The following is a 56,518-nucleotide window of genomic DNA, read 5'->3' as shown; positions in this document are numbered from 1 at the left end:
GGGGAGTAGGGGGAGGAAGAGAAGGGCAAGATGGGGGGCTAGGGCAATGGGGGGATGAGGGGATATTCCAAGTTTTGTGCCTCCTGCGGAGGAGCTACGCAAACGCGCAGCGTGCCCGTTCGCCGCAGGCGTGCCGAAGGCATAGGGCATATTTTGAATTTTGTTCGCGTAGCGTGCCCGTAGGGCATATTTTGAATTGATTTGTCCCCATAATTTCAATTTAATGAGCATGGCACAACGATGCGGTCAATCCAGAAGCGTAGGGGGTAACTATGGGGGCATTAGCACTGAGAACAACGGTACCTTTTGCGTTAACGTACCAGCCTAGAGCTGGAGGCGGTAGCTCTGAGGTTTCCGGTTCCTCAACAGTTCTCATTGAACGAGAGATATTTTCTGCTGGGGAAGGCTCAAAACTTACCAAAGCTTTACTGCTGAGTGGTTCGCTGGGTCGGGGTGGCAATCCCCCGCGCCCGGTAATGGTAAACTCACTCCTATCCTGTTCCTTCTTTGCTGTACACACCTGCGCCACGACTTCTTCAGGTTGAACTATCTCTTGTGGCACATCAATAGCTTCCTGGTTGGCTGCAATATCCGGTGTGATGAATTGTACTGCACCATCTAATCCCAGTTGGGAAGTGGCACTAATCTGGCATTCTGGGCAAACAAATAATCCTTGAGTGTTGATTTGGATGTTTCCTCCTCTCCCCTCGAAAGCATTGGCGGTGATTTTGCTATTTTCCAGCAACACAACAGAATCAGCGGGACTATTACCAGTAATCGTGATGTTGCCGCCGTTACCAGTTCCACCCGCTTGTGCTGATATCTGACTGCTGCGGCGGATTTGCAAGGAACCTGTTTCGAGGATGATGTTACCACCTTCACCAGATTGGGTGGCTCCTGTGATACTACCTGCGTTATCCAGTAAAATAGAACGAGCGTTTATCCTGGCGTTTCCTGCATTACCTGACCCCTGATTCCTCACGGTCACTTGCCCACCATCCGTAACTCTCAATTCACCTGTATTAATTGTCACGTTTTGTGCTGATCCACTTGGCACCGCAGGTACGCGAAAAGTCTGTTGTAAGCTTTCATCCAGTATATTGGCGGAGGAGCCAATCAAACTTGGATTTATAGATCCTGGTACTATACCTTTCACTTCCACGAATTCAGAGGCGTTGATGATAATATTGCCAGCTGAACCACTTGCAAAGGTAGAAGCATCGACCCTTCCCCCATCCCGAACTGTCAATCTTGGTGTAGTGACTGTCAAGTTACCAGCATCCCCGGCATTTACTGTGCTAGTAAACAAAGCGCTAGGTAGAAACAACTGAGGTTCGACACCAGTAATTTCTACAGAATCAGTGGCATTTACGTTCAGATTTCCTCCTTTGCCTGTTCCGTAAGTGGTGGAGACAATGGTTCCTGCTCCAGTGGCGGTCAAACGCCCAGTTGATACTGTATTATTACCTGAATCTCCAGAACCAAAAGTGGCAGTTACAATAAGACTGGAAACGCTAGGATTAACAGCACTGACTCCATTGACTTGCACCGACTCAGGGGCATTGACATTGATATTGCCGCCTGTCCCCGAGCCAAAGGTTTTCGTAAAGACGGTTGCTCCTCCCTCCACGACTAAGCGCTTGGTTGAAATATTAATGTCTCCTCCTCTAGCCGCTCCCACTGTTTCATTCGTTAGGCTGCTGCGAATTTTTGCATCTGCGTTGGTTCCGCTCAGTTTTACAGACTCTGTGGCGTTGACTTGAATTGCGCCTGCAGGTTGGATTCCTTGATTTTGAATCAAAACGAGCGAGCCGTCGCTTAGCGAGATGTTTTGCCCCTGCAGCTGAATCGAGCCGCCACTACCGCTAGCATCTACTAAAGCTTGCGATCGCATCTCAATATCTTTGAAACCAACTGCACCTTGATACCCCAAAGTCCATCCACCGGAAGTAGGATTAAGACTGACTTGCCCTTGTGCGACACTACCTAACTCTACTCGTCCTCCCTCTGCTGTAAGACTACCTCCGTCTATGCTAATATTGCCGCCAACCAAAGCTAAGGTTTGATTGGGCTGTACCCGCAGACCTGTTGAGGTATTTCTCGTTACAGGCGAGAAGGTGGGATCGGCAATCGTGAAAGCCTGACCCGTACCTTGTACACGAATTGTTCCCGGATTCTGCCCAAATTGCAAACCGACTGGAACACTGATAGTCAGCAAAGGGCGAACTTGAAGATTTGTGGCGCTAAATTCTACACCATCAGCAAATTTAACGCTACTCGCCGTACTACCTAAGAAAGAACCGCCAATATTCAGTTGGGCATTAGGACCAAAATTAATGCCACTTGGATTAATCAAGATGAAATTGGCACCGTAATTTTCTCTAATTAATCCATCAATATTGGAAATTGAGCCACCTGTGACTCGGTTGATAATATAGTTAATATTATTAAGATTTGTTGTATTTCTAAAAAAAGCTTCGCTGCCAGTTGGAACAGAGAATTCCTTAAAGCTGTGAAATAAATTGCTACCAGCTTGTGCTCCTCCGGTAATTTCAAAGACATTGCCAGAGCGATCGACATTAGTTGGAATAGTTCGATCTGAAGAAATTTGCGCTTGAACAGGGCTACTCGTTACTAGACACCAGAGGTAAACACTAACTGCACTTAAAATTCGCAGAGTAACGTTTGAAAATAGTGGGGGAAGTGGAGGTAGCAGAGGGAAAAATATTTTCATGTGTGGAAGTGGTCAATCCGCCGTGAGGTCTATTTTTGGATATGCAGGCATACTAAGTCGCACATCAAACTGTACAACCGTAGTACGGGCATCTAGCCCGCGTTCAAACGAGACACTTGCCTTGTTCGCGCACAAGCCAGTCGCTTACACTACATTAACTTGATTGCGACTTAGTATCAGAATCCAACCAAAAGAAGCACCCGTAAGTATATGCACCAACTAGATGCTTGAAGTTGAAAGCTAGAGGAGCCAGTGTCTTTCAACTTGTGCTTTTTTTTCTTAGAGAATAGTAAATAACACTCAAACTCATTCGTTCGCACCCTGTTTGAGCGAAAAAAATGGTAAATTTTAGCACCCTGTTTGCTCTCAAATCATGGTAAGCTTCACTTAAGCTTACCTAAGTTTAGTTTTTATATTAGTTCTAAGTAAATTTAACTAAAACCAACACTATAAAGTTTATATTCAATCGTCAATTCAGGTCAAGACAGGAATTCAACTTATGAACAAAAGACAATTTTGGACAGCTGCGTGGACAACTCCGATGTTGGCGTTAGGCTTTGTAGCATCGCTCGCTCAACCCAGCACAGCCACTACTGCGAACGTTACCTGCAACACCAACGCTAGTATACCAACAGTGATTGCTAGCTTACCCGAACAGGGAACAGGGAAAGATGTTACAATCCTCAGCTTCCTCCCGGAATATTTCTCACCCAAAGATGCTGTGCAGAACTGCCAGAATACAGCTAAAACTTTGCAGACTCTTTACAAAACAGAGCGTGCAAGCTACTTGACAAATGACAAAGTCAATTCAAAATCTGTCGTGTGCGTTGTAGAACGTAGAGGCATTGGTTGCAATCATGACAGTGCCCAGGTTTTATTTACCCTTGGTTCAACAGTTAACTCCTCTCAAGCTTTATACAAAATCTTGGGTAGCGATTTTAAGCAAGGACAACCCCCTGATGCTAGGACTGTCAGTCGAATTTACTCTGATATCAAACCCAAACCTCGTCGTTGGTGGTTCTTCTAATGAGATTATGGGGTGCAGTTAATTTTTGCTTTCTGTGCTGCCGAATAATCTGACTTGAGTTTGAGAGCTTCTTCAAAGGCGATAAGCCCCTTTTGGACTTCAGATGATCGGCATTGTGTCAATCCCAGATAGTACCAAGTTTCAGCTTTTTGAGCTTGTGTCAGCTTGGAACCATTCACCATCTGGTTAAATTGAACAATTGCTTCATCGTATCGCTTCAAGCCCTGAAGCGCTATACCTCGACCACGTTGAGCAGCAAAATAGTTTGGATTGTATGCTAATGCTTGGTCATAAGCTTTCAGGGCTTCTGCGTATTCTTGCTTTTGCGATAACACCTTACCTTTATGGCTAAAAGCAACCGATAAATTTTGCTTACTGGTTTCTTTTTCTTTAATCTGTTCAAAAAGTTTAATTGCTTCGTCAATGGCTGCAAGTGCTTTGTCGGTTTCCTTGAGTGCTAGCAATGATTCAGTTTTGTTAATCCAGAAAACAGGGTCTTTCGAGTCGAGCGTAATGGCTTCATTAAAAGCAGCGATCGCCTGCTCGTATTGCTTGAGGTTATGTAATCCCTCTCCTTTGCAACTCCAAGCATACACCGCCTTCGGTTCGATGATAGTTGCTGCAGAACAGGATTCAACCATCTTGTTGTATTCTTGTAAGCTACCTAGTGCATAGCCTCGGTTAGTCCAAGCTTGGTAGTAGTTACTATCGATGTTTAAAATCTCGTTGTATTTCGTGATTGCCTCTTTAGATTTTCCTTGGTAGTATAATTCATTCGCTTGTTGAAAAAGAGTTTCCACCTCTGGCTGCCTAAAAAGATTAAAGCGAATGACATTAACGCCAACAACGACCAAACCGACTATTCCTAGTAAAACCAAAATACGTTGAAAAATTGGGTTTCTAGGATTGGAAATAGTGTTTTTTCCCTCAAAGGAAGCACTTTCTGGAACTGTTTTACTTTGAGTACTTCTGGTTTTTTGCGAAGGTGATGATTCAAGGCTTTTCTCTAATTCTTGAGTCACCCAATTCAAATCAAAAACAGATTCGTAAATACGATTAGAGACTTTTAACTTATCTTCCTGTTGTACAACCAATCCCAAATTCACCAGTTCTGCTTGTACCAGGCTCTTGTCAGCTGGAACTTCTTTGTGAACCAAAATTTGCTGATACAGCCGCAGCAGCGATAAGGAGTCGCACTGCTTATTTTTCACAAGACCGAAACGTATCGACTTCAAATGCTCAGATGCGGCTTGAGTTTCCCAATGACTAATCAAGCTTTGCACGAGCTGCTGCACTCTTGCTGCTTCCTCACCAGCACCAATAAAAGCTTCAAATTCCGCAAGCAATTGACAAAGCTTTTGGGTGAGAAACGGCTGACCACCTGTCCATGACAGAACCTCTTCTAGTAAAATATCCGGACGACTAGCTTTTTCATCTAATTTGAATGATTTAATCGTGCTGTGGGTAAAAGGTCGTAAACGTGCTAACTCTTGGTCAATCCACTTCTGATTAAAAACAGATTGGTAAATGCGGTTAGAGACTTTTAACTTATCTTTTTGTTGTACGACCAATCCCAAATTTAGCAGCTCTGCTTGTACCGGGCTCTTGTCAGTTGCAACTTCTCCCAGATACAAGATTTGCTGGTACAGTCGCAGCAGCGATGAGGGATCGCACTGCTTATTTCTCACAAGACCGAAACGTATTGCTTTCAAATGCTCAGATGCGGCTTGAGTTTCCCAATGATTAATTAAGCGAGTTTCCACCAGCTGCTGCACTGTTGCTGCTTCCTCACCAGCACCAATCAAAGCTTCAAACTCAGCAAGCAATTGATAAAGTTTTTGGGTGAGAAACGGCTGACCACCTGTCCATGACACAACCTCTTGTAGCAAAACGTTTGGGCGACTGGCTTTTTCATCTAATTTAAATAAAGGTCGTAACCGTGCTAATTCTTGGTCAATCCAACTTTGATTAAAAACAGATTGGTAAATGCGGTTAGAAACTTTTAACTTATCTTCCTGTTGTACAACCAATCCCAAATTTAGCAGTTCTGCTTGTACGGGACTCCCGTCAGTTGGAACTTCTCCCAGATACAAGATTTGCTGGTACAGCTGCAGCAGCGATGAGGGATCGCACTGCTTATTTGTTACAAGACCGAAACATATCGACTTCAAATGCTCAGATGCGGCTTGAGTTTCCCAATGACTAATCAAGCTTTGCACGATCTGCTGCACTGTTGCTGCTTCCTCACCAGCACCAATCAAAGCTTCAAACTCAGCCAGCAATTGACAAAGCTTTTGAGTAAGAAACGGCTGACCACCTGTCCATGACAGAACTTCTTCTAGCAAAATGTCTGGGCGACTGGCTTTTTCATCTAATTTGAATAATTTAATCGTGCTGCGGTTAAAAAGCCGTAAATGTGTTAATTCTGGAGTCACTCCACTTTGATTCAAAGCTGACTGGTAAATGCGATTAGAGGTTTCTGACTTGTGTTCCTGTTGCACGACCAATTCCAAATTCAGCAGTTTTGTTTGTGTAGGATTTTGAAGCGAACCCCCGGATTGTGGGAGTTCTAACGGGTGACCTTTTTTGAATTCAAAGTTCAAAGTTCACGCGTTCAATCCGGAAGAATAATTTTGAATTGATTAATTCTGGGTACAAGCCCCCACCATAATCAATGATATTGGTGGTCTTTAATTAGTTGTGAGTGCAAGCTCCCACTAATTAAATTTTGAATTTTGAATTTTGAATTTTGAATGTTTGAGAAGCGAGTGACGGAGTTAGAAGTCCACACTTTACACCTGGGGGGCTTCAGTGTGTGGTTCTGCCACGTGTCCTTTATTACTAGCATGATGATATGCTACCATACGTTCTGCTTAATAATCACATCAGGAATACTTGCAAACGCAATCCGGGCTAATTCTCGCAGCACCTTCTCAGGATTAATACTACTGTATTGTGCTATTTGCGACTTTAATTGAATTCCCCAAGAATTCCCGGAACCTGCAACAGGGTGGGTATGAATTGCGGGACAATGAGGAGGTACACCCCACTTAAGTATTTGGGGACTTGGATGGAGATGAGGGCACAAAGAGAAGTTCCACGAAGAAATTCGCTTTCTTACGACCAGATTGCAGGCTCTAAATAGTTTCTGTCCACAATTATCCGGCAAAGACAGCACGACTGCCGTATAATGCTTTGTACCCATATGGCTGCTCAGAAAACTAAACATCTGCCAAAAGTCTGATAACAATGTATGCAAACCTTTACAGGTTTAAACACACAGCACAGATCAGGGTACATGGCTTTAGGTGCATTAACGTCGTTTAAAATCTGCACCAACAATAGCATTTAAGGTTAACAGATCAAATGTGGAATTTATTTTTTGTTCTAGATACTCGAAATTCGAGCAACCAACTGGGAATTAGCAATGCTTTAATTGAAATAAGAGATAAATTTGCATCTTTGTAGTAAAAGTCCTGTGTTACTTAGTAGTATTGATTTCTACACTCCATTAGAGTGCCTCAAAGAAGTCTTCAAGGCTATCTTGCACCAAGTGTGGGGTTATCCGAAAAGACAGATCTGGAGTTTGCCTCATATTGGCAGAGTCAATGCTAGATGCTGTGCTAGAGTGACAACACTAGCGCTCTTTGTCAGGAATATTGTCATAGTTGAAGGGTGTTTGAGGGTTTTTCACAAACCCATTCCTCGTCTCCACAAAGGACGAGAAAGCCTTTCCCACTTGACGAAATACGAGTTTTGCCTCAAGAAAGCACAAAAAGCTTAGCTCGCGTGAATGATTGGCAAAAACGTGCTATTCGCGTCATATTTATGCAAATACCTCTGCTGAAATAGCTATATTGATAGGACAGAAATTCACCAATCTTGATTATGGCAAGTAAATTAGTCTCTGTTAGAGAATACACTGTTAGAGCGCATAAACGACTGATTCAGACGCGGGTTTTCAACTTTGTCTGTAAGGAATGTGGTATTCCTACGAAGCGCGAAACTTTCGGACCTCGACCCTTGTATTGTGAAAAATGCCGTCCTCCTCAACCATCTAAAAAATCGTTAATGAAGCCTAAAAAAGCTAAGCCTAGACCAATGACCTACAAAAGTAACACCGATTTGGGTTGAATTGAAGCTATATGACTACTATTAAGGGATTAGAACCACCGCCAGAAACCTTGCTGGAACCACTGTTGGAATTAAGAGATTACTATGCTGCTCTTGCTTGTGAGTATGAGCGTTTATGGCAAACGGCGCGATCGCAACTTGTTCATGTAGAAGCCTTGTTATCCAACTGGTCTGCGGTAAATAAACGCGACAACCTCACGGCTGTGGTTGAGACGTTCTCTTTTGCACCCACTCCTGTCCAACACGACTCCCTGTCACCAAAACAGCTCGATACGATTTCCAATGTTGACCAACAAGAACGTATCGAATCTGAACTGACTGACGAGGACGAGCAACAGATAGATGTTGATGATGATGATGATGATGTTGAACAAGAACGTATCAAATCTGAACTCACTGACGAGCGCGAGCAACAGATAGATGTTGATGATGATGATGATGATGTTGAACAAGAACGTATCGAATCTGAACTCACTGACGAGCGCGAGCAACAGATAGATGTTGATGATGATGATGTTGAACAAGAACGTATCGAATCTGAACTGACTGACGAAGACGAGCAACAGATAGATGTTGATGATGATGTTGATGATGATGATGATGATGATGATGATGATGTTGAACAAGAACGTATCGAATCTGAACTGACTGACGAGGACGAGCAACAGATAGATGATGATGATGAGTCATCCGACGCAGAAGACACAGTCGTTACAGCACCTGCTTTATCGCAACAAAAGGAAACACAAACACAGAACAACGATAACTCTATTCTTGGGACGGACGTTCCAATGCTGCCTGAGTACCAAGTTCTGACTCGAATGCAAGCAATTGAAAAAATATTGCGAGACCATATCGGGACTGTTTGTCATATAGATTTCATTGTGCGCTCACTTTTTGGCGATTTAGAGCCTAGTGTGTTCAAAGTTGTCAAAAGCCGGGTCCAATCTTCCCTGACACACGGCAAAGAAAAGAGTTACTGGGCAGCCTTTCCCGATGAGCCTGGTTGTTACACCCTGGATTTAAATTTGGTAACACTAGCAAATGGTAAGGTCAAATCCAAGAGTATCAAACCTAAAAGGAAGAAACCCTTCCTGCTTTCCAAGGCAAAAAGGGTACCGATGCTAGCTGAATTTGAGGGTAAGTTTTTGATTGATGCCATTTCCATACTGTTGCAAAGAAATTCAGGGAAAATCTTCAGTGTCGCTGAGGTGATCACTGGACTTTATGGCGAACTCAATGCTGAACAACTAAGAGAGATAAAAACTGCGGTGCATAATGAACTTTCTAGAGGTCATCGTATAGGAAGATTCTCTAGAGTTCCGCACAAAATTGGTTGTTACAGCTGGGATTTAAAGAAAATTCAGACTAAGTAGCGCCCTCTTAAAGCAACTTGACAAGTCAAAAGTTCAAAGTAAAAGGAGTCACAATACAGAACAAAAGAACTCAGAATCACTCCACACCACTTGCGGTGTGGAGTTGAAAAGAGCGAATTTCGAGCAAAGCTTTAAACCTTAACCCAGAACTCAAAACTTTTATACCTATTCTGATTCCTGTGTTCTGAGTTCTGGGTTCTTTATTCGTAAAAAGTCAAATTTTTGTTTCTTTAGAAAGAAGTGGGAAATAACACAGTATGCAAAAATAATTCATGGAAGTAGCAGTAAATGAAAATGAAAGATGCCCCACGTCTTACTGGTAGATGATGAAGAGCCTTTGCGCGAGAGCCTTTCCTATACATTACAAAAAGAAGGCTATACCGTCACAACAGCAGCAGATGGTCACAGTGCTATTAAACAGTACCACAAGCAAGTGCCAGACGTAATTCTGCTAGACTTGATGCTACCGGAAGTGGATGGTATGGAGGTTTGCTGGCGGATTCGAGCATTCTCAGACGTACCGATTGTGATGCTGACTGCTAAAGACCAGGACATCGATAAAATTTCGGGTTTAGAAGCAGGTGCTGATGATTATGTGACCAAACCCTTCAATACTCGTGAACTTTTGGCACGCATCAAGGCAGTCTTGCGTCGTCCTTCCCAAAAGGAATCATAATCAATAATGGGTTGGATACCGCGCTTCAAAAGGAATTCTATTCACACCAAACTGTTGGCGACTTACCTGCTGCTGACAGCTTTGGGAACCTCTTTAATGGCAGGATACATTCTCTGGTCGTTCCATGCTTACTTCACAAGAACCAGACAGGCAGATTTGCAGAATTGGAGTACTGCTATTGGTGAGAGTATTGCTGACGCACTCGAAGAAAATAACCTAAAACGAGTGCAGGTATTGGTGCTCCGTTTTGGTGCAGCAGAAACCATCACAATACGAGTTTTTGATACAAATGGTCAACTCATCGCCACATCTAGCCCTCAGGAAGACCGACAAGTAACGAACTGGTTGAAAGTGCCTGGGATAAATGCCGCAATCAAAAATCGGGAAGAACAGGGTGTGGCAAAAGGTGTTTTGACCAATGATGACAGATTATATATTGCCAAACCAATTGTGCGTAATGATCAGCTCTTGGGTGCATTGCGGATGTCTGTCACCCTGCAACAGTTTCAAAGACAGTTCTCCACCATCCTCTGGACTGTACTGGGAACGCTGGTGTTCACGCTTGTTGTATGCACTTTGATCAGTGAGTGGCTGGCGCGTGGCATATCTCGTCCAATTCAGACAATGAAGAACTTTGCTATTCGGCTGGGGAGCGGACATTTTGGGGATAAGCTTGAGCTGCGTCAGAGCAACGAACTAGATCAGTTAGCACTTGAACTCAACCGCATGAGCGAACGCTTGGCTTCGCTGGATCAGGAACGCAGGGCGTTTTTGGCAAACGTATCTCATGAACTTCGTACACCCATCAGTAATGTCTTTGTAACAGTTGAAGCTCTTCGGAACGGTGCTGCTAGGGATCCGAAAGTGAGCGATCGCTTTTTTCAAAATGTCGAAGACGAAACCAAACGGTTATCGCGGTTAATTCATGATTTGCTCGATTTAGGAAGGTTGGAAGCTGGAGTGACACTCCTGGAAAAGCACAATGTACAACTCAATAGCTTGATCAGCCGTGCTGTCAGAGCTGTAGAATCGCGAATGCAAAATTCGCGAATTTCAGCCGAGGTGAACGTAGCTGACTTGCAAATACAGGGCGACTCAGAACGACTTCTGCAAGCTTTGCTCAATGTACTCGATAACGCTATTAAGCACTCAACCCCAAATTCTCAAATACTGATTACAGGCTACAAACAAGCTAAACAGGCGGTTGTCACCATTCGAGATCAAGGACAAGGAATTAAAGAAAGCGACCTCCCGCATATTTTTGAGCAATTCTACACCGGCGATCGCTCGCGTAAAGGTCGAGGAGTTGGATTAGGCTTGGCTATAGCTAAGCGTATCATCGAAGCTCACGGAGGTAGTGTCACTGCTACGAGTCAGTTTGGTGAAGGAGCTTGTTTCACTATTTATTTGCCACTTTAATGATGAAGAAATGCTAACAAGTTCATATTCTGCTGCACTGTATGCGTGGAAATCTTTTCATTCGTGTCTTGCTTAGTACAGAATTTCACAAGTTCGTAACGAATTAATTTCAGAAAGGCTCTGCGTTACTCTGCGTTGACCTCCGTCCCTCTGCGTTTTAAAACGCTACGAATTAATGCAAAGCTGTACTTAGTATGGTGAAATGCCGAAAAGATAAACGTGCCTACGAGGTATATAGCTAGAATTGCGACAACTAATAAAAAAGCGTTAATGATTGTGTTGCTGGGACGGTTATTTTTCATTTGGTTTCACTTAAAAAAACTGCAACATTTTCATCTATCTAAAGATGTATACATTTTTTCTCTTCTAAAATCAGCCTTTTAGAGGCTTTTTTATATGTGAAGACAAGAGATAGTTTAAAAGCATAAATATTCAGCACAATTGCTGGAAATAGCAAAAATATGGAGGCACAGTTGTGCGATTCGCTCAATGGATCGGCATATTTGTCCTTGTCACATCTGTTTACATTTTGTGGCAAATCCGGCAAATCGTTTTAGTAGTGTTTGCAGCGGTCGTTTTGGCAACAGTCTTAAACCAGGTTGTGCAATTTTTACAAAGATATCGCATCAAGCGAGGTGTTGCTGTTGGCATCTCAGTTGTTCTTGTACTGACTATTCTAGTAGGATTTTTGGCATTGATTGTGCCGCAAATTGTTGACCAATTGCAACAATTTAGCGACTTTGCGCCTCAGACATTAGAACGAATGCGCTCGTGGAATAACTGGCTACAAAATGCAATTCCAGAGCAATGGTTAGAAAATGTCCGTGGTTTAAGGACTTTGACTCAAGGTTTGCAAAGTTGGTTAACTGGGTTAGTTAATAACTTTTTCGCCATCATCAGTAGGTCACTAAATATTGTTGTTACCTTTTTGCTGTTCTTAGTTCTAACCATCATGCTATTAATAGACCCCTCGCCATATCGACAGGGGTTTACATTGCTATTTCCTGCCTTTTACCGTCGGCGAGTCGATGAAATTCTGTCTAAGTGTGAAACCTCTTTAGTAGGTTGGATAAAAGGCACACTCCTGACTATGTTACTTATCGGTGTTTTAAGTTATGTTGGATTGCTAATTTTGGGGGTGCGACTGCCACTAGTCAATGCTGTTTTAGCAGGATTATTAGAGTTTATCCCTAATGTCGGTCCTACATTCAGTTTAATTCCACCCCTGCTGCTGGCATTGGTTGATGCACCTTGGAAAGCAGCCGCAGTGGTAGCATTGTATTTTGGAATTCAGCAAGTTGAAAGCCTGATTGTTGTACCTTTAGTTATGAGGTCTCAGGTCTCTTTGCTACCAGCAGTGACCTTGTTAGCAGTGGTCGTTTTCTCCTCATTTTTTGGATTTTTAGGACTCTTCCTTGCGATTCCTTTAGTGATTGTGTTGCAAATTTGGATCAAAGAAGCTTTAGTCAAGGATGTCCTCAATAACTGGTGGGGAGATAAAAAAGACAGCCACAAACAAGATACAGAAGAAATTGTGGACAATGGTTTGCCTCATACCGCCGTTGAAGATAATGAGGCTAAAGTATAAGCTCTGAAAACTATTGCGTAGTTGTTGGTCGCGGTCCAGGTTGTACTGTGACTTGCAAAGTTTTGTCATTGCGTTGCAGTTGCATTTGCATATTTGCACCTACCCCGCTTTTTTCAATGAACTGCTGCACTGCACCCGCTGTGGTGACAGGTTGATTGTTGATTTGTTGAATGACATCTCCTGGACGTAGTCCTGCTTTGTCAGCTGGAGAACCGGGAACAACGCGGACAATAAGAATACCTCGGTCTGCTTGCAAACGGATGTTACTGTTAGCAAGACTGTTAATCCGTTGCTTAACTTCGGGTGTGAGGGCTACCATCTGAATCCCTACGAAGGGATGTTCAACTTTACCCTGAGTAATTAATTGCTGAGCAATTCGTTGAGCTGTATCGATGGGAATCGCAAAGCCTATGCCTTGAGCGCCTTGGATAATCGCTGTGTTGACACCAATAACTTGACCGCGAGCATTTAGCAGTGGTCCGCCGGAGTTTCCAGGATTAATGGCTGCATCAGTCTGAATAAAGCCAACGCGGTTATCAGATAAACCGATATCACTAATCGAACGATCAGTTGCACTCACAACGCCTACTGTTACCGTTTCTTGTAAACCTAAAGGATTACCAATGGCGATCGCCCACTGTCCTGGCTGCACCTGCTCAGATTTTGCCAGTTCTACAGTTGGTAGGTTATTTCCTGGAACTTGCACAACCGCAATATCAGTCACAGTGTCTTGTCCCAAGACCTTTCCTTCAACAGTGCGACCATCGGAAAACGATACCGTCACTGTATCAGCATTGTTAACAACGTGAGCATTTGTGAGAATTTGACCATTAGGATTAATCACAAAACCAGAGCCCACACCGCGCTCAACTCGCTGTTGAGGCTGTACTGGTACCTGTTGACCAAAAAACCGCCGATAGAATGGATCGTTAAATATTTCTGGGACTTGCCTTCTGACAGTTCTGGAAGTATTAATTTGCACTACTGCAGGTTCTACCTTCTTGACAACGGCAACCACAAAATTGGTATCATCGGGAGTCGGTGCCAAAGGACGGTTATTTGTCGGAACTGACTCTTGGACTGTTTGAGCAGTAGCAGTAGCAGTTTCCTGTGAAGCTTGCTCGTTTCTGGATGAGCCTGTTGAGCAGCCGCTCAAAAATGCCACTCCTACTCCTATAAGTGGTAGCAATAAGTGAGTTTTTAATTTATTCCTAGAAAATTTGTCCATTGTGTTTATTTTTTTACCTAGAGCTTCTATTTTAGATTGATAAGCTTTTGATTATTATTTAAGCGTCTTCTTTTCATCAGACTTTATTGATCTTAGATGTGAGTGTCTAATGTCATCTCCCTCTTTTTTCATGCCTATATCTTAGGCATGCTTATTGTCATCTATCCAAAGAAAGCTATTTATTAAATAAGAACTGTTGAACGATACTTAGTATTGACAAATCTTCATCAATTGTCTGTTATTTTTCACGTTATTTTTCTTGTCAAACTTTTGATAGAAATTTCAACTATGCCTTTGAGAGAAGCTCCATTAAATATTAATATGTATTATTTAAACTATAAGTATTTATTATTACTAAACTTTATGTATCTAACACTTAAGCCTGTTATAGCCATCCTAAATTTGCTTTAGTTTACGAATTTTGAGGGTGTACCATGGTTCCATTATGGTTACAAGCAGGATTTTGGGGGCTAGTTGGGGGTTCAGCCCTGTTAATAGGAGCGGCGGTAGGTTATTTTGCCAAAATTCCCCAGCGGGCGATCGCTGCCATCATGGCATTTGGTGCTGGGGTGTTAATCTCAGCGTTGTCGTTTGAGTTAATGGATGAAGCTTACAAACGCGGAGGATTTGACTCCACAGCTATTGGCTTTGTCACTGGCGCTGTGGTTTATACAGCGGCAAACTGGTATTTGGCATATCAAGGGGCAAAACACCGTAAACGCTCTGGTCAGCAGCAACCACGGGAGGAGGAAGACAGCGGTAGTGGATTGGCAATAGCTGTTGGTGCTCTTTTAGACGGTATTCCAGAGTCGATAGTAATCGGTGTTAGTATGCTGGGGGGAGGCGTTGTCAGTTGGGTGACTGTAGCAGCAGTCTTCTTGTCCAACTTTCCCGAAGGACTTTCCAGTGCTGCTGGTATGAAAAAGGCAGGTCGCTCAATTGGTTATATCTTCGGTGTGTGGGGAATGATTGCTGTTACCTCTGGGATAGCAGCATTGATAGGGTATGCAGTCTTTAGTCACTTCTCTACAGAAGTTATTGCCGCCACAACTGCCATAGCCGCAGGCGCAATTCTTGCCATGATATCAGACACGATGATTCCAGAAGCCTTTGAACAAGCTCACAACTTTGCTGGTTTGATTGTCGTTTTGGGGTTTCTTGCTGCGTTTGTACTTAGCAAACTGTGACAGGACTTACCCATTGAGATGAAAATTAAACCTACCTTGAAAATAGAGACTGAAATCACCCAAAATCGTTCCAGCATCATTTTCATTGTTCCTTGTGTACCCCTAGTGGGGGCGCTTTGGGCTCACGCAGTTCATGGAGTAAGATTGCAAAAGTCAGTTTTATGAAAATAAAACCACAGATAAACACAGATGCACGCAGATTAATTATCTGTCCCTTCGCTTCGCTCGAGGGCAAGGTTTATCTGTGTGCATCTGTGGTTCAAAATACTTAATTATTGGATTTTTGCAAGAACTCTATTATTTTCCCCTACCCAAGTAAAGTTGGCTTATCCGGCGGTTCTGCCTACAATACCGATCTGGCGATCGACAGGATTAGAGTCGTTATCGTCATCAGAAAGCCCCGGAATGGGAACATCAACGTTTTCGTCATCATGAACAGAGTCATTCAAGTCATTCATATTTCCAGAAGCTTCTTTATCTGAATTAGGACTAATGACACTTGGATCAGAGCTTTCATGGACTGATAAATGAATAGGCTTGCGTGGTTCCTGAGTCATTTTTGCCTCTTTGGTGAACTTGCTAAACTAACTATCTACACAAGTTAAGACTCGGGCGGGTACTGTTTCCTCTAGCAACGGACGTACTCTTGCGGTTGTTACCACACGATATTTCAAGTGACATCCCACTCCACATCCAGGTGAGTGAAACCACGGAACAGCAACGATGGGATATGCGCGAGTTGTTGGTTTGGGCGAAGTCTTAGATTCGGCAATCTGTTAGACAGTGTCTCTTCATATTTTGCACCTGGCGATTTCTCATCGCCAGGACTTGCTGCTGAGTAATTCGTAATGACTCACTCAATTACGAATTACCAGTTGACAAATTAAAGACTATGTGCGGGTTGTGCTTCGATGTTTATGGCTGCATTCTCCTGTTGATCATCTTCTAAGGTAATAGGTACAGACTGAACGTGCCAAATATCTTGGGCGTACTCGCGAATTGTCCGGTCTGAGGAAAAGTAACCCGTGCGAGCTGCGTTGAGAATTGACATCTTCAACCAGTTGTCTTGGTCGCGGTAGGCAACACTGACGCGTTGTTGACACTCGATGTAGGATTGGTAATCGGCAAAGAGGAGATAGTCATCTCGGTTTTTTAGAGATTCTACCAGTGGTTGAAACAAATTGCTGTCACCTTTGGAGAAGTAACCGGATGCAATCTGGTCGATCGCCTGTTTGAGTTGAGGATTGCTGTTGTAATAGTCCCAGGGATGGTAGCCTTGAGCTTTGATTTGTGAAACTTGTTCAGTCGTCAGTCCAAAGAGGAAAAAGTTTTCCTGTCCGACGCGATCGCGAATTTCAATATTCGCCCCGTCTAGTGTACCAATCGTCAATGTGCCATTCATCGCAAACTTCATGTTGCTTGTGCCAGAAGCTTCCTTCCCCGCAGTCGAGATTTGCTCGGAAAGGTCAGCAGCTGGATATATTCGCTGTGCTAATGCTACGTTGTAGTTTGCCAAGAAAACGACCTTGAGGCGATCACCTATATCCGGATCATGATTCACCACATCCGCCACTGAGTTAATGAGCTGAATAATCAGCTTTGCCATTGCGTAACCAGGTGCAGCCTTACCAGCAAAAATCACGGTTCGTGGCACAACATCTGCATTGGGATTTTGTTTGATATAGTTATAAAGCGTGATAACGTGCAACAAATTCAAAAGCTGACGCTTATACTCGTGCAGTCGCTTCACCTGTATATCAAACAGGGAATTGGCATCAACATGAACTCCAGTCGTTTGCAGAATGTACTCTGCTAAGTCCTGCTTGTTTTCCTGCTTAATTTGCCGCCATTGGGCGCGAAATTCTTCATCGTCCACAAAGCCTTCTAACTGCTTGAGTTCTTCCAAATTCTTGATCCAACCCTTACCGATTTTGTTTGTCATCAGCAGGGCTTGTTTGGGGTTGGCAATCAAAATCCAACGACGAGGGGTGGCTCCATTAGTTTTGTTGCTGAATTTTTCGGGAAACAGTTCGTAGAAGTCTCGAAACAGGTCGTTTGTCAGCAGTTGAGTATGTAGCGCTGCGACACCATTGATAGCATGACTACCCACACAGGCAAGATGAGCCATCCTCACCCGTTTTTCTGCGCCTTCTTCGATAACCGACAGTCTGGCAACTTTGTCAATATCTCCTGGATACTTAGCACGAACTTGATCCAGGAAACGTTGGTTAATCTCAAAAATAATCTCCAAGTGTCGAGGTAGAAGTCTGCCAAACAAACTTAAAGGCCAGCGTTCCAAAGCTTCAGACAGCAAGGTATGATTGGTGAAACCAAAGCTTCTTTGAGTGATGTCCCAAGCTTTTTCCCATCCTAGCTGATGTTCGTCTAGCAGGAGCCGCATCAGTTCGGCTATGCCAATGCTAGGGTGGGTGTCATTGATTTGAAGAGCAACTTTGTTGGGGAAATTGTCAAAGTTCTCATTGTGTTGCAGGTAGTTGCGGATGATATCTTGCAGAGAACAGGACACAAAGAAGTATTGCTGCTGTAAACGCAGTTCTCGACCTTGGTAGTTATTGTCGTTGGGATAAAGGACTTTGGTAATGTTCTCGGAGAAGACTTTATCAGCAACGGCATTGGCAAAGTCTCCACTATTGAAAATCTGCAAGTCAAATTCATCACTTGCCTTGGCACTCCACAAACGCAAGGTGTTCACGGTGTTGGAGTTGTAGCCAACCATTGGTGTGTCGTATGGTGTTCCGAGTACAGTTCTTTCGGGAATCCAACGCACTTGGTAGCGTCCATGTTCATCCGTGAAAGCTTCGGTGTGTCCTCCAAATTTGACTTCCACAGTGTACTCAGGACGGGGAATTTCCCAAGGATTGCCAAATCGCAGCCAGCGATCAGGAACTTCCACTTGAGCGCCATTGCGAATCTCCTGTCGAAAGATGCCGTATTCGTAGCGAATACCGTAACCTATAGCAGGAATTTCTAGAGTTGAGAGGGAATCCAGAAAGCAAGCAGCCAGTCGTCCTAGACCACCGTTGCCTAATCCTGGTTCATCTTCCTGTTCCATCAGGTCGTACAAATCATATCCTGACTCCTGCACCACTTGACGCGCTTGCTCATGGAGTCCAACGTTGGTTAAGTTTTTGCCGAGTTGTCGTCCAATAAGGTATTCGGCAGATAAGTAGCAAACGACTTTGACATCCTTGGGAAAGTAGGTTTGCTCGACAGTCTTCAGCCACCGGTGCAGCAGGCGATCGCGCACGGTATACGCTAGTGCCATATAGTAGTCGTGTGCTGTTGCCCAACCTTTATCTTTTGCTTGGATGTAATAGAGGTTATCGAAGAAAGCACGTTTGAGCGTTTCGATGTCCATTCCCGTGCGATCGTCCTGCACTTGGATCGCGGCGTGTTCTGTACGACAAATGTGCTTTTTCCAATGAGGAATATGGCTGCCATTGTGTTTTTTTAAGCCGTTGCCATTATTCATGGTTGTAATCCAGAAGAGTGATGACAATCTAAAGTTACCTAGCAACTCACTTTAGAAGGATGGCTAGATTTTTTACCTCTAACCAAGGAAACAATAGCGCAAGCAACTGTCAAGCTGTTTTCAATCAAACCTGATGAGTCAACAGATAGAGCGATTTTCTAATACCTTTAATTTTGTAATATCTTAAGCTTCTTCTCCAATCTTGGATGTTGGCAAGTACTTCTCTAATACTTCACCCATAAACAAAAATAAGAGCCCACTGAGGATTCCTGTTCCCATAATGTTCAATTCAACACTACCAAATAGTGCAAGATCTGGTTTTATTAATGTTAAAATTAATAATATCATAACCGCAATACTACTTACTATTAAAGAAAGCTTAACGCTGCCTTTGGAGAAGTTATAGCGTCCTGTCTGAGCAAGCAAGTAGGTGACAAAAGGAACAAAGACTGCTCCTACATAAGCTGCATAAAAAAACACAATTAGATTGACAATCTCCCCACCTTTGAAAGCAACAGCAAGACCAAACAGAGCATTCGCGGCAGTGACAAGTACCCGACTCCACACAGATGCAGGCAGAATGTTGAAGTCCAAGACAGTCTTGGTTTGCACTCGTAATATACTGCTGCCAATACCCAGTGCTGGAACCAATAAAGATAGTATCAAAGCAATGCCCAAAGGCTTTTGGCTACCACCGCCAATCCAGGATAGGATAAAGGGGAGAGTTTCTTTACCATCAATGCCAGGAGGCAAAATTCCTGCGTTGTGTGCTGCAACGACAAGCGTTGAAGGCAAAAAAGCAAGCAACAATAGTATAATCGCTGCTAAGGCACAACCTTTATATAAGCTCTGCAGATCTTTTGCTTGGACAAGAAACTGCTGATACTTCATATCTATGAGTACCAGCAAAATTGTAGACAATGACACGCCCACTGCTGAAGGCAAACTTATATGTTGCACTGAACCAGCAAACTCTATAGGCGATTGCGCAATCGCCAGCGCCGTAAGCGGTGATGCTTGCAAAGAAAGCCCCCCAAAGGGCGATCGCAAATAGTCACCGAAAGCGTGTAACACCCAAAGCCCATAAAGCAGAGCCAAAAAATTTACAACCAGTAACCCTCGCAATATCCAGCCTGCTTTCTCCACTGGAAGTAAAGAAATTGTCGCAAACAGGATAGCCAAAACAACCATCGTGGGCAGTGTAGGTATCCCAAAGACCTTGAGGATAAAAGCTCCAGAAATCAACTGAACGGCTTCGATACCAATCAGCGATGACCAAGACATCAAACCCACAAAGATTTTTACCCCATCTCCGTAAGCAGAACCTAGCAAGTTCCAGATTTGCTCTGTTTGTGTCCAGTAAAACTTTGCCAATCCCAAAAGAGCAATTGTACCCAAACCAAGAGAGACAGCATAGAGGCTGCCAGCAGTACCGAAAGTGAGGGATTTCTCAGCGGTTCCCAAAAGAAACCCCAAACCGTAATGCGCTGACACCAACAAGGCTGCAAGCGAGAAGGTGTCCAGTCTGCGTTCAAAAGCCATATGGTTGTAAAATGAAGGAGTTTATGAAGAATCACCACCCAGTGGCTTGGGTGCATTTGCGACACAAATGTTAAATTTCTCCCAAAAATAATTTTAACTGCCTCGTGGCTAAACTTCATTAACTCGTAGAGGTATCTTCTCATTGATATCTCCTCCGGTTGGAAACACCGATCGCCATGTTTGAGTTGGTTTAGCTGCATCGGTTGGGGAGCGACGTTGTTAATATTGTTTGTGAGTTGTATTTGCCTTGGTTATCTTCTTTCCCGTAAGCTCATATCTTTAGCTTGTGCTACGCAGACAAAACCACTTCGATGAACTGATTGTTGATGTTCGACTCAAAGACGACGGACGAAAGTATTGGTAGGAATTCCGCCGTCCTTATCTGTCATATAGCGGTTTGCAATTTCGTCCAATACAGACTTAACCACGCCAGATGCTTCAAGTCGGCAGAGCCGCCCAACGCACTGGCTCCCCAACCCCTTCCCACCTCTGCCTAACCCTCTCCTAAAAGGAGAGGGAAGCGGAAAAACTTTTTTTGTTGGAAGGGGAGTAAGACTCAAAGCCTCTCTCCTACAAGGAGAGAGCAATGGAAGCGAGGTTAAAAATGTACTGCACCTAACCGAGAACCGCTATAATCTGAACTGCTAGCTTGCTTGAGAAAACTGGGCTAGCGCATTCCAGGTCGTTGGACCAACAATGCCATCTTGTGACAAACCCATTGTTTGTTGAAAATTCATGACAGCAGATGCCGTTTCTTGTCCAAAATAACCAGTTACAGGCAAGTTAGTACCATAGCCTTCTAGGACGAGAAGCTGCTGCAAAATTGCGATCGCTAAACTAGAATTTCCTTGCTGAACTGTTGGCAAATTATCAACTAGATTGGCAACTAAAGTTTGTTGAGTATGAGATGTCATGGTTTTTTACCTCGTTTTTGACTACTATTTGTTTGTTGTGTTCTAAATTGCTGAACAACTGAGTTTAGTATCTGACTTTCAGCAAAGATGTACCAGCCAAGTTATACCTGTTAAGCTATAACTTAATAGCAGGCTTATTCATTCGATAAGTGAGTGGAAATAATTAAACCCCCGAACAAGCTGACTCCCCCTTCGCTTAATTCACGCATTCACGCATTCACGCATTCAAAGTTAAAAATTAAAGACCCCACGGATGAATCCGGGGGCTTGAATAATTAGAAGAATAGATTTTTATACCGACCTTAATTAAGGGGCTTGGAACCGTGGTCAAGAGTCCAAAGTTCAAAACTTATGAGTGGAGATTTTGCACCTACCCAATTCTTTTATTGACATAATCTACGGTTGCCAGGTAGGATTCAAAGCACTTAAATTATTATTTGTTAACTTAGTCAACCCCGAACCATGGCGCTTTGCCACATACAGGCTCGTTTTTCCAATCTCACCAGAGGTAAAAGCAATTTGCTGACTATCAGCAGACCAAGCAATGTTGCTAAATTGCGATAATGGCTGTTTAGAAAGTAACTCAGTCCGGTTTGAGCCGTCAACATTAATTGTGTAAAGCTTGGGATTGTGGAGATCTCCAGAGAGAAAAGCAATTTGCTTACCATTAGGTGACCATGAAGGTTCACCATACCATCCAGGTTTTTTCGTCAAATTCCTGACAGTTCCCCTGCTCACATCAAGCAGATAAATATCTACTTCTTGACTACGATTATTTCCACCTTGGTCATGAAAGTAAGCAATATGATTGCTATCAGGCGACCAAAACAGCCTGCCACTATATGCCATAGTTTCAGGAGTTTTAGTCAAATTTCTGAGATTTGTCCCATCAGCATTCATGACATAAATATTTTGTGTGGGATATTTACCTTCAAAAAAAGCAATTTGGGTGCTATCAGGAGACCACATAAGTCCACTGCTACCAGGGATATAATCACCAGGCTTGTTAGTCAAATTAACTAAACCGGAGCCATCGGTATTCATCTTGTAGATATTTCGGTCTTTAATGAATATTACCTGCTTACCATTTGGTGAAAGGTACAATAAGGATGAGATTTCTGTTTTCGGTGGAACTCCTCCTGCCTCCCACTTCTTAATCAATTTAGTTCCAGGAATGCCAGTAGTATCGCTGATGTAAAGAGATTCACTGCCAGGAAGATCAGCACTAGGACCGTCGCAACTAATCGCGAAAATGATTTTTTGGCTGTCTAACCAGTTAATACCGAAATTAGCTGCTTTGCAGTAGCCTCCCCCAGAGAACACCTTGGCTAGTCTAGAACCATCAGAGTTAACTACATAAAGTTCAGTTTCTGAGGCGACAAAGGCAAGTCGCTGACCATTGGGTGACCAGATAAGAGTCGGGGAAACAGAATATTCTAAGGTTGGTGTCAAGTTATGACGAGCCGAACCGTTAGCTTCGATTGTAAATAGACTATTTTTGACTGTATTAGCTGGGTTTTGTAGAGCTATGAATGCCAAAGTTTGAGTTGTCTGAGTTGCGTTTGTTGTAGAAATTTGGAAATTCAAAAATAAGCTAATTAGTAGTGTCAGTAAGAAAATGCTGATGAATAAATGTGGATGAGATTTCATTTTACGCATAATGCTTCATCATTTTTGTTGTTGTAATCAAATTCACAAAAAAGCTGTTTTTGCTCATTTTCAATGAGCAACATTAATAGTAGATGCTTCATTCGTTACTACCAATGTAAAATATTAGCTAAAACGTAGACGCCGTAAAGTTTTTTTGACTATCAGACACTTTTTTACCAACATCGCCACATAACCTCATCTTCACTCCATTCTTCGGCGCAAGAGTAGTACCTCGTCGTTGAGGTTGTTCTGGTCGATTATCAATAAGCTCCAACTGATAGCGTGACATGATAGTTGCTAAGGCTAACTTCATTTCAAATGGTGCCAAAGCATCGCCAACGCAGCGTCGGACACCACCACCAAAGGGCATAAATTCATAAGGAGAAAATTGGCGTTCGAGAAAGCGTTCTGGTTTAAACTGCTTATGATTTGGGTATAAATCTTCTCTTTGATGCAAAAGATAAATACAACCAATTACTACCGTACCTGGCTCTAACTGATGTCCTAGTAATTCCGTGTGTTCTTGCACTATTCTGGGGAAGGTAATCATTCCTATAGGGTAAATCCGCAAGGTTTCATTGCAGACAGCAGTGAGATAAGGCAGTCTGACAATACTCATAGGTTCAGGAGAATTACCGAGGGAATTTAGTTCTTTAATGAGTTTTTCTCGTACTTCCGGCTGGTGGTGAATCCAATACAAACCCCAAGCGATCGCTGTTGCAGTGGTTTCATGACCAGCTAACAGCAATGTCATCATTTCATCGCGCAACTCTTGGTCTGTCATCGATTGACCTTCTTCATCCTTGGCTGACATCAGCAAGGAAAGAATATCAATGCGTTCTGCATTGGGTTTTTCCCGACGTTCTGCAATTTCTGCGTAGAGTAATTCATCAATTTGTTGTCTTAAACGCAAAAACTTCCCCCAAGGAGTCAAAAAGCCTAAATCTTTTTGCAGAAAAGGGAAATACATAAAAGCAGATACAATAGAAGACTGAAACATATTTGTGATTTCAATCAGTGGTTGCTTAAGTTGTTGGTAACGTTTTCCTTCTGATAAACCTAAGACAACCTGTAAGATAACTTCAAGAGAAATTTTCTGTGTAACAGTATGAGCTAAGAAGGGCGAATTTTGCGGTAATTGACTAAAGATTTGTTCGGTCAGTTTAGGAATTAAATGACTGTAAGCTTGCATTCGTTCGCCGTGGAAGGGAGGCATTAATATTTGTCGTCGTTGTTTGTGGCGATCGCCTTCTAGCGTAATAACAGAATTGTCCCCAATAGAAGGTCGCAAAAATCTGTTTGGTTCACTCAAGGCAGCAAACCTCTTTCTATCATTGGTTAAAATTTCCTGAAGTGCTTGGGGATGCTGTACAAATACGGTAGTATCCCCAAAACCAACTACAAAAGCCGTAAACAAGTCAGGATATTTCTGGGCTGCTTTTTCCATATAATTTACAGGGTCAGCAATCCAATGAAGCTTTTGCACAAAAGAGGGAGTTTTAAAAGTATTGGGTAATTGCATCTAATTTTTCCTTCAGATTTTCTTTGAAAAATAGGTTTCACAAGGACTAAAAGTCGCGAAACTGTTTTATTTATTGCTTTGACTAGTTTCTGATAGTCGCTTGCATCCAAACTAAAAGTGCGAGCAACACGTATAATTGTGCGTTCTTAGCGCATCAGTCCTTAATTTGGATTAGGAAAGTCGGTTGTTGCTATCTAAGAGGATGTTTTAAAAGTCCTACTGTCGGTAGCAAAGTGTTCTAGATCCCCCTAAATCCCCCTTTCCAAGGGGGACTTTGATTCCGGTTCCCCCCTTTCCAAGGGGGGCTAGGGGGGATCAATAAGTGCCAAAAATCACAGCCAACCACTTTTCAAACAACCTCTAACAACCAACTTTTGCAAGGAGACTGATGGGTGATGCTGTGCAAAGTTTGCTTAAGATAAGAAAGTCTTATAGACTTAGCAACAGCAAAAGCATTGAGTAACACTGACTATTATTTAGCTGTAATTAGAGTTGTGAAAAGGCAAGATAAACCAGTAAAGCTATAACTTAGTTTCAACTTTTATAAGGATGGCTGGCTGAAAACCCCCGAGGAAGACGCACGTAGTGCCAAATTCCGTGCTGTCTTCCCGGGGATGAAAACTGCGCCCCGTAGGCTTTAGCCTACAGTGAAGCTATCTTTTTGTGGTTCAGGAAGCGTCTCCCTTGCTTATTTTATTGTCAAGAAGATAGTCTTATTGAAAGGCGCTCCTTACTACCTCACAAGGGACGCGATCGCCAGCCATACTGGTAAAGGAAGCTCGCTTTGGGAGCTGCTGCGAAGACAGCAATTTTGAGTAGGATCGGTTCAGGGCTGTGGTTTGAGCGGTTGAGTAGTTCGCTTGCATATTTCTCAATTCTTCACCGCTATCAACTCATGTTAACCAAAAGGAGAAATAAAGATGACTCAGCAAATACCCGCCAATTCTACAACGCGGTACGACTGGTTGTGAATGAGAACGTCTACAACGCGATATGTCCGGGCTGGATACGATTTAGGCTCCAAATTATCGTATGCATGTTAGGTGAGATTCTCTAATTATAAGGAATGACTTTTTCTGACTTTTTCATGCAGTCTTATTAGCCGAAAAAAGAGAAAAATTGTTGTAGTTATTCATTGGAAAATGCGTACCTGACGACAAAAAACGGAGGCTCAGCACTCAAATGCTAACGACTGAAGGCGCTGCTCTCTGAAGGTGGACATTCATTATACTAAGCCCCAGTCGATTTTAACGTTATTCTCCTACATCTCTACGGGCGCAAGGCATTGCCCCTATATACCCTAACTCAATACCGTTTATTTATGTTAATGGAGAAAAAAATATGCTTAGAAAATTTTCATTCTATTTCAATAATTTAGCATTAGCTCAAAAGCTAACCATACTACTACTTGTAATATTTGTGGGAGGAATTACTTTTAGTGGTATTGCTTTGGCTAATATCCTAAATTATAAAGCTCAAAATGAAATTACTTCCAATGCTTTATTGCTGTTGCGAACTCTAAACTCTGTTCGTTATTATACAAACAATGAAGTGACTCCACACTTGCAGGCGAGTTTAGGGAATGAGGAATTTTCACCGCAAACTGTCCCTGCTTATTCGTCCCGTAAAGTCTTTGATGCCCTACGAAAAGATAACAATTCCTATCAGGACTTTTTGTATAAAGAAGCAATGCTAAAACCCACTAATCCTCAAGACATGGCTGATAGCTTTGAAACAGAGATTATACAAAATTTTCGTCAGAACAAGAATATGCAACAAGTGTCAGGATTTCGTTCTTTTCAGGAAGAAAAATATTTTTATGTTGCTCGCCCCTTAGCTATCAATGATGCTAGTTGCTTGAGATGTCACAGTACGCCTGAAGTTGCACCCAAGGAAATGATTAAGATCTATGGAGATCAAAATGGTATTGGGTGGAAATTGAATGAAGTTCTGGGGTTCAAATTGTTTCTGTACCAACGAATGAAGTTTTGCAAAACACTCGTCAATCTTTGATTTTGGTGATGGGAATCGTGACGATCATTTTTGCGTTCGCCATATACATGGCTAATTTCTGGCTTAAGCGATATGTTGTTCGTCCCATTAAACGTGTCGTCCGCGTTGCAGAAGCTGTAAGTACTGGTGATATGGATGTTGAATTTGAGAAAGTGGCTAACGATGAAGTCGGTAGTTTGGTGGAAGCCTTTACACGCATGAAGATAAGTTTGGTAATAGCAATCAAAAGTTTGCAAGACCAAAAACAATAACCAATGCAATCTTACCTTGCATCCGAAAGTTCTACAGGTGTGAAATATAGCGCTTGGTGGTGTTGAGTGCAATACATCAACAAATAAGAACCACTCATGGGACAGTCATGGGACACAGATAAATAATGACTTCATCCAAACGAGAAGCGCTATATTCACAAAAAATCCTTAACTGAATGGTATTGCTTTGATATGCACAAAGAACCACTGGATACGTCCGCAAATTCTGGATTTGGGTGAGTACAATTAGTGTTTAATTTCTATATTGAGAATGTAACTTCCCAATTGGACGTCTCCTGCTAACAATTCGTATTCCACTCGCAACTGCTCAGGCATTGGATCACCCTTGAGTATTAGGCTACGAGTAAAATTATGCAGGCGCATAGGTTCGTTATGTTGTGATGATTCATTAGCCAACCAATAGCGAGTCCTACCATAGGCGCCTTGTTGCCAGAAGTGACGGTAATTCACTTGACCGTGACCTTGGTGTGTCATTATAACTCGCTCAGGAGCAATTTCTAACCACCATTGCCGGGGACTACTGGCGAGATCAGCATGATCTTGCTCTTGGCGACTTGTACTCTCTGGGCTCTTAGAGTTTACCACTTCAGCCTCGTTAAAAGACGGTGCACTCAACAGTAAGTGAAACCGATTCTGGTCTTTTTGATACACAGTTACAGCGGTTTCAACCACAGACGAAAGTGGCTGATCTGTGGAAATGAGTGATAGGGAAACGGGCTTGCGGTAGTTAGTTAGCATGGGGGCGATAAGGGCTAGAAGCCAGTAAACGACAAGAAATCAAGGATTGTAATCTGAGCTCAGAAACAATGTATCAATCAATTTTCCCTTTTTTTTATTTGGTTAATTAAAATTAGCTTGCCTTCAACCAAATAATTGCGCTCGTCCAAATCTAAAGTAGAAATGACACATATATAAGATGAACTATCTTTTATTATATATCTCAAGATACATTTTTTTTCTATCTTTAGATGGATGAATCAAAAATAAAGATAAATTTTTGCAAAGATACCTCTCTTTTGAAACATTAAGTACGGGTTTGTAGTAATCGCTTAAGCGATTCAACGATTTAAGTATAATTTTTGTAATATATATTACTTACAAAACGGACGATTCTTAATAAGTGCGACTAAAATCAACTTATGCAGTAAGAGGTGGCAGCAGCAGTTGCAACATAACGTAATCAACTACATCGCTACATCCTTCACTAAAACATCCAATTCGCGTTGCATTTGGGTGTAAACTAACTCATAACAAGCATTCACGTACTCACGGTCCTTGGCAGCTTCAATGCCATAACGTTCAAAAACAATCGGAGCACAGACACGGGTGTGAATTTGTACAGGTAAGGGAATATTGGGTAGCGGACCAATACCCAAGCCCCAAGGTAAACCTAGATATATAGGAAATACCCCTGGATCTAGCTGGTACAACCAAGGGATACCCCACTGATTTAACTGTTTTGCCTGTTCGTAGCAATCACCCAAAACAATCAAGGTATCATGTGCGCCTACAGAAATCAGCGGAATGATTGGTACCAACTTTTTTAGTGCCAGCTTGATAAATCCTTTATGACCAGCAAATTGAATTTTGTAACGCTGGCTATGAGGACGAAACATATCGTATTGTCCTCCCGGATAAACAAGTACACTTGCACCGATATCAAAGGCGGCGCTTGCCATTTTTGGATGTGCGAGAATGGCTCCAATTTTTTGTCCAACGCTGGCCATGGGGGGACTTACTTTCCACGCATAGGAGTGCATTAAACCATACACCAAACGTTGCGTGCCAAAGCGACGGAACCAATCGTACATCATCATGTGTAAATCGGGAGATGCCATCCCACCATTATGTGAGCCAACCAGCAAAACCTTTCCATCGTCTGGAATGTGATGCCAACCTGAAGTCTGCACTCGAAAATAGTAGCGGTAAAACCATTCCCATATTGGCATTAACGATTCAATAAATTCAGGTTCTCGCGCTGATAACGTCCAACCCGGTAATGATGCCGTTGAATTTTGATCACTCATAAATTTATTTTTTTTATTAACACATAATATCAGTGGACAACGACATGGTTCAGCAGTTTATGCTAGGGGAAATGAATCTCTAATTGTACGACCCGATAAATTTGGCATTGAAAAAATAGTTACCTATGGGGTAAACGATGACTAAGTACAGATTGCATAAGTTCCTAGCGAATTGACGAATGAGCAAATTTGAATTTTGAATTGCTTAGTGGCGAGGAATGTGAATACGCTTTCTAAAGTCTTGCGCCCTTTGCTGATGAGGAATTTTTGCGGCTAAGGCTTCTACCAATTCCTCTGGGGTTATTTGGGGATTTTGAGCCAAAGTGTCTTCAAGAACAAAGCTGGCGAAAGGTCCTACAAAAGTAGCCAGTTCTTGCCGACAATGTTGTAGAAACTCTGGGTTGTTAGCAACAGGATAACTATTTATGCTTTGCTCAGAGGGGGTTGTTTCCGGAAGTGTTTTTGTTTTTGACTGAGGTTGTGAGGGAATTCGGATGTTGGTTTTAAACTCCTGTGCCCGTTGCGGATCAGGAATTGCCGCAGCTAACTTTTCTACGAGTTCGCTAGGTGTCATTTGTGGGGTTTGCTCCAAAGTCTTTTTGATCAAAACACTGGCAAATGGTCCCACAGAAGTAGTCAGTTCCCGCTGACAATACTCTAAAAACTCTGGGTTAATATTACTAGGCTTTTCTGCCTGAAATGAAGTTGCTGCTTCAGTTTTTTGCTTGGGTTGTTGTGAGTGTTGGTTCGAGTGTTTAATTTTTTCTGCTTGTATAGTCTCTGGTAATTCAAGTTCATTAACATCAGGGTAAATTTGGATTTTTTGATGCGACACGCTCACACTGATACTGCCAGGTAAAATTGCTGACTGAAGCAGATTGTAAATTTCTTTGGCTGATTGGTAGCGGTCTGCTGGTTTTTCCGCCAGCATTTTTTCCAGTATCTCACCCAGAGGTTCACTGACATTAACTATTGAGCGCCATTGCCACTTGAAAGAAGCATCCAGTAAAGAACGTGGCGTTTTGCCAGTCAGGAGAACAACAGCAGAAACACCTAGTGCATAAAGATCGCTAGAGGGGTAGCAACGTCCCATACGAATCTGTTCTGGTGGAGAATAACCCATTTTTCCCACCATCGAACCAGCAACAGAGTGCCAGGCATTAGGAGAATCAGAAGAATCACCCGCCAAAATCTGAGTGACTTTCTGCTTCACCACGCCAAAGTCGATGAGGACAGGTTTAGAAAGCTTATGGGAAAGCATCACATTGTCGAGTGATATATCCCGATGAATGATGTTGCGCTGGTGGAGATAGTCTAAAATGAGCAACAGATCCAATAACCACGCTGATACTTCTGCCTGGGAAAACGGCTTTCTTTCCCTAGATAGGCGATCGCGCAAAAGTTGAGAATAAGTCTTACCTTCTATATATTCTTGGACTATAAACAGCCGCTGTTTCTCAGTCAACCAAGCCAGAAATTTAGGAATATGGGGATGATTAATCTGGTATAATACTTTTGCTTCGCGCTCAAATAGCTCACGAGATTTGGCAAGGAGATGCTCTGACGTGTTTACAGGCACAAACTCTTTCAGGACACACAGATCCCCGAAACGTTGCATGTCAGATGCTAAGTAAGTTTTTCCAAAACCTCCCTGTCCAAGAAGTCTTTGAACCTGATAGCGATTGTTAATCAACGTTCCGGGGTTAATCTCTGCTAGCATTGCTGCATTGTGGTTTAGTAACTAAGAGACAAATACAAGATCCAACTACCTCTTACTTGCAAGGATACACCAAACTACAACAGACGACCGTCACTTTTTAAGTGTCACTAAAAACAAAAGACTGTTTTTTGATGTCTATCTGGGTAGATGAAATTTCCCCAAATTCATTTAGGGTTTAAGAATTTGGCAACTGTTTGCACATCCTTGTCACCACATACTGGGTAGATGACAATTGCCAGATGACCTATGAGTTGTGTGCCAAGAATTTCTAGTAATGCGATCGCGCAAAGCCTCCCGTTGAGGGATACGCCGAATCGCAACACCGACACTACGTATAAATCAAGCGTATTGCTGCTGTACTTTTGGTCAAAGGTGCGAATAGCCTCATAACCCTCAACCCCAGGGTAGCGCCGTCCAGACTTCGGTCTAGGAGCTGATCCGAACCGTACTTAAGAAGCCTAAATTTGTATGAGTTTTTGTCTTGCGGGCTTGGCGAAAGTGCCGCCGGCTTTATCCTGTCAGCTAGTGAAAGATATAAATCTACCTATAGTATTGGCAATCAACCTTCTTTGATATTGATTGTATTACCTCAGTTAGAAGAGATCATGACATAGAATTGCTAATCTAAAATTAGTTGACAAATAAATCCTCTATTCAGATAAATGACTGCTTGAAAAAGCAGAAATTGACCTGCAATTCAAATAAGCTTTAACTTGAGTGTACATTTGTAATTTTAGCATTTTCCGCCGAGTAAGAACCCAAGTTTGAATAATTTTGAATTCAAAAAGATTTTGAACTATGAGTAATTTAGATGAGCAACATATGAAAAACAAAATCAGTACTGAAAGAGACTACTTACTTAACAAGCTTTGGGACGCAAAAGTCATAATATCTATACTATTGCTCGCCGTGCTAGTGAGATTTGGCTATAGAGATAATGGGGCTGCTCCTACGCCAGTTGTGAGCACATATGAAGTTAGCAGAAATACAGACGATATTATCGGTCAAACCGTGACGGTTATAAGCAAACCTATTAAAAAAGTCGGTTTAAGTTCTTTTACTGTAAGCGATGAGCGATTTTTTGGCGGCGAACCTATAGTAGTGGTGAACGCTTCAGGTGTGCCTTTCGATTTACCTACAGATAGTAACATCAGAGTTCAAGTTACGGGCGATGTTCGTAACTTAGATATTCCAAATATTGAGCGCGATTATAAGCTGAATTTGCAAAACCAATACTATAAAGACTACATCAATAAACCGGCGATTATTGCTAAGTCGATGATGCTAGCACCCACAGCCGGGCAAATCACCAAAGATCCTAGCAAATACTATGGCATGAGACTTGCAGTTAGGAGTGAAGTAGACAATATTCAAAGTCCGGTTTTGTTTACACTAGATGAAAACTCCGTGCTTGGTGGAGAAAATTTACTAGTTTTATTAATTGGAACACCAAAAAGTGCTATTAAGCAGGATCAAACAGTAGGAGTGGTGGGTGTTGTTCGTCCGTTTGTCGTTGCAGATATTCAGAGAGACTACGGCATAACCTGGGATGAGAGAGTGAGAGGACAGTTGGAAGCCGATTACAGAAACAAGCCTGTGTTGGTTGCTGACACTATATATCCTTAATATTAAAGGAAAATATTAAAGGAAAATTAGGGGGTTTTGAGTTAATAAGTGCAAGATTTGCTGTTTGAGAGCAAAAAACCCTGGCTGTTGTTGAGACTTGTTACTACATACACAACCACTTTATGTAACTATCCTTTGGCACAGAAAGCTTGAGCTAATACACCTCTACAGACACATAACCAAAGGTAGGTGTATTAGAACTACTTTTAGAGATATGACTGTAATTAAACCTGTCTTTCGTCAGATATCGATTTTCTTCATTGTCTATATAAAACCTTTTTCCCTTTTTTCCCTAGACATAAGATAAATTCAATATCTTTGGCTTCAGGGTATTGCAAGGGTATATGTTCGTTAGAACTGTCACAAAGCAAACTCCTTAAGAAGAAACTTATTGACGAAATTTCAATATTAGGCAGGGTATGAAGTCATCAAAGCTTTTGACTCAAAATGCAGCAAAAAAGAGAAGTTTTAATCGAGCAGACTTTGAGTGTGTCTCCCTCAAATTCTGCACCACAAAAAGATGTGACGATTCCCAGAGAAGGGTTCTTTTTTATTCCCCTTTGCTTTTTATTGCTTTTGTCAGTTGCTTTTCTGAAGCCATCCAAGTTTAAAGAGGCTTTATACAATCGAATAATGAGTCTAAAACTTTACTATCAAATTCCGTGTTTTAGATGTCAATTTTTTCAACGTAATCAATACATACAGTGTGCTGTACAGCCTTATTTTGTTTTAAATAAAGAAGCCGTTAATTGTCCTGATTATTCGCCTCACAAGGGCAACAATGGCGGCTAATAAGCTATGTACGTTTTACGTGGACAACAGTTCTCCATTCCTTTGTCAGCATAGAGCGATTGCACAAAGCGCAGTGAAGGCGATCGCCCCTTCCTTTGTTCACACAGTGCGTTAGTTCCAAACCAAAGAAACGATTATGGCAAAGATTGGCTATCAAGCTTCCCACGAACAATTCAAGCCCAGCGAACTGCTGAAGTACGTCCAAATAGCAGAACAAGCTGGCTTCACCCATGTCTTATCTTCCGACCACTTTCATCCCTGGAGCGAACAGCAAGGACAAAGCGGTTTTGCCTGGTCATGGTTGGGTGCAGCAATGCAAGCCACCCCAACACTTTCCTATCGCGTTGTTTGCGCTCCCGGTCAGCGGTATCATCCAGCTATCATCGCCCAAGCTGTGGCAACCCTAGCGGAAATGTTCCCCAACCGCTTCTGGTTGACAGTAGGCAGCGGTCAGGCACTCAACGAACAGATTACAGGCGAACCTTGGCCCGTCAAGTCTAAACGTAATGCCCGTCTTAAGGAGTGTGTTGATGTCATCCGCGCTCTTTGGGCGGGAGAGACAGTCACGCATCACGGTCTAGTCTGTGTTGAAGAAGCAAAACTTTATACCCGTCCGCAAACGTCACCCCCAATTATTGGAGCCGCCGTCACCGCCAAAACCGCAGAATGGCTTGGTAGTTGGGCAGATGGGCTGATTACCATTTCTCACCCACTCCCCAAGCTCAAAGAAGTCGTCGAAGCCTTTCGCCAAGGTGGTGGAGAAGGCAAACCCATGATTTTAAAAGTGCAGCTTTCATACGACCGTGACGAGGAGACAGCGCGACAAAAAGCTCATCAGCAATGGCGCAACAATATTTTTGAGAATATCTTGATGACAGAACTACGAACTCCACAGCAATTTGATGCTGCTGGGCAGTTTGTTCAACCAAAGGAGTTAGACCAGTACGTCCGTATCTCCGCAGACGTGCAGCAGCATATCGAGTGGCTGCAAGAATATATTGAACTCGGGTTTGACGAATTGATTCTGCACAATGTCAACCGAGAACACGAGCAGTTTATCGAGGTGTTTGGCGAGAAAGTTGTGCCAGTGCTGGGATCACCGTGATGACTAAAGAGCCAGTCCACTAGAAGTATTTGACAAAAGACCCAAAACTGCTTTTGACTTACTAAAGAGCGCTCCTAGCCATATCCAGAGCAAGAGGAAGACCAGTTAATGTAAAGCTAATTGCTAAGACCGATAAACACTTTTTTAATCGTTTTCGTCTTCTGATTATTGGCTGTCTGCGATTGACCAGCTTGCGGCATTGCTCTGCTCATTATTCTTTATTAAGCTAACAATAGCGTCGCTGTCATGAGTCGGTATGTAGTTTTCAAAAGCCTTGCTATGTAAGACTCTAAGAAAGAAATGTGAAGTAGCTACTGTCAAGACTCAAACTCGAAACACCTTGGACAATTGCAATGAGTTCATTCAACTCACCATCAGGCTTTTTAAGGTTGATGGCTACCCCTTGCGCTAAACCAGTAGGAGATGATCCCAAAATATAGTCAGACGCCGTTCCGACAAGCTGGATAATATCTTCACTTGGATTAAAGTCAGTAATGATAGCGTAGTCACTCTCACCAGCAGTTGTCCGATTATAGTCATCATAGTAAACAGAGAATCTACCAGCAGCGTTTCGCCCTCCAAGGTTGAATGTATCTCTGCCTTCTCCTCCAACCAGGATGTCTATTTCACCTACTCCATAGCTACCACCAGAAGGACCACTGGGTATGTATCCAGCACCAGTGAGAATATCATCTCCTTTTCCACCTAAAACGAAATCATTGCCGCTTCCACCATCGAGAACATCATTTCCATTTCCACCATAGAGCAAATCATTACCGCCGCCAGTCTTGTAACTTCCATCGTATAAAATGTCATCTCCATCACCACCAATCAGGGTATCATTGCCGAACCCACCATCTAATCTGTCGTTACCGTCGCCGCCATCTAAATAGTCATCACCAGAAAGACCTATGATTTGGTCATTCCCACTTCCACCAAACAGGAAATCCTTACCTAAAGAGCCAAAGAGCTGGTCGTCACCTTTGCCGCCATACAAGAAATTTTCGCTGTTTGGGTCTCCTCCATAACCGGGTGCATATTGTACTTTGCTGAGTCCAGCATATAGAATGTCATCACCGTCGCCGCCTTCTATCTTGTCATTACCCTGTCCACCTTCTAAAAAGTCGTCACCGGCTAGACCAATGAGAATGTCATCTCCTTTATAACCAAAAATTGAATCATTGTTTTGAGTTCCTTTGAGATCATCGTTTCCTGTAGTACCGTAAATAACTGCCATAAAGCTCCTTTTTCAAAAATCAACTTTCAACAATCAGCTCGAGAGTTGTGATGATTGAGCAATTTCCATTTTTTTGTAAAGAAATATCACACAACTTGTGATACCTCTTATTTGTGCCGCCAAAATAATCTTTGGTGGTCATTTAGAGTGATGGGGAACGACTGAAATTTAACAAGCATTTCAGAGAGCGCCTAGCATCAAGCTACCATGTCGCTATTTTTATTTGATAGCAATAAAATATCCTAAATGTCATGGAATGCCATCTGCTCATGGGGTGACATACGAGTTAATATTGTGTCCGGTTAAAGACTTATCATGACTCCTATGCCGCTGGTAGAATACCGAATTAAATAAACCGCCAAGCGCGTATAGCCTGCTTTTACAGTTGGCGGTTTGCGCGTATATTGTCGTACATAGACGCAGCAGGACATCCAAAATCAATGCGCGATGGCGCAGAGCGCCCACCGTAGGCGATGCTCCCAAAGGGAGCCGCCCAAAGGGCGAACGCACACTGGCTAATTCAGTCGCAAATTCAGTTTGCAGTAACTTATTTACTGGCACAGTGGGTTTTTACGGATTGTGAAGAATATTGAAGTTTTTTTGGACACTTCTTACGCGATCGCTTACCTACCAAGGTAGTGAACAAGAACAAATTCAAGAAGCAGACTTTCATTTATATATACGTCCCTGGTCTGCATACATATACTCTCATCAGAGTATGTAAATCCGGGAGCAGGCTGCTGCCACAAATATGAGCTTCATTTTTTCCTCAGAATGTGTTGGTAAACTTAATTCCGTCCGAAAGTTTGATTATAGAGTTCAGTAACCGCCAGTAAATCGCTCACTTGGCGGTTTTCTTAATTTGTCACGAATAGTGCTGTACGGTCTCTACGTGTAGTCTATTCAAACCAAAATTGCTGTAAGTAGTCTTGCGGCTGAACTTAGGGTTTTGCCCAACCTTTGCAAAATGCGGAGCAAATCCACAAGATAACTCTGGTGGCTCAGGTGTGTTTATGGACACCCCTAGTCGCGCTATGTTTCGTGCAGCATTGTCATTAAGCGTCAAGATCAGCACCGCAATGACCAAGCCCGCAACGGGAGTGGGTTTCGGGGTGTAGGGGAGGAAGAAGGGGTTTAGGGGTATACGGGTTTCGGGGTGTAGGGGAGGAAGAAGGGGTAAACTCTTTTATATATTCTAAATTCTTCCCCTTACACCCTTATACCCTTACCCCCGTGACCCCCCTAGTTCTTGACCGCAAACAAACTGCTTTCCATTGCGGAAAGATTTTCCTAGTTGAGGGTGGATGTGGTTGCACTGCAAGCAGGTCAAAATTGGCGATACGCACAGCGTCAAGCCTCCGGCTTCTCGCCCGGAGCGACAACAGCGAGCGTTGTAACCTCGCCGCGCTGCCTAGTAGGTGTTGGCTGCATCTGCAAAGGAGCGTTGGCAGCTCGAATCAAGCCACTACGTAACCAACTTTTGAATGTCTATTTTCTTTCTAAAATTTTCTCAAAGGTTGGCGACATCACTTTTAAATTCTATGTTATCCTCACTTTATAGGATTAAATTCGGTTGTGCAGTTTGTTTTTATCTATTACAAGTGTCTCTCCGAATCTAACTCTCTACACTACTATCTGATTCTGGAGATCTTTTATGTCAATTTATGTCGGCAATCTATCATATGAGGTTGAACAAGATGACCTCAAACAGGTATTTTCAGAGTATGGAACTGTTAAAAGCGTTCAATTACCTACAGACCGGGAAACAGGTCGCGTACGAGGTTTCGCCTTTGTAGAAATGGGAACAGAAGCAGAAGAATCCGCAGCGATCGCGGCTCTTGACGGTGCTGAGTGGATGGGTCGTAACTTAAAAGTGAACAAAGCTAAGCCCCGCGAAGACAGAGATTCCTTTGGTGGTGGTAGACGAAACAATAGTGGTGGTGGTGGAGGATATTCTCGACGCTACTAAGCTTTGAGATGAGTGTTGGCTCCTTCTCCAATGGTTTCATCGCAAAGAAATAATTGAACTCTCGGGTATTTTGGGCAGATAAGGAGTCTGCCCTTTTTTGCTCGCGTTTTACTGGATTGCTTATATCCAGCAACCAATTAAGTCAATTTAGCAGGAGAGAGAATGACCCAAATAATTGTGGGCGAAAATGAAGGAATTGAATCAGCCTTACGTCGATTTAAGCGAGAAGTTTCCAAAGCGGGAATTTTTCCAGATATGAAGAAACATCGTCACTTTGAAACACCTCTGGAGAAACACAAGCGTAAAGCAGTTGCGAGACACAGGCAGCAGCGACATAAGAGCCGTTTCCGTTATTGAGGACAATCGAGCTTCTTAACGACGCAGCACTGGATCGAGATCGTAATCTTCAAAGAACGCGATCAAAGCAGAAAATTTCCCCAACGACTTCAAGCTCGTAAATCCTTTTGTAGCAAAGGGTATAACAAGCTGGTGGTGACTGGAGACTGAAAGATATCCCATCAATGGCAGCTTCAACCCGGGAAGGAGCTAGACCACCAGCAGTGACATACTCCCACGCTGATGCAACCATACAGCGTGGGGTTCTCAACCAATGCGGCTACTGCGCGCGGAGGCGTTGAGCTTTGTTTTAAGTCCACGGAATGCCCTACCGCAGACTTTGAATTTCTTACCTTGTACCCTACAAATTTTACTGTCCTGGATGATGTGCTGGCTTATTCGCGCTATCGGACAAACCAATTGGTAATTTGTATTAATCAAGATGTGCCGACTTACTTTCACGGCACGGCAACGGAGTCGCTTACCAATGATCGCAGTGCCACTGGACAGAGGCTTATCAGACACGAATGTGGGTGAAGCAAACCAAGATTATTATACCAGAAAACTCGCACAAAAATTTGCGATTCGTCGCCCACCCCATCACTTATCTGATTAAAATCAAATATTGCTCAAGGGTGGGACTCACCGCCCCAAAATTCATCTCGTCGCCTCCCTTGCGGGTAGGCAAGAGGCTTGTTTTGGCTTTAGTTAAAAAACCGTACGCCTTCGCTCTCGAGCACAGAGGGAGAGGAAGAAGAAATAATTCTGTTGGAAACGGATGTAATTTGTCTCGCACTTCGGGGTACTTAGACAAAAGCATCAAGTTAGATGCAATATACTTCAAATAGAAAAACACCCTGACATAAATGGGGTTTTACTTTACACTTTCTGCTGGGTAAATCGGCAAGGAAATCGCGCCATTCTATCGCTGGGGTTCTGGTTTAGGGCTGTTAATTGTATCTATGCATACAAGTTAACTTAAAATTAACTTATTCCTTCGATAGAAGTTGGATAAAACAGAGGCATCTATTATACTTATTAACTTTATTAATGCAAAAGTAGTCAATCATGTAGTTACATTCCTAAGCAAAAAAAATGTAATGAATTAAAATACCTTCTATTTTTTTAGAATTATTAATGATTAATGCTTTCTAGATGTTGATAATTTGTTGACTTCAACATAAATAAAAATTGATAAAATTGCAAAATATAAGCCAGCGAATTTCAAATTTTAATTGATTACGTCATCAGCATCTTCTCTTTTTAAAAGTTTCTCAAGTTTGGTGATATGCTCTTAACTTGTTTCTAGGGCAATACCTAGCCTTCGTACGGATGTCAGGGAAATAATTAGTAATTCGTCATTCATCATTCGTACTTTCTAATTCAATGGGGAATGACGAATCAATAATTAAGAATTATTTTGAAGCCTTACACCTGATACAAACCCTATTTGTCTGATTTTTGCTCAACCTCTGCAAATTTTGTAGTAAGAATTTCAAATGAATCTAAACAAGTTAGAAATTGACCAATTTGTCCAACGCACACACCGAATGTACAGGCGTTTAGCAGATTTGTACGACAGTATAAACAATATGCCTGTCATGCCAGATACATTACCGCAAGCTCTCGTCGAACTCGGGAGCGCGTCAGAAATAATGAATTTGGCTACACAAGAACTCCATCAGCAGAATGAAGAACTCATACAAACACGAAATTTGCTGGAAACGGAACGCCAACGCTACCAGGATTTATTCGAGTTTGCACCAGACGGCTATTTGGTAACTGATAGCACGGGCATCATTCAAGAAGCTAACTGTGCTGCTGCTAAATTGTTCAACTACTTACAGCAGTATCTAGTGGGCAAACCAATTATTAACTTCGTGACGTTAGAAGACCGTCAGACCTTTCGTGGCTTCCTTATCCAATTATCCGAATCCAACAAGGTCAAAGAGTTAATTATACGTATGCAAAAACGCGGCGATGAGTTGTTTAATGCCGCCATGACAGTAGGAGTAGTGCGCAATCAGCAAGGTAAGCCAATAGCATTACGTTGGCTGGTGCGTGACATTACTGAGCGCCAGCAAGTAGAATCAACACTGTTTAAGAATAATTGTGACTTGCGTCAAGACCGCTCTTCGCATAAATATTGCAAAGGAGAAACTATCCTTCTCAACCGGGAAGTGATTTGGTATATTCATCAAGGTTGGGTGAAGCTGAGTACACTGTGTGAAAACGGCGAAGAAGTCTTGGTTGGGTTAGCAGGAGAAGGAATGGTTTTTGGTGCGAGTCTGACTGCGCTGCACATTTACCAAGCAACAGCCTTATCCGATGTGGAATTAGTGCCAGTACACCTAGCAGAAATTGCAGCTTTGCCAACGCTCAGCCATACTTTGTTACCGAAAATCAATTCTAGGTTACGCCAAACAGAATCTTTTTTAGCCATTTGTGGAAGACGAAGGGTACAAGATCGGTTTCACCAATTGTTACTGCTTTTAAAACAGGAAATTGGTCAACCAGTGGCAGACGGAACTCGCCTTTTGGTTCGCCTCACTCATGAAGAGCTTGCCAGCGCCTGCAGCACGACCAGGGTAACCATTACACGACTGATAGGCAAGTTACAGAAACAAGGGAAAATTTGTTTTGACTCCAAAAACCATATGATTTTGAAAGATATCCATTAATGGCATTCATGGCATCATTTACAATTTTACGGTTTCTTGATATTTAGCCATTTGATTTTTGTATTTCCAAGCACAGAACAATTTAACAGATCCCCCTTCCTAAAGACAGAAGGAACTGTTAATGAGAGAACTTATGTTAGGAAAAAGACAGCAAATGAAGGCAGAAGTGTGAATTCATTAAGTGGGATTAATGTTTCATTCTTTATCCTTCATCTGATTGGTAAAGCCTTCTCGCCAAAAGCCACCTGAAGCGCTAGCACAAGCAATAGCAATGCCAGTACCTCCCGCTCTTATGACTATGAGAAAGGAATCAGAAACAGAGCGCTTAAACTCTAATGATTAAAGTTGGTAACTAGAAAAAACGCAACCTGCCTCAAATCCTCTCCCACTACTGTAAATAGTCTTCCTATAATTTCTCTAAAAAAGGGAGATTATAGGAAGACTTTTCTTTATTGACTTCGAGCAAACTGTGAAAACTGCGGTTGAAGAGCGGCAAATAAATGTAGGTGATTTCCCAATACGGTTCGGTTAGGGAAAATAATCTGTTGAGGTAAGTAAGGGGAGCAAGGGGTGCAGGGGATGCAGGGAGAGAAAAAAAGGCTTATCCGAACCGTATTGGGTGATTTCCTACGTACACAACCAAGAAAAACCTGAAGAATAATGTTGCTTCGCTTACTATAGCAATCCTAAATGATTCGTGAAATTCTCTCTTCTCTCTTTTCTTGGCGTTCTTGGCGTCTTGGCGGTTAATATTTTTCATAAATCAAATAGGACTGCTATATATCGGATTTCCCTAACCCCACCCAAAATGTAGATATTTCCAAGTATTTTTGGGTGGGGACTGCGGGAAATCATTTTTGTTCAATCAGCTCTGTTGGCTGCCTAGCTGGAAACAGGACTCGCCAAAGCCTATCCAGAGGCACAGAGCGCTCCTCCTGAACAAAAACCAAGGGCAAAAGCGCAACAACTCGTAGGACGGCTGAGAGAACAAACAGCCCCAGCAAGCCACCACCACCAGCCTGAGTCGCCAGAAAGCTACCAGCGGTGATTCCTATTGCCCCACTCACACCAGCAACCGCCCCCGTGATCGCGAAGTATTTGGACTGATTACCCAGCGGTGCCACTCCCATCATAAGATTGTTGGTACACAGGTCAATTGCCGCCCATGTTCCACCAGTGAGCACGTGCAACAAAGGTAACCAGACCCAAAGGGAAATTGGATCAGCTCCAGTTCCTAGCCAGAACAAAGGTGTCACCCCCACCAAGAATCCCACGAATACCAGGAGTGGGCGATTCCCAATTCGGTCAGCCAGTTTGCCCCACAAAAGCAGCAGCAGCATATTAGCACCAGTAGAGATGCCAGTATAAATAGTGACTATACTGATATTTATCTCCAGGTTATCCAGCATGTAGAGGTTAAAGAAGGGAGCGCTGACGTTAACGGCAAAGCACCATATAGCAATGTAAAATACAAACTTCAAAAAATTGGCGTCTTTGAGGAAGCTAAGATCTATTCCCCCTGACTGCACTTGGGATGTCTCTGAATGGGCGACTTTTAAAAGCTGCGGGTTCACATCGGTCAACCAGAACTGACTGACCAGACTACTTAGCCCAAACACAATTCCTAGAACCAAGACCACACCGTAGCCTTGGAGTGTTCCTCCGGGCCAGGTCGATACCGCTAGACCCAGCAGCGGCACACCAACAAGATTCGTCAAGCTCACAAGACTATTGCGAAAGCCAAAATACCGCCCCCGCAACCGCTGTGGGACTAACACAGCCGTCCAGCCCAAAAAGGGAGCACGACCCAAAGCTTCGATGATATTAGTCACCAAGATAATTCCCAATGTCAACAGCACCACTTGATCCCCAGTGATATTAGAGGTGACTGAGGTGACCAACCAAATCGCTGGCACGAGAATCACCCACAGTAGCCGCGACGGGACGAAAATGCACATCGAAAACCAGTTGAAGCTAGGACTTCTGTCTACCAGATACGCTCCCAGCGGTTGGAGCAGATTCACCAACTGAGGAATTGAGGCTAAAAGACCAATTTCCACTGGACCGGCACCCAGCTCCAGCAAGAAATTAGTGAGCAACGCGCTGCCGATGATACTGTAAAAAACCGTAGCGAAGACACTCTCAAAAGTTAACGCCCTGAGGCTTGTCCGAATTTCCGGCTTAGAAATTTTAAAAAGCAGTTTTGGAGTTGGAGGAAGTAGCGTCTCTGTGATTGCCCTATCTTCTGCGATTTCCTGAATAGGGAGAGGACTCGTTTCTACTAATAAGTCATCTTCTGATTGCCTGAACATACTGTCTAGCCAATATTTAAAAAGTTAAATCCTGTAATGGTAACTGCTTCCCCTATCAGCATTAATAAGTAAACGCTATAGAGAATTTCATAAATAAGCTGTGACGCATTGAAATTGCTTACTTACTCGTGAAGACAGTCCATAGTAAGTATTAACTATGGACTGCCTCAACAGAAAAAAGTGCAATGTAAACGAGCATCAGCTTCTAACCAAAATCTGCCACACAAAAGTCATAATTTTGGTTTCCTACACAATTTTTCAGACAAGCCTATTTCATTGCTTTTGTCGGAGAGAGCCTCCGGGCGCAAGTGTTCTCGGTAATAGCCGAAGTCCGTTCAAACCAACTTAAGCTACTCCCTGTGGAACTTGAGTTTCTGGGGAATTAACGAAGAATCAAATAACCCTTATTTCCGAGGAGTTTTATTATGATAAATATATTTATCAAATAAGTCCTATATTACCTAGGATAATATAATTGAAATTTTTATAAACTCCTTCTTGGGAGTTATTATTTTTCTAAAGTAATTCTTAGTTTTCACTGAAAATGGTCGTCTTTGCTACTTTCGACAACACAACACCAGAAGAGTTTCTACGCGTGATTGATATCAGCTTGATGGAGCAGGTATACGATGCAATGGCGTAGCACTACCATTGCAAACGTATCTAAATTAGTCTTGACAAAAACCTTGGTTAATGTATAGACGCAAGAATCAGAATTGATCATTAGAGTTATTTTTCTCCAGTTAAAGCGATTAAGCAAAGCCCACTGCTCTTGGGGCAATCGTCCCAGATAGCAATACGGTTCGGTTAAGATCCCCCGCCTGCGGCACTCTGAAAAAGGGGGTAAAAGAGGGTTAAAAGCCCCCCTTTTTAAGGGGAGCCAGTGCGTTGGTGAGCCAGCGCGAATGACGGCTTTCCCGACAGCAGGCGACTGGCGAAAGGGTTTCCCGACTTGAAGCACCTGGCGTGGGTTGGGGGGATCTTCAAAATATTAAAACGTTAACCGAACCGTATTGCCCCACATAGCACTGCGCTGGGCGCGATCGCCTAAGACTTTGTCAATAACCAAACATTAATACGATTAGTTTGGGCTTTGTTGAAATGAAGACGTTCTTATCGTTATTCCGGCGTTTACCTTGAGTGCTACCCTATCTTAAGAGTGAGGCGCGAAGTGCTGCTTCACATTTGTTTACAAAATTTGATTAGCTTAAAAGTTGCACTACCCTTGCCAGTGGTGCAAAAGCTGCCGATGCCGTAGGTGTAGATGTGCGAAAATACAACATCATTTACAACAGGCTAAAGTTGATGAACGGCACATTTAGTAGGTGGCAAGAATGGCTAACTGTATTAGCCTATGTAGGGTTTACGGTCTTTATCATGTGGTGCGTTTTTGCCACGCAGAAAAAATGAAGCAAGATTTCAAGGAATGCTAGTTATCAATACCTCAGCAACCTGCACAGGTGCTGAGCATCGCGGATAGCATGACCATCAGGGTCATTATTGAAGTATATGTACACATCAGCTTCCTGTTGCAGAAATAAGCGGATACGGTTCGCCCAAATAGATAGTTCTTCATCACTGTAGCCAACACCATATTGTCCGGTATGCATACGAATATAAGTCCAAGGCGCAGTCAGGCGAACATCTAGCGGTACGGTTGGACTGACTGGCAGGCAAAGGGCTGCACCAGCATGCTCCAATAATTTGTATACTTGTGGAATCAGCCAGCTAGAGTGACGGAATTCAAAAGTAAATCGTTGTTGCGGGTATGTTTGCAGTAACACCAAAAAGGGCTGAAGACGCTCAAGATTGAGGTGCCAAGTGTGAGGAAACTGGAATAAAATTGGACCAAGCTTTTCTTGCAAGCCTTCTACCCGTTCCATCAACCGAGATAGCGGCTCTTGGGGGTCTTTTAACTTTTTCATGTGAGTCAGGTAGCGGCTACCTTTGACGGCAAAAACAAACCCAGATGGTGTTTGCTCTCGCCAACTTTCAAACACAGACCGCTCTGGTAGACGATAAAAAGAAAAGTTAATCTCTACAGTAGAAAAGTTTTGTGCGTAAAATGATAGTTGCTGGTTACTAGGCAAATGCAGTGGATAGAAGATGCCCATCCAATGCTTATAAACCCAACCACTTGTACCGATTTGCAGCTTACCCATTCAGTTGTTTATTGTTACTCTCTTCTCTGGTGAACCACCAAGCCCAAGCGACTAAGAAAACCTGAAAAGGAAGTCGCAACCAAATCAGTGGTGGATCGTGTGGCAATGCTGCAACCTCGATGTTATTAACTGCCTGATAAAGATTAGCGGGAAAAACAGCAATATAAAGTACAACGAGAAGCCATGCTGCATAACGGCTTACACCAGCAATTAATAATCCTACCCCACCCAAAACTTCCAGAAACCCGCTTGTGTAAACAAATGCCAGATGGTGGGGAAGAAAGTCCGGCACAATCTTCTCAAATCCACCTGGGTGGGTAAAGTGCAAAGCACCAACGACTACCATCCCGATCGCAAGTATGATTTTGAAGACTATTTTGTACTTTTTCATTTTCTAAATCTTTACCTCAGCGCTACAGTTAGCTTGGCATTCAGCTAGATTTTTTAGCCTTAAAAACTGCTGGCGCATCATCAATAAATCTCCCCACGGCAAAACCCAGCGTATCCATGACCAAAAGATATTTCTGGGATAGCGAATATGCCCCTTGAGAATCAGGCGACAAGTGTTTTCCGTTATCGGGAAAATGATATAACTTGCTGCAATGTTACCAAACATTGTAACGGCTCTTTCGTCATCCATTACTATTGTTAAATGTCGATTTTGTTCAAACTCAACAAGTTTAAAAACGCCCATAACTCTTTGCTCAGGCGCTAAATTTTCCACACCTGGAAGCAGTTTTTTTGGACTTGGAGGGTCTGATATTGAATCTTTAACCGGAAAAAATATTCTTTCAAGGCGGTCAATCCAGTCATAACTGTAAGATCCAACTTTGAGTTGGCATAGCCATCGAAATAAAATCTGAGTTGGTGCTTTTACATTTATGGCTCGGAAATATGCCTCGTCACTATTTTCTATATATTGGTCGCATGGGAACGGCATCAGCCTCTCTTCAGCCGTAGACCCCCAAGTATATGCAATGCCTTGTTTTATATTGACGTTTACCATTAGTTAGAGTTGAGATATCCGTGACGTGCTTTAAGAATTAGCACACAGCTTGGTGCATGTGTGATAGTGTTATCCATCACCATTTGTACCGCTGCATCGAGAGAAACTTTAACTGTTTTTATCGTTTCCGTTCCTTCTGGATGGGCTTCTGTTTTTGTTAACTGCTTTGCCAGAAACATCTGCACAGGACAATGAACAATTGATGTATCTAAATCAACGACACCTAACTCAATCAATTCCGATGCTTTGATGCCAACTTCTTCTTCAATTTCACGTTTTGCTGCCTCAATGTTAGGTTCATCCTCCTCAACGGCACCGCATACAACTTCGATACTATCTTTACCAAGAGCATAGCGAAATTGCCGAACCAGATAGACGTAACCATCGTTATCTATCGGTAGAATAGCAACGGCAGGTTTCATTTTAACGGTGGCATACTTACCAGGTTGCCCGTCAGGTCGTAGAACTTGGTCTTCACAGACATGGATAAACGAATCGTGGAATTTCTCGTTAGTTTCTTGTATTGTCCAAGGACCATTTTTTTGTGGCATGATGAGTTTTCTCGCTATTAAGTTACATAGAAACAGATAAACACAGATCTACACTGATAATTCATCTGTCCCTTCGCTCAAGGGCAAGGTTTATCTGTGTGCATCTGTGGTTTCATTTTCATAAAATTGACCTTTGCACTCTTGTTTAATGACAAAGACCACTAGAAATCACTCGAGAGCGGGTTTAGTTCGAGCGTAGGAATTTAAAAACAGAACAAAGAGAATTGCAAAGGTAAGGTCAATAACACCTGGAACTAAATAAAATGGGTGAAGCTTGCCTACCAACGTGTGATAAGCTAGCACAAGGAAGACCGAAGATTGCGCGATAATTCCAAGTTTTATGATGCCGTGATTGCGCTCAATGTCCTGACCAACCCACCAATAGCCAATTCCAATAACAAAGACCAACGCGAGAAATAGGTGTGAGTATTCACCATTGATGAGGGGTTTCTCACCAAGCCACTCACGAATCCATTGGTCGGATAACAGCAAAAACACAGATTCGACCCAATTGATTACAGCCTTAAGTTGAAATATATACTTCCACGTCATTTGATTATTCATAATTGCACGCGCTTTGAATCCTCTTCGCTAGAGCGTTTTACTTGCAGAGTTGCAGGGTTCATGTTTAGCTAAAGAAAATTTAGCTAACCACTTTAGATTTGATGAGCTTGCTGCACTCTTAGGAAGCAGCCATCTCCTCTTGCAGTTTGCTTTTAGCTGTTTTAAACTCGCTAGCTATTTGCTTCTGCTGCTCATGGCTAAAGTTGTCGCGGAGTTTGGGGAATATATCTTTCTCTTCTTGATTAATATGAGTTCGCACCGCAGTTCTTAGCTGCTCAATTTTTGCTTTGAACTCAGATGAAGAAGGATTGATAAGCTTAATTTCGTCTAACATCTCCATCACTTCGTCAGTCTGAGCGTATATTTCCTGTGTGTGTTCGTAATACTGACGAACTGGTGGGTAGACGATTTGTTCTTCGGCTGTACCATGAGCTTTTATGTCTTTGTAGAGTTGCCCAAAATACTCTTGGATTTTATGAGGATCATTAGTACCTAAAATTTCCATAAACAGAATATCAGCCTTAGTATGATCCATCAGGAGAAGCTCACGAATGGTCATTTCGTCATCGGTACGTGTGACGACACTACCCACCACGCCAGTTAAGGCTGCAACACCATCTTTAACTCGTGCCCACAGTCCCTGCTTTGGCTCTTTTCCTGTCAGTTCACGAACACCCAGAATCTCCAGAATCCCTTTGAGTTGCTCTTGATGAGCGCGGTTTTCAAAGTTAACCGTATTTAAAGGAGTTATGGCAGCTTCAACATCAGCACCCACAACTTGAGCAGCTTTGTGGATGAGCAGCCCAGCCATTGTCTGCTTATGCTTGAGCAATTCATGCTCTTGTACTTTCTCAAACAAAGTCAGTTCAGATTCCATGAGTTTCTGAACTTCTGCAATTATCTTTTGGGTTGTTGCCTTTGGTTCACCCTTAACACCGTACTGAACAATGACAGTATCGAGAACGCCCAGGTTTTTCTGATCATCTTCGAGCATATCCTGTAGGCGTTTCCGAATATCATCATCAGTGCAATCCTTAATAAATTGCTGCTCATTCTTAATCAGCAGATTTTGTAGTGCTTTCATATCTGCCAATTTTGTTGCAATTGAAAGGCGCTTAGTGTCATCAAGAGTTGATACCATTTTTTATGCTCCTTTAACTAATTAAGCAAGCGACTGCAATCCCTTATCCTGTAGGTTCTTCTCAATGTGCTGCATTTCCTCGATTGTCTCTCCAGTCACAATCCCGGAAATTTCGGTATAAATTTTTCCGTATTTGACCTTCTCTAAAGCCGACAGGATGATAAAGTCTTTACGATCCAGTTCTGGTTTCAGGCTCACTAGAATGGAGTCCAATGTCCCATCCATACGGTAGTCGGTGGAATATTTAGCCACCTCCTTTCCAAGGGACAGTAGGGTATGGCGCTGTAAGCAGAGCGGAGTTGAGCCATTGATTCGGAAATTGGCATCGATCGCATAAAGCTGTCCGTCTTTATCTTCCAACACGTCGAAGCCAATAAAGCCGAAATAACCGACCTTATGAGCATACTCACCAATGGCGGCAATCATCTCAAAGAATTTGCTCATGTCCATCTCGCGGTAGTGAATCAGTCCCCCTAAATAGGTGCCCTCCTCTGTAACGAGTTGGCGAGTGGTACCGATGAGCGTTATATCTCCCGCTTTGTTGAGATAGAACTGCACGCAGTAGTTCTGCACGGCATTCTTAACGAACTCCGAGACAATAATTGTATTCAGCAGTTTATGATCTAGATACTTCCTCAGTTCTTCAAAGCAGTAGTTTAGATCGCTGGCGCTTTTGATAATATAAGTGCCTTCTCCTGAAAGTCCGTGGGACGTTTTGATCAAGTAGGGGAATTGTTCCGGTAACTGAATGTCTTCGAGACTGTTGGTGTGCAAACTGTAGCTCTCGTATTTCGGACATTGCACCCCTAGCTCGGCTAGTGTCACTTTGTCAAGCAATCGGTAGTGAGTGTCCGGAGTAATCGCGTGTTTTTCTGGTTTGAGATGATCAAAGGGAAATAGAGTGATGAGTTTGTCAAAGCGATCGCTCTGGCTGAGGTCATCCAGATAAAGCGAACAGTCTAGCATCTGCATACTGCTATAGCTGAAGCCAAAATGCTCCCGCCAGTAGCCAATCAGCAACTTTTGTGGCGGAATAATGACAATTCCTGGAATGGCATCGCCTAACACAGCCAGGTTTTTCCAAGGTTCCTTCTGGCAAATCTTATCGAACGAGGTTTTGGTGGCTTCACTGCTGCCATCTTGAATAAAGTATTTTTTTGTGTTGGGGTAAGCAGCCCAACTGGCTGTCCCAGGATAATTTGGGATGAGCCCACAACGTGCATCTGTGATGTCTTGAGTAAATAAATCAGAAAAAGAACTCCCCTGAAAATACTGAAAATTGTATGTTAAGTTCATAGAAAAATTGTTTTCAAGACTCACTTGCTGCATCTACATGACAAACAAGGTATTAGTTGCGGAATTTTGATTCCTCTATCTGCAAGCAGAAACGATTCGTGAAAAATTCCGCACTAATTTTAGTATTTCAGTAACACCTAGTACTCTGTCAAGCAAGCTTTAAGGAATAGCTAGATTTCAAGAACTAGCAAAAGAACTTTAAAAAATATCAACCTCTCAAACCAAAACTGGCGCAGTACTAGCTTCTTTTTTAGTAAACACAGCTGGCTTGTCCAGTTCTGTGGTCATATAACCACAAGCCATGTCCTGCGAGTTATACGCCCAGCCAACCCGTCCCTGATGGTCTAAGAGGATGCACCCAGCCTCTCCTGTAACCTTAGATTTCAGAGTGTTGATCGCCATCTGCGCTGCTTCGTCTGGATGCCTATCTCCACCCAGGAAATCGATCGCAGTTTTCGCCAGAACCACCGGGATAATCGACTCGCCATCACCCGTTGTTGAGCAAGCGCCGAGTTTATTGTCAGCGTACAAGCCACTGCCAACGATCGCGCTATCGCCAACGCGACCAGGTTGCTGATTCATTAAGCCCCCAGTTGAGGTTCCAGCTACTAGAATACCGCTAGCATCCAAAGCCACACAGCCAATGGTGTTGGGGCGATCCAGAACTTCCTGCTCCTCCTTCCACTCCTGCCACGTCTCATGAGATATCAAGTCTTCTTTTGCACACATTTCGGCTCCGTTGTCTGCGGCAAAGCGTTCTGCATGCTGTGCCACAAGCATCCTGGGTTTTTCATCCATAATCTTCCGTGCCACCGAGATTGGATGACGCACACCCTGAACTGCTGCCACTGCGCCCCAACCTAAGCTAGCGCCCTCCATGATCGCCGCGTCTAGTGCCACCTCTCCCTTTGTGTTGAGACTCGCGCCCAGACTGGCGTTAAAGGTCGGGTCAGCTTCTAGAACGCGGATGGCTGCCTCAACGGCTTCTGCCGCAGTGCCTCCCTTAGTCAGCACTGCCCAACCTGCCTCTACTGCTGCCAAACACCCAGCTTTGTTGGCTGCAACCTTATCCTCTGAAATGGTTTTCGCTCCGCCGTGAACAATAATAGCTAGTGTCATAAATTTCCTTCTTTTCCTATGAACCTTGTGTGACTGAAATTGCTTCAATTCTTTGGTCAATCACTTGTAGTAATCGCTGTCGTAAAGTATCTAAGCCTAGGCGTTGAGTCGCTGAGATAAACACCGCTTCGGGGTACTTTTGCCCAGCCAAAGCCAGAGTTTCGCTATCTACCTGATCAACTTTGTTAAAGGCAATCAAAGTAGGACCAGAAAGAGTTGGCATTTCTGCAAGCACTTCCTCCACGCTTGCAATGTGGCTTTCCCAAGCTGGATGGGACAAATCAACAACATGAAGCAACACATCTGCTTCAGTGACTTCCTCTAGGGTGGCGCGGAACGCATCCACCAATGGTGGCGGGAGTTCGTGAATAAACCCTACGGTATCTGTTAGCAGAATTGTCCGACGTTCCTGAGTTTCTGGTTCGGTAATGACCAGCTTTCGCGTTGTCGGGTCGAGGGTGGCAAAGAGTTGATCCGCCGTATAAACTTCAGCGTGGGTTAACACATTCAGCAAAGTGGATTTCCCAGCATTGGTGTAACCAACTAAGGCGACAGCAGGAATTTCTTGCTGTTGTCGCTGTTGTCTGATACGGGCGCGATGTGCCTGTAATTGGTTGACTTCCTGCTGAAGTTGTGCAATACGCCTTTGAATGGCTCGCCGTTCCGTCTCTAGTTTGGTTTCACCAGGTCCTCGCGTCCCAATTCCGCCTCCTAGCCTGGACATTTCCCGACCTTGACCGCGCAAGCGAGGCAGCATATATTCTAATTGCGCCAGTTCTACCTGCAATTTACCTGCTTGCGATTGAGCGCGTTGAGCGAAGATATCTAGAATGACTTCGGTTCGGTCTACAACTCGGATGCCAATCTCGTTTTCCAAGTTGCGGGCTTGAGACGGAGAAATATCTCTGTCAAAGACAATCAGATTAGCTCCCAGTTTCTGAGCTTGAAGGGCAATTTCCTCAATTTTTCCCTGTCCGACAACTGTTTGGGGATGCGGACTACTTCGCTTTTGTTGCACTGTGTCTGCTACAGTTCCACCAGCAGTTTCCACCAACCGTGCTAGTTCTTGCAGTCCATCTTCAAACCGCTGCTGAGAAATATCATCTGTCTTCAATCCCACCAACAGCACTTTGTCGGTGTCAGAGACAACATCCTGGAATGGCATTCCATCGCCAGATTCAGAAATCTCCCGCTCCCATTCATCAACTAAGTCGTCAAAATCTTGCTCAGTTAAGTCATCTAAACTCAGGGGAGGAGAAATCACCCAAGGGTTTTGTGGGTCGGGGACAATATGAGCTAAGAAAGCTTCTTTAATATCGCCACTAGCTTCTTTGCCCCGCCTTCCATCTTTGCCGTCAGCTACGGTTAGCACCACCAGAGCATCTAAACGCTGGCGTGCCATTGCAATCAACGCGGCTTCATCAGGTGGCGCTGATTTGAATTGAGTAGCAACGCAGTGAATCCCGCTCAACGTTCCGCACTATGCCGAGGTAGCTGTTCGCGGGGTATTTGAGTTTGACTCGGCGTTCCAACTGCGACTCGGATCACCTGCCCGCGTCTATTAATATAGCTGCACACGGGTTGATGGATTTCTGTACTGATTGCTGCCAAGGCTTGGGCGAATTCCGGCGTAGTTACGGTATGCGAGGGTTGCCGTTGTTCGTAAAGTTGTTGCAGTTTTTTGCTTTGGCTAGATTTTAATCCTTGAATATTTCCATAAATAGTTTCCATAAAATTGTTTTTGAATCGGTTCATCTCATATTTAGCGTTTTGCCTTTTTTACTTAATCTTTCTCAAGATGTAAGTATAGTTAATCGTTACTTTGGCATGATAACGTAGCTTAAAAATCATCTATTTCTCTATCTATAAGGGTATTTAAATATAAAAAATGCGTCTGAAAACCGCATCATTGTAGTTTTTTTATACTCTAGATTTGTTTTTTAGACAGTGGTTTGAATCTTTTACGAAAAAATGTGTTATTAATTACAAATTAATTTAATATTATTCCATTCATTTGGTAGAAGTCGGATTAATAACAATAGTTGTATTGTGGTCAGTAAGTAAATTTTTATTAAACAAAGTTGACGTCAAAGTTGGTTTCTGAGGAGGAAGTATGCAATTTCAAATTGAATGTAATACCTTAAAAAATAACCAAATGTGCTTAATATGCAATCAGCTGTTTCAGACGAGAGAAGCGAGAGTCATTGTGTGCAGCGAAGAAGGTGATGGCTATGGCGATGTTTGTCCTGAGTGCATAGGTAGGGGCGCTCATTGGATCAAAAGCCAACTCCAAGAGTTCAGCAGCAACTTCATTAAAGTTTAGTGGCTGAAATTGCGGCAAGCACTATTGCAACTACGATAACTAGCAATTTCTCCCCTTTTACCTAATTAACAACTGTTTCGCTGCTATTTGGACGGCGATCGCTCATTCGTAATCGCTGCCACATCATTTTTTAACAAATTTCAGTCTAAGAAATTATAAAAGACCTAACCCCGCGGCCCCAGTTCCCTTATAGGGAAGGGCAGAAATTCCCCTCTCGCTAACAAAAATCTTGCGCTTCCCTCTCCTTGTAGGAGAGGCTTAGCCAGAGGTGGGGAGAAGTTAGGGCACAGGCCAGTTCATATTGTATTTCAGCCGAAACCGTTAGATTTCAACACATCCGCCCCTAAAATAGTAGATAGGAGGCGGTTTTTTTATATTTAGCAGGAAAAGTAAAAAAAGCAAAATTTTAACCTTAAACATTTGCCCAAGGTGTGCCATAATGTCACGAGCCGGAAGCCAATACCTAATTTAACGCCCCCAATAGCGTTGGGGACGATCGCTATCGTTTGCTTACTACAGCTCTATCCTTAGGCATTTGTTACCAGGGGATAGTGTGGTTTGAGGTGAGTCACGTAGTTTAGGTAATTTTACAGGCAAAATTCCTGGAATGTTTGGTAATAGGCGAGTAGTTACAAATAATTTGTTTAGTAGAGTTGGGAATAGGTTTCGATGAACTTGTTAGAGTTAAAGAATCATGCGGTTGAACTAACCTCTAATGCCGATAAAAAGATGAGTGTGACCTTAAAAGAAACGGCATACCCGCGTCCGCAGTTCCAGCGAATCTCTTCCGGAGACGCTGAGCGAACGACTTGGCAAAGTCTAAACGGTCTGTGGAAGTTCGCTTTTGATGACGAAGGCAAATGCGTTCAACCCAGTGACATTCAGCAATGGAGTCATGATATAGAAGTTCCCTTTGCTCCGGAATCTGCCAAAAGTGGTATTGGTGACACGGGATTTCACCCGAACTGCTGGTACGAGAGGGAATTTGAAACGCCACCAGGGGAAGGCAGGTTGCTGCTGCACTTTGGAGCGGTGGACTATCGCGCCCGTGTCTGGGTTAACGATCAATACATAGCTGAGCATGAAGGTGGGCATACCGCTTTCACTCTCGATATTACCCATGTCTTGAATGACAGTGGCACAACGAAAGTGACAGTATGGGCGCAGGACGATCCTCAGGATCTCGCCAAGCCTCGTGGTAAGCAGGATTGGCAGCTTGAGCCGCACAGTATTTGGTATCCTCGCACCAGCGGTATTTGGCAGACAGTCTGGGTTGAGCGCGTGGGTACAAGTTATATAGATCACATCCGCTGGACTCCTGACTTCGAGCGGTGGGAAATTGGTTGTTACGCAGCGCTGGCGGGTGATGTGCCTGCTTCGGGCGTACAAATCAAGGTGAAACTCAGCATTGGCGATAGGGTACTGGTGAACGATACATATGAAGTGTTCAACGGGGAGATTAGCCGTCGCCTCGCCCTTTCCGATCCAGGTATCGATGACTACCGCAACGAATTGCTGTGGAGCCCAGAAAAGCCGACGCTGATTAATGCCGATATAGAATTATGGTATAAAGACGAGCTTTTGGATAAAGTAAAAACTTATACGGCAATGCGGACTGTGAGTATACAGCGCGATCGCTTTATGCTCAATGGTCGTCCCTACTATTTGCGGCTGGTTCTCGACCAAGGCTACTGGGCTGATAGCCTCATGACTGCACCCGATGATGACGCGTTGCGGCGCGATGTGGAACTCGCGAAAGCAATGGGCTTTAACGGTGTACGTAAGCACCAAAAAATTGAAGACCCCCGCTTTTTATATTGGGCAGATGTGCTGGGGCTGTTAGTATGGGAGGAGATGCCCAGTGCATATCGCTTCTCGCCTAAAGCGGTGGAGCGCACCACCAAAGAGTGGACAGAGGTCATCAAGCGGGATATCAACCACCCCTGTATTGTGGCTTGGGTGCCGTTCAATGAATCTTGGGGAGTTCCGAATCTGGTTGAAACACAGGCTCACCGGAACTACGTTTTAGCAATGTATCACTTGACCAAGACGCTCGATCCAAGTCGCCCAGTGATTGGTAACGATGGCTGGGAAAGTACAGATACGGACATTCTGGCTATCCATGACTACGACACCAATCCGCAGCACTTGGCTTATCGTTATGGACCGGAAGTCAAGCTATCAGATTTGTTTGATCGTAAGCGTCCCGGAGGGCGCATCCTTACACTCGACAACTTTCCTCACCAGGGACAGCCAGTGATGCTGACCGAGTTTGGCGGTATCGCCTATGCCCCAGAGGACAAGCCCGATGCTAACAAAATTTGGGGATATGAGCGCAGCTGGAATATCTCCGAGCTACAAATGAAATACGCTGCCCTACTGGAAACTATCAATAATATTGAGATATTCAGTGGGTTTTGTTATACACAATTCACCGATACCTTTCAAGAAGCTAACGGGTTGTTGTACGCCGATCGCACGCCGAAATTTCCTCTCGAGGCGATTCGCGCAGCGACCCTTTCAGGAGAAGGATTATGTACTCCCACCAGCTGTTAAAGCCAGATGGTCGCCAACTGACTTTATATAGTCGATACCCTATACCCGAGAATATTACAGCCACTAGTCCTAGCAATGAGCCAGTGCAAGCAAATCCGCACCTGCGCTGGCACCCCTTGCGGGGCGAATGGGTGGCTTACGCTTCTCACCGTCAAGGGCGGACTTTTATGCCGCCCCCAGAGTATAACCCCCTCGCACCGACCACTAACCCTGAGTTTCCAACTGAACTACCGCAAGGTAAGTATGATGTGGCGGTGTTTGAGAACCGCTTTCCGTCGATGACGGTAGCTGCTCACGATCCGCCTGCTAGCATCGTGGATACCATGCCAGCTAATGGAGCCTGCGAGGTGGTGGTTTTTACCCAAGACCCCCAAGCGTCCCTGAGTTCCCTGGAACTGGATCACCTAGAGTTGCTGTTGGAAGTGTGGGGCGATCGCACCCGCGTCATCGGCGCAAATCCCCAAATCCAGTACGTGCTGCCCTTTGAAAACAAAGGCATAGAAGTTGGTGTGACTTTGCACCATCCCCACGGGCAAATTTATGCATATCCTTTTGTACCGCCTGTTCCAGCACGGATGTTGGAAATGCAGCAAGCGTATTATCGGGAACATCAACGGGGATTGCTGGAAGATTTGATCCAAAAGGAGATTGCTGATAACAAACGGATTATTTATCAAGACGAGGAAGCGATCGCATTCGTCCCCGTGTGCGCTCGATACCCGTATGAAGTTTGGGTTGCCCCAATTAAGCCTGTTGGCACTTTTATGGATCTTACCCCAGAGCAACGCCAGGGACTTGCCAAGGCGTTAAAAACCGTCACTCTCAAGTATGACGGTTTGTGGAATCGCCCATTTCCTTACCTGATGGCTTGGTTTGGTGCCCCAACTGACGGTGAAGCGCATCCCGAAGCCCATTTACACGCTCAGTTTTATCCTCCCTATCGGACAAGCGAAAGGCTTAAGTATCTGGCGGGAACGGAACTCGCAGCAGGGATGTTTGCCAATGATGCTTTACCAGAGGAAAAGGCAAAGGAGTTGCAGGCGGTGGTGGTCGATAAATTTCTTACAAAAATCCGCTTTTAACGAACCGCCAAGACGCAAAGAGCGCAAAGAAAGGAGTAAAATTAAATAGCCAAAAACATTATTAAACTTCATCGTACTTATTTAGCATGAGTAAGTTTTTGATGTAAAGAGCAGGCATTTTGTTATAAAATTGACTTA

At 43.4% G+C, this 56,518-nt stretch carries 46 protein-coding genes and 1 pseudogene; 18 read left to right on the top strand and 29 right to left on the bottom strand.

Annotation, left to right across the window (positions count from 1 at the left end):
- Both V5G28_RS06705 and V5G28_RS06700 read right to left on the bottom strand, forming a co-directional pair.
- Positions 1–231, bottom strand: a 231-nt coding sequence (locus tag V5G28_RS06705; RefSeq protein ID WP_332989441.1) for a hypothetical protein, incomplete at its 3' end; no start/stop codon positions are given.
- Positions 221–2,734, bottom strand: a complete 2,514-nt coding sequence (locus tag V5G28_RS06700) for an S-layer family protein (protein ID WP_332989440.1) — start codon at positions 2,732–2,734, stop codon at positions 221–223. The genes V5G28_RS06705 and V5G28_RS06700, both read right to left, overlap by 11 nt.
- 499 nt (positions 2,735–3,233) lie before the next feature.
- On the opposite strand from V5G28_RS06700, the gene V5G28_RS06695 reads away from it, so the two are divergent.
- Positions 3,234–3,761, top strand: coding sequence for a COP23 domain-containing protein (locus V5G28_RS06695; RefSeq protein WP_332989438.1), 528 nt, complete (start codon positions 3,234–3,236; stop codon positions 3,759–3,761).
- 5 nt (positions 3,762–3,766) lie between these two features.
- On the opposite strand, the gene V5G28_RS06690 is transcribed toward V5G28_RS06695, so the two are convergent.
- Together V5G28_RS06690 and V5G28_RS06685 are read right to left on the bottom strand one after the other, a co-directional pair.
- Positions 3,767–6,364: a tetratricopeptide repeat protein gene (locus V5G28_RS06690; protein ID WP_332989436.1), complete on the bottom strand. Its 2,598-nt coding sequence runs from the start codon at positions 6,362–6,364 to the stop codon at positions 3,767–3,769.
- 254 nt (positions 6,365–6,618) lie between these two features.
- The gene (locus V5G28_RS06685) at positions 6,619–6,966 is read right to left on the bottom strand and encodes a hypothetical protein (RefSeq protein ID WP_332989434.1); all 348 of its coding nucleotides are present in this window, start codon (positions 6,964–6,966) and stop codon (positions 6,619–6,621) included.
- A 683-nt stretch (positions 6,967–7,649) separates the two neighbouring features.
- Between V5G28_RS06685 and V5G28_RS06680 the strand changes: the two genes are divergently transcribed.
- The 5 genes from V5G28_RS06680 (at position 7,650) to V5G28_RS06660 (ending at position 12,954) form a co-directional block, all read left to right on the top strand.
- Positions 7,650–7,895 (top strand): hypothetical protein, encoded by a 246-nt coding sequence (locus tag V5G28_RS06680; RefSeq protein ID WP_096563888.1) that lies wholly within the window; start codon positions 7,650–7,652, stop codon positions 7,893–7,895.
- An 11-nt stretch (positions 7,896–7,906) separates the two neighbouring features.
- Positions 7,907–9,271: a hypothetical protein gene (locus tag V5G28_RS06675; RefSeq protein WP_332989432.1), complete on the top strand. Its 1,365-nt coding sequence runs from the start codon at positions 7,907–7,909 to the stop codon at positions 9,269–9,271.
- Between the two features lie 301 nt (positions 9,272–9,572).
- Positions 9,573–9,947: a response regulator transcription factor gene (locus V5G28_RS06670; protein WP_096563887.1), complete on the top strand. Its 375-nt coding sequence runs from the start codon at positions 9,573–9,575 to the stop codon at positions 9,945–9,947.
- 6 nt (positions 9,948–9,953) lie between these two features.
- Positions 9,954–11,366 carry a sensor histidine kinase gene (locus V5G28_RS06665; RefSeq protein WP_332989428.1) on the top strand — a complete coding sequence of 471 codons (1,413 nt, stop codon included), beginning with the start codon at positions 9,954–9,956 and terminating at the stop codon, positions 11,364–11,366.
- Between the two features lie 475 nt (positions 11,367–11,841).
- Positions 11,842–12,954 carry an AI-2E family transporter gene (locus V5G28_RS06660; RefSeq protein ID WP_332989425.1) on the top strand — a complete coding sequence of 371 codons (1,113 nt, stop codon included), beginning with the start codon at positions 11,842–11,844 and terminating at the stop codon, positions 12,952–12,954.
- A 10-nt stretch (positions 12,955–12,964) separates the two neighbouring features.
- Here the strand turns inward: V5G28_RS06660 and V5G28_RS06655 are convergent, their stop codons facing one another.
- Positions 12,965–14,182 (bottom strand): HhoA/HhoB/HtrA family serine endopeptidase, encoded by a 1,218-nt coding sequence (locus V5G28_RS06655; RefSeq protein WP_332989422.1) that lies wholly within the window; start codon positions 14,180–14,182, stop codon positions 12,965–12,967.
- A 434-nt stretch (positions 14,183–14,616) separates the two neighbouring features.
- On the opposite strand from V5G28_RS06655, the gene V5G28_RS06650 reads away from it, so the two are divergent.
- Positions 14,617–15,369 carry a ZIP family metal transporter gene (locus V5G28_RS06650; protein ID WP_332989420.1) on the top strand — a complete coding sequence of 251 codons (753 nt, stop codon included), beginning with the start codon at positions 14,617–14,619 and terminating at the stop codon, positions 15,367–15,369.
- A 326-nt stretch (positions 15,370–15,695) separates the two neighbouring features.
- Here V5G28_RS06650 and V5G28_RS06645 read toward each other — a convergent pair whose 3' ends face one another.
- The 6 genes from V5G28_RS06645 to V5G28_RS06620 all read right to left on the bottom strand — a co-directional run bounded on the left by V5G28_RS06645 (position 15,696) and on the right by V5G28_RS06620 (position 24,490).
- On the bottom strand, positions 15,696–15,926 hold the full coding sequence (locus V5G28_RS06645) for a hypothetical protein (protein ID WP_332989418.1): 231 nt from the start codon (positions 15,924–15,926) through the stop codon (positions 15,696–15,698).
- Between the two features lie 326 nt (positions 15,927–16,252).
- Entirely contained in the window at positions 16,253–18,862 is a 2,610-nt protein-coding gene (locus V5G28_RS06640; protein ID WP_332989416.1) for a glycogen/starch/alpha-glucan phosphorylase, read from the bottom strand.
- Positions 18,863–19,045: 183 nt separating this feature from the next.
- Complete coding sequence (locus V5G28_RS06635; RefSeq protein ID WP_332989413.1) at positions 19,046–20,404, bottom strand: hypothetical protein; 1,359 nt, start codon at positions 20,402–20,404, stop codon at positions 19,046–19,048.
- Positions 20,405–21,048: 644 nt separating this feature from the next.
- Complete coding sequence (locus V5G28_RS06630) at positions 21,049–21,318, bottom strand: peptidoglycan-binding domain-containing protein (protein ID WP_073632563.1); 270 nt, start codon at positions 21,316–21,318, stop codon at positions 21,049–21,051.
- A 396-nt stretch (positions 21,319–21,714) separates the two neighbouring features.
- Positions 21,715–22,968: a hypothetical protein gene (locus V5G28_RS06625; RefSeq protein ID WP_332989407.1), complete on the bottom strand. Its 1,254-nt coding sequence runs from the start codon at positions 22,966–22,968 to the stop codon at positions 21,715–21,717.
- A 127-nt stretch (positions 22,969–23,095) separates the two neighbouring features.
- On the bottom strand, positions 23,096–24,490 hold the full coding sequence (locus V5G28_RS06620; RefSeq protein WP_332989405.1) for a cytochrome P450: 1,395 nt from the start codon (positions 24,488–24,490) through the stop codon (positions 23,096–23,098).
- Positions 24,491–25,831: 1,341 nt separating this feature from the next.
- Here V5G28_RS06620 and V5G28_RS06615 point away from each other — a divergent pair.
- Positions 25,832–26,503, top strand: a complete 672-nt coding sequence (locus V5G28_RS06615; RefSeq protein ID WP_336229869.1) for a Tll0287-like domain-containing protein — start codon at positions 25,832–25,834, stop codon at positions 26,501–26,503.
- A gap of 17 nt (positions 26,504–26,520) precedes the next feature.
- On the top strand, positions 26,521–26,754 hold the full coding sequence (locus tag V5G28_RS06610) for a HAMP domain-containing protein (protein ID WP_336229868.1): 234 nt from the start codon (positions 26,521–26,523) through the stop codon (positions 26,752–26,754).
- 246 nt (positions 26,755–27,000) lie between these two features.
- On the opposite strand, the gene V5G28_RS06605 is transcribed toward V5G28_RS06610, so the two are convergent.
- The 4 genes from V5G28_RS06605 to V5G28_RS06590 form a co-directional block, all read right to left on the bottom strand.
- Positions 27,001–27,513 (bottom strand): hypothetical protein, encoded by a 513-nt coding sequence (locus V5G28_RS06605; RefSeq protein WP_332989399.1) that lies wholly within the window; start codon positions 27,511–27,513, stop codon positions 27,001–27,003.
- 446 nt (positions 27,514–27,959) lie between these two features.
- Positions 27,960–28,802: a lysophospholipid acyltransferase family protein gene (locus tag V5G28_RS06600; protein WP_332989397.1), complete on the bottom strand. Its 843-nt coding sequence runs from the start codon at positions 28,800–28,802 to the stop codon at positions 27,960–27,962.
- A 205-nt stretch (positions 28,803–29,007) separates the two neighbouring features.
- On the bottom strand, positions 29,008–30,522 hold the full coding sequence (locus V5G28_RS06595) for a serine/threonine protein kinase (protein WP_332989395.1): 1,515 nt from the start codon (positions 30,520–30,522) through the stop codon (positions 29,008–29,010).
- A 164-nt stretch (positions 30,523–30,686) separates the two neighbouring features.
- Positions 30,687–30,851: a hypothetical protein gene (locus tag V5G28_RS06590; RefSeq protein WP_332989393.1), complete on the bottom strand. Its 165-nt coding sequence runs from the start codon at positions 30,849–30,851 to the stop codon at positions 30,687–30,689.
- A 469-nt stretch (positions 30,852–31,320) separates the two neighbouring features.
- On the opposite strand from V5G28_RS06590, the gene V5G28_RS06585 reads away from it, so the two are divergent.
- Positions 31,321–32,148, top strand: coding sequence for a hypothetical protein (locus tag V5G28_RS06585; protein ID WP_096563875.1), 828 nt, complete (start codon positions 31,321–31,323; stop codon positions 32,146–32,148).
- Positions 32,149–33,076: 928 nt separating this feature from the next.
- Positions 33,077–34,045 carry a TIGR03885 family FMN-dependent LLM class oxidoreductase gene (locus V5G28_RS06580; protein ID WP_332989390.1) on the top strand — a complete coding sequence of 323 codons (969 nt, stop codon included), beginning with the start codon at positions 33,077–33,079 and terminating at the stop codon, positions 34,043–34,045.
- A gap of 289 nt (positions 34,046–34,334) precedes the next feature.
- Here V5G28_RS06580 and V5G28_RS06575 read toward each other — a convergent pair whose 3' ends face one another.
- Complete coding sequence (locus V5G28_RS06575; protein ID WP_332989388.1) at positions 34,335–35,282, bottom strand: calcium-binding protein; 948 nt, start codon at positions 35,280–35,282, stop codon at positions 34,335–34,337.
- A 267-nt stretch (positions 35,283–35,549) separates the two neighbouring features.
- A complete protein-coding gene (locus V5G28_RS06570) occupies positions 35,550–35,843 on the bottom strand; it encodes a hypothetical protein (protein WP_332989386.1) in 294 nt (97 codons plus the stop codon).
- Between the two features lie 745 nt (positions 35,844–36,588).
- On the opposite strand from V5G28_RS06570, the gene V5G28_RS06565 reads away from it, so the two are divergent.
- From V5G28_RS06565 to rpsU, 3 genes are all read left to right on the top strand, one after another.
- Positions 36,589–36,843 carry a hypothetical protein gene (locus V5G28_RS06565; protein WP_332989384.1) on the top strand — a complete coding sequence of 85 codons (255 nt, stop codon included), beginning with the start codon at positions 36,589–36,591 and terminating at the stop codon, positions 36,841–36,843.
- 93 nt (positions 36,844–36,936) lie between these two features.
- Positions 36,937–37,251 carry an RNA recognition motif domain-containing protein gene (locus V5G28_RS06560; protein WP_096563870.1) on the top strand — a complete coding sequence of 105 codons (315 nt, stop codon included), beginning with the start codon at positions 36,937–36,939 and terminating at the stop codon, positions 37,249–37,251.
- 162 nt (positions 37,252–37,413) lie between these two features.
- Positions 37,414–37,608, top strand: coding sequence for a 30S ribosomal protein S21 (rpsU, locus tag V5G28_RS06555; RefSeq protein ID WP_096563869.1), 195 nt, complete (start codon positions 37,414–37,416; stop codon positions 37,606–37,608).
- Positions 37,609–37,657: 49 nt separating this feature from the next.
- Here the strand turns inward: rpsU and V5G28_RS06550 are convergent, their stop codons facing one another.
- Positions 37,658–37,840, bottom strand: a complete 183-nt coding sequence (locus V5G28_RS06550) for a hypothetical protein (RefSeq protein ID WP_096563868.1) — start codon at positions 37,838–37,840, stop codon at positions 37,658–37,660.
- Between the two features lie 189 nt (positions 37,841–38,029).
- Here V5G28_RS06550 and V5G28_RS06545 point away from each other — a divergent pair, with 189 nt between their 5' ends.
- Together V5G28_RS06545 and V5G28_RS06540 are read left to right on the top strand one after the other, a co-directional pair.
- On the top strand, positions 38,030–38,203 hold the full coding sequence (locus V5G28_RS06545; RefSeq protein WP_332989379.1) for a hypothetical protein: 174 nt from the start codon (positions 38,030–38,032) through the stop codon (positions 38,201–38,203).
- An 883-nt stretch (positions 38,204–39,086) separates the two neighbouring features.
- Positions 39,087–40,268 (top strand): PAS domain S-box protein, encoded by a 1,182-nt coding sequence (locus V5G28_RS06540; RefSeq protein WP_332989377.1) that lies wholly within the window; start codon positions 39,087–39,089, stop codon positions 40,266–40,268.
- Positions 40,269–41,119: 851 nt separating this feature from the next.
- Here the strand turns inward: V5G28_RS06540 and V5G28_RS06535 are convergent.
- The 11 genes and pseudogenes from V5G28_RS06535 to V5G28_RS06485 form a co-directional block, all read right to left on the bottom strand.
- Positions 41,120–42,580 (bottom strand): MFS transporter, encoded by a 1,461-nt coding sequence (locus V5G28_RS06535; RefSeq protein WP_332989375.1) that lies wholly within the window; start codon positions 42,578–42,580, stop codon positions 41,120–41,122.
- Positions 42,581–44,016: 1,436 nt separating this feature from the next.
- Positions 44,017–44,742, bottom strand: coding sequence for a DUF72 domain-containing protein (locus V5G28_RS06530; protein ID WP_332989373.1), 726 nt, complete (start codon positions 44,740–44,742; stop codon positions 44,017–44,019).
- Positions 44,735–45,133 carry a DoxX family protein gene (locus V5G28_RS06525; protein ID WP_332989371.1) on the bottom strand — a complete coding sequence of 133 codons (399 nt, stop codon included), beginning with the start codon at positions 45,131–45,133 and terminating at the stop codon, positions 44,735–44,737. The genes V5G28_RS06530 and V5G28_RS06525 overlap by 8 nt, the downstream gene beginning before the upstream one ends.
- A gap of 3 nt (positions 45,134–45,136) precedes the next feature.
- Positions 45,137–45,748 carry a hypothetical protein gene (locus tag V5G28_RS06520; RefSeq protein ID WP_332989369.1) on the bottom strand — a complete coding sequence of 204 codons (612 nt, stop codon included), beginning with the start codon at positions 45,746–45,748 and terminating at the stop codon, positions 45,137–45,139.
- Positions 45,748–46,299, bottom strand: a complete 552-nt coding sequence (locus V5G28_RS06515) for an NUDIX hydrolase (protein ID WP_332989367.1) — start codon at positions 46,297–46,299, stop codon at positions 45,748–45,750. The genes V5G28_RS06520 and V5G28_RS06515 overlap by 1 nt, the downstream gene beginning before the upstream one ends.
- A gap of 168 nt (positions 46,300–46,467) precedes the next feature.
- Positions 46,468–46,863, bottom strand: coding sequence for a hypothetical protein (locus tag V5G28_RS06510; protein WP_332989365.1), 396 nt, complete (start codon positions 46,861–46,863; stop codon positions 46,468–46,470).
- Between the two features lie 118 nt (positions 46,864–46,981).
- The gene (locus tag V5G28_RS06505) at positions 46,982–48,004 is read right to left on the bottom strand and encodes a hemerythrin domain-containing protein (protein ID WP_332989363.1); all 1,023 of its coding nucleotides are present in this window, start codon (positions 48,002–48,004) and stop codon (positions 46,982–46,984) included.
- Between the two features lie 21 nt (positions 48,005–48,025).
- Positions 48,026–49,300 carry an ATP-grasp domain-containing protein gene (locus tag V5G28_RS06500; RefSeq protein ID WP_332989360.1) on the bottom strand — a complete coding sequence of 425 codons (1,275 nt, stop codon included), beginning with the start codon at positions 49,298–49,300 and terminating at the stop codon, positions 48,026–48,028.
- A 216-nt stretch (positions 49,301–49,516) separates the two neighbouring features.
- A complete protein-coding gene (locus tag V5G28_RS06495) occupies positions 49,517–50,419 on the bottom strand; it encodes an isoaspartyl peptidase/L-asparaginase family protein (RefSeq protein ID WP_332989359.1) in 903 nt (300 codons plus the stop codon).
- 16 nt (positions 50,420–50,435) lie between these two features.
- Positions 50,436–52,150: pseudogene (gene hflX, locus V5G28_RS06490) on the bottom strand (GTPase HflX).
- 430 nt (positions 52,151–52,580) lie between these two features.
- Positions 52,581–52,760 (bottom strand): hypothetical protein, encoded by a 180-nt coding sequence (locus tag V5G28_RS06485; RefSeq protein WP_332989357.1) that lies wholly within the window; start codon positions 52,758–52,760, stop codon positions 52,581–52,583.
- A gap of 651 nt (positions 52,761–53,411) precedes the next feature.
- Here V5G28_RS06485 and V5G28_RS06480 point away from each other — a divergent pair.
- Positions 53,412–55,298, top strand: coding sequence for a glycoside hydrolase family 2 protein (locus V5G28_RS06480; RefSeq protein ID WP_332989355.1), 1,887 nt, complete (start codon positions 53,412–53,414; stop codon positions 55,296–55,298).
- On the top strand, positions 55,277–56,380 hold the full coding sequence (gene galT, locus V5G28_RS06475) for a galactose-1-phosphate uridylyltransferase (RefSeq protein WP_332989353.1): 1,104 nt from the start codon (positions 55,277–55,279) through the stop codon (positions 56,378–56,380). Before V5G28_RS06480 ends, galT begins: the two co-directional genes overlap by 22 nt.
- Positions 56,381–56,518 lie beyond the last annotated feature (138 nt).

Source organism: Scytonema sp. PRP1 (assembly GCF_036697665.2).
Lineage (GTDB): Bacteria > Cyanobacteriota > Cyanobacteriia > Cyanobacteriales > Nostocaceae > Kalymmatonema > Kalymmatonema gypsitolerans.
This window is presented reverse-complemented; position numbering and strand designations above follow the sequence as displayed.

Coding starts and splice junctions, on each gene's coding strand:
- V5G28_RS06700 (WP_332989440.1), bottom strand. CDS start 2,734: ATGAAAATATTTTTCCCTCTGCTACCTCCACTTCCCCCACTATTTTCA.
- V5G28_RS06695 (WP_332989438.1), top strand. CDS start 3,234: ATGAACAAAAGACAATTTTGGACAGCTGCGTGGACAACTCCGATGTTG.
- V5G28_RS06685 (WP_332989434.1), bottom strand. CDS start 6,966: ATGGGTACAAAGCATTATACGGCAGTCGTGCTGTCTTTGCCGGATAAT.
- V5G28_RS06680 (WP_096563888.1), top strand. CDS start 7,650: ATGGCAAGTAAATTAGTCTCTGTTAGAGAATACACTGTTAGAGCGCAT.
- V5G28_RS06675 (WP_332989432.1), top strand. CDS start 7,907: ATGACTACTATTAAGGGATTAGAACCACCGCCAGAAACCTTGCTGGAA.
- V5G28_RS06670 (WP_096563887.1), top strand. CDS start 9,573: ATGCCCCACGTCTTACTGGTAGATGATGAAGAGCCTTTGCGCGAGAGC.
- V5G28_RS06665 (WP_332989428.1), top strand. CDS start 9,954: ATGGGTTGGATACCGCGCTTCAAAAGGAATTCTATTCACACCAAACTG.
- V5G28_RS06655 (WP_332989422.1), bottom strand. CDS start 14,182: ATGGACAAATTTTCTAGGAATAAATTAAAAACTCACTTATTGCTACCA.
- V5G28_RS06650 (WP_332989420.1), top strand. CDS start 14,617: ATGGTTCCATTATGGTTACAAGCAGGATTTTGGGGGCTAGTTGGGGGT.
- V5G28_RS06645 (WP_332989418.1), bottom strand. CDS start 15,926: ATGACTCAGGAACCACGCAAGCCTATTCATTTATCAGTCCATGAAAGC.
- V5G28_RS06640 (WP_332989416.1), bottom strand. CDS start 18,862: ATGAATAATGGCAACGGCTTAAAAAAACACAATGGCAGCCATATTCCT.
- V5G28_RS06635 (WP_332989413.1), bottom strand. CDS start 20,404: ATGGCTTTTGAACGCAGACTGGACACCTTCTCGCTTGCAGCCTTGTTG.
- V5G28_RS06630 (WP_073632563.1), bottom strand. CDS start 21,318: ATGACATCTCATACTCAACAAACTTTAGTTGCCAATCTAGTTGATAAT.
- V5G28_RS06625 (WP_332989407.1), bottom strand. CDS start 22,968: ATGAAATCTCATCCACATTTATTCATCAGCATTTTCTTACTGACACTA.
- V5G28_RS06620 (WP_332989405.1), bottom strand. CDS start 24,490: ATGCAATTACCCAATACTTTTAAAACTCCCTCTTTTGTGCAAAAGCTT.
- V5G28_RS06615 (WP_336229869.1), top strand. CDS start 25,832: ATGCTTAGAAAATTTTCATTCTATTTCAATAATTTAGCATTAGCTCAA.
- V5G28_RS06605 (WP_332989399.1), bottom strand. CDS start 27,513: ATGCTAACTAACTACCGCAAGCCCGTTTCCCTATCACTCATTTCCACA.
- V5G28_RS06600 (WP_332989397.1), bottom strand. CDS start 28,802: ATGAGTGATCAAAATTCAACGGCATCATTACCGGGTTGGACGTTATCA.
- V5G28_RS06595 (WP_332989395.1), bottom strand. CDS start 30,522: ATGCTAGCAGAGATTAACCCCGGAACGTTGATTAACAATCGCTATCAG.
- V5G28_RS06585 (WP_096563875.1), top strand. CDS start 31,321: ATGAGTAATTTAGATGAGCAACATATGAAAAACAAAATCAGTACTGAA.
- V5G28_RS06580 (WP_332989390.1), top strand. CDS start 33,077: ATGGCAAAGATTGGCTATCAAGCTTCCCACGAACAATTCAAGCCCAGC.
- V5G28_RS06575 (WP_332989388.1), bottom strand. CDS start 35,282: ATGGCAGTTATTTACGGTACTACAGGAAACGATGATCTCAAAGGAACT.
- V5G28_RS06560 (WP_096563870.1), top strand. CDS start 36,937: ATGTCAATTTATGTCGGCAATCTATCATATGAGGTTGAACAAGATGAC.
- rpsU (WP_096563869.1), top strand. CDS start 37,414: ATGACCCAAATAATTGTGGGCGAAAATGAAGGAATTGAATCAGCCTTA.
- V5G28_RS06550 (WP_096563868.1), bottom strand. CDS start 37,840: ATGGTTGCATCAGCGTGGGAGTATGTCACTGCTGGTGGTCTAGCTCCT.
- V5G28_RS06545 (WP_332989379.1), top strand. CDS start 38,030: ATGTGCCGACTTACTTTCACGGCACGGCAACGGAGTCGCTTACCAATG.
- V5G28_RS06540 (WP_332989377.1), top strand. CDS start 39,087: ATGAATCTAAACAAGTTAGAAATTGACCAATTTGTCCAACGCACACAC.
- V5G28_RS06535 (WP_332989375.1), bottom strand. CDS start 42,580: ATGTTCAGGCAATCAGAAGATGACTTATTAGTAGAAACGAGTCCTCTC.
- V5G28_RS06530 (WP_332989373.1), bottom strand. CDS start 44,742: ATGGGTAAGCTGCAAATCGGTACAAGTGGTTGGGTTTATAAGCATTGG.
- V5G28_RS06525 (WP_332989371.1), bottom strand. CDS start 45,133: ATGAAAAAGTACAAAATAGTCTTCAAAATCATACTTGCGATCGGGATG.
- V5G28_RS06520 (WP_332989369.1), bottom strand. CDS start 45,748: ATGGTAAACGTCAATATAAAACAAGGCATTGCATATACTTGGGGGTCT.
- V5G28_RS06515 (WP_332989367.1), bottom strand. CDS start 46,299: ATGCCACAAAAAAATGGTCCTTGGACAATACAAGAAACTAACGAGAAA.
- V5G28_RS06510 (WP_332989365.1), bottom strand. CDS start 46,863: ATGAATAATCAAATGACGTGGAAGTATATATTTCAACTTAAGGCTGTA.
- V5G28_RS06505 (WP_332989363.1), bottom strand. CDS start 48,004: ATGGTATCAACTCTTGATGACACTAAGCGCCTTTCAATTGCAACAAAA.
- V5G28_RS06500 (WP_332989360.1), bottom strand. CDS start 49,300: ATGAACTTAACATACAATTTTCAGTATTTTCAGGGGAGTTCTTTTTCT.
- V5G28_RS06495 (WP_332989359.1), bottom strand. CDS start 50,419: ATGACACTAGCTATTATTGTTCACGGCGGAGCGAAAACCATTTCAGAG.
- V5G28_RS06480 (WP_332989355.1), top strand. CDS start 53,412: ATGAACTTGTTAGAGTTAAAGAATCATGCGGTTGAACTAACCTCTAAT.
- galT (WP_332989353.1), top strand. CDS start 55,277: ATGTACTCCCACCAGCTGTTAAAGCCAGATGGTCGCCAACTGACTTTA.